Raw genomic sequence first — 57671 nt, forward strand, 5'->3', positions numbered from 1 at the left:
TAGTCTCTTCCAGTTCAGGAGGGGCTTTGCATCGTGAAATGAAGGCGGCTTTTTTCCATGAGAAAAATGCCTGCAGGCAATTCCACTACAAGCCCATGTCCAACCATGAGCTCGGACACATGTTTGTTTGATTGCATGGTACTTAGGCCATGGATGCGTCCAGAGTTGCATCAGGAGAGGTGTTAAACTGCAACTCATAAAGGCGCCGGTAAAGCGACGAACTGCGCAGCAGCTGCTCATTGGAGCCAATGGCCTCGACCCGGCCTTCCTGCATGACGATGATCTTATGGGCGGCGAGCACGGTGGAGAGGCGGTGGGCAATGGCGATGACGGTGCGCCCGGCCGTGAGGTCATGGATGGCCTCCTGGATGATGCGCTCGCTTTCGGTGTCGAGCGCGGAGGTGGCCTCGTCAAGCAGAAGGACTGGGGCATTTTTCAAAATGGTGCGCGCTATGGAGATGCGCTGCTTCTGACCGCCGGAGATCTTGGAGCCGCCGTCTCCCACGACGGTGTCGTAGCCTTCCTGGAACTCCTGCACAAAGGAATCCACATGAGCCTGGGTGGCGGCGTGGAGAATCTCCTCGTCCGTGGCCTCCAGCCGGCCATAGCGGATGTTCTGCCGGATGGTGTCGTGAAAGAGGAAGACATCCTGACTGACAATGCCGATGTTTTCGCGCAGGGTTTTCTGCGTGACGTCACGGATGTCATGGCCGTCGATGCTGATGACGCCGTCATCCACATCGTAGTACCTCAGGAACAAGGAGAAGAGGGTGCTTTTGCCCGAGCCGCTGGGGCCGACCAGCGCATAGAATTTTCCTGGCTCAATGTCCAGGCTGACGTTTCTGACAGCCGGGCGGTCATATTTTTCCCCGTCTGGCTTCACGTAGGTGAAGGTGACGTTGCGCAGGGAAATACTGCCGGTGGTGCGCGGAAGAGCGAGGGCATCTGGACGGTCCTTGATGTCAGGCTCCCGTTCCAGAAGCTTGAATACCTCCTGGCAGGCGGAGAGGGTGCGCTCAGTGGTCATGCCGACACGGCTGAGCTCCTTGATGGGCGGGTACATCCCGATGAGGGCCACGACGAGGAACATGAAGTCGGCGGCTGATTTATCGAGGTGCCACCAGTAGATCAGACCGGCGGCGATTCCGAGGGAGGCGACGGTTTCAACCACGGTGCCGCTGAGGTCCGTGAGCTTGTTGAAGCGAATGGCGTCAATGGAACTGGCCCTGTTGCCTTTTTCGAAACGCGCCAGCTCATAGTCCTCCCTGGAGTTTCCTTTGACGAGGCGAATGCCGCCGAAGGCTTCGTGCATGCTCACGAGCATGTCCGAGGAGGCGTTGAACTCGGTCTGGCCGCTGCTCTTGACCGCCCGGGAGATCATGCGCACGGGAATGATGCACAGGGGGAAGACAAACAACGACATGAAGGTGAAAAGCGGATCGATGGTGAAGATGACCGAGAGGGTGGACAGAATCATGGCGGGATGCCGCGTGATCGCCTGCACCAAGGCGAGGGCGTTCACCTGCAGAGCGGTGGACTGAAGTGAGACGACCTGGATGAGCTCCCCAGCCTTGGAGCGGTTGAAGAAGACCATCGACTGCCGGAGAATGGCGGCGTAGAGATCATTGCGAATGCGGAAGAGGATGTGGCTGGAGGCCTTGACATAGGAGCGTGTGGCGAGGTAGCCGAGAAAGCCTCGGCAAAAAATCATGCAGGGAATCAAGGCGCTGGCCAGAACCACCGAGTAAAAGGACGCCTTCTCGCCCTTGAGGGGGAGATGGAGCGCCTCCCGCAGGGAAACCATGCCGACAAAGGGAACCGGCAGGGATTTTTCGAGGACGGGGGAGTCTCCTTTCAAGACGATCGAAAAGATCACATTGAAAGACAGAAGCATGAACGCATTGAACATTCCGGAGCCGATGCTCAATACCAGGCCGGTGGCCAGCCGCCGCCACTGCGTGCGGGCATAGGAAAGGAGCTTTTTGAGCGCCGCCAGGCTCGCGGGATTGGTTTTTTTGAGCAGTTTGCCCAAAAGGAATTTCAACAGGGGGTTCAAACTGTGGCTGAGTGAGATGGAGCTGATGCCGGTTTTAACCTGAGGCGGGGGGCTGTGTCCAACGAAAGGTTTGCAGCCGGCTGCGGCGCTGCCGCAAACACCAAGGACGATTTGAATCCCCTCGATACTAGGTCCTGGTCTTCGACAAGCGCTGTTTCAAATAGCGCCATCCCAGCTTGCGGATCAACCGGGCGTTAAAGATCAAGGAGGAGCCAGAGGGCTGGCGACGCCGCAGCTCCTGAGCTGCCTTTTCTGTCAAAATGGCAGGGGCACCACACCAGCACCAGTCTTTCAAGGCCTTTTCAAGGTCGCGTTTCGAGCATCCCTTCAATTCTGCATCCAGGTGCTGCTCCCATGGAATGCCCGCCTTGACAAGATCCGCGATGATCAACACCAGCGTTTGTGACAGCAGTTTTTTGCGCAGGGACCGGGAATAGGTCTTCCAGGTGTTGGCCTCATGATCGCGATACATGGCGCCGGGGCGGGGGTCATAGGCGAGGCTGCCATGCATCAGGACTCTGGCCTGTGTCATGATGTCGAACTGGCAGTCCGCCCTGGATTCGTAGCCTCCAGAGCGGAGCATGGTTTCACGGCGGATCGCAACCGAGGGCTGAAGGAAGTAGAAAACCAGGTTCAGGAGGGAGACTGCCATGCGCGGGCCGTCCATGTAGAGGATCTGATCATTGAGAAGGAAGTCATGCACATAGCCCTCGTTTGTACGCAGCAGCCTCGCTTTGTAGCCCCTGCCGCGTTCCTCCCGCCAGGCGGGGGCGGCGTACATGGCCACATCCTTCCTGCCGGCCACGGCCTGGTGGCAGCGCAGCAGGAAATCCCGATGGAGCAGGTCGTCATCCTGATTGATGATCACGTATTCACCAACTGCGGCGGCAGCACCGTCCGCCCAATTGCGCCCCACATGAACCAGCTCCTTCTGGCGCAAGTACCTGAGGCGGGGATCTGCATGGCCAGCCACCAGCTCCCGAGTGCCATCCGTGGATGCGTTGTCCTGCACGATCACTTCAAAGTCCCCAAACGTCTGGCTGAGAACGGCATCAAGCGTGGCCTGCAAAAGCCCGGCGCGATTGCAGGTGGGAATGACGATGGTGAAGAATGGAGGGGGCATGGCAGATGGTGGTCGTGCCTTTCACGTAAAGCCCTCCATGCAGCCGAGGCATGAGCAATACAAGAACATATGGCTCATGGCTGATCAAACCGATCCGTAGCAGGGGAAAGAGGGGATTTCCGAGGTCATTCTGTGTGCTTGTGCACCGCCGCCAACTGCGGTTTATGCAGCCATGGCCGACAAGCAAGCATCCTCCGTGCACCGTTTCGAGGAATTGGACTCGTTGCGAGGCATTGCTGCCGCAGTGGTTGTGGTGGCCCACTTCGCCGGCATTTTTCTGCCGGGCGCGGTGTTTGCCAAAGACGGACATTTTTCCTGGGAAATACTGTTTGTGAGCACGCCGCTGCACCTCCTGACATCCGGGCATCTGGCAGTCTGCATGTTTTTTGTGTTGAGCGGTTTTGTACTGACTGTGCGCCAGCTTGCACCTGGAGAGCGTTTCACGAACCAGGATCTGCTGACAGCGGCTTTGAAACGACCGGTGCGTCTGGGCGGCATGGTGATCGTCACTGAACTGGCCGGCATGTTTTGCTGGTGGCAGGGGTGGTTTGTGACGCAGACTGCCGCAGCACGCCTGCACAATAGCTGGCTGGCCTATTTCTGGCCCAAGGAGATCGAGGCACACGACATCTCCGCCCTGGCGACCGGCCCGTTTTTTTATGGCGTCTCCTTCAATCCTCCCCTCTGGACCATTGAGCTGGAGCTTTATGGTTCATTCATGGTCTTTGGCATGGCGGCCCATTTGACCCGGCTGGCATGGGGGCGTCTGCCGGTGCTCATCGGCATGCTGATGGTGCTGGGCCGGCTGCCAGAAATGATGAGGGCGTGCGGCTATGATTCACAGATCATTCCTGCCGGACACTGGCTGCTGCTGCAAGGTTTCGTGTTTGGCATGATGGCCGCCGAAGTCTGGCACATGCCAGGGCTGCTGGCCCGCTGCTGGCAGAGCAAACCTTTGCGCTATTCATGGCTCGTCGTCGCGGTGGTGTTTGCCAGTTTTCCCTATTATGGCAGTGCCGGTGAAACGCTTTACCGCCTCCTGCCGACGATCACCCCCAGGCTCGGCGGGGGGTATCCGATGCTGGGAGCTTTCATGCTCTTCCTGCTGGTGCTGGCGGGGTGGGGGAGAGGCGTGCTGCTGAGCGCCCCAGCGCGTCTGCTGGGCCGCCTGTCCTATGCCATTTACGGCTGCCATTTCATCATCCTGCCCACGATCACCTGTGGTCTGTATTTATATTTGGATGAACGCGGGGTGTCTTATCCGCTGACCATCATCATCTGCCTTTTCGTCACACTTCCTTTGATGCTTGGGTGCGCGCTCCTGCTTGCGCGTCATGTGGACACCCCGAGCATTCGCGCAGCTGCTGCTGTGGGGAGGTGGGTGCGGCATGGCTTCCAAAAGGGCCGCGTCTGCTCTGAAGCGTGTGATTGAGAAAAACTAAATGGCATGCGGAATGATGCTTAAAGAGCTTGAGCGTTTTTAATCTGCCTCTATGACAGCGTTCCTGCTGCCTACCTGACACGCCTTCCATGAGCCGCCCGCCACATCCCGCCGTTCAGCAATTCTTCGATGAGCGTCATGCTGACATCATCCGCATGGGGGAGGATGAAGAGCTGAAGCGCAAATCCATCGAGTGGATGGTGCATGCGGACCGCTACAAATATACCTACAATTTCACATGGATGGGGCGGCCGATCATCAAGTTTCCCACGGACATGGTCATCCAGCAGGAGCTCATGTGGCGGCTCAAGCCGGATCTGATCATTGAGACCGGTATCGCGCACGGCGGTTCCATCATTTTTTCGGCGTCGATGCAGCAGATGATAGGCATTGAGAATGGTCGGGTGGTGGCCGTGGACATCGACATCCGGGAGCACAACCGGCAGGAAATTGACGCGCACCCGATGTCGAAGCATATCACGATGATCGAGGGCAGCTCCGTCGATGCAGGGGTCTTTGCCCGGGTGAAGGAACTGGCTGCCGGAGCCAGGACCGTGATGGTGATTCTTGACTCCAACCACACCCACCAGCACGTGTACGAGGAGCTCAAACTTTACGCGAATCTGGTGACGGTGGACTCGTACTGCATCCTGCCGGACACGTTCATCGAGTTCTTTCCCAAAGGCTACTACCACAACCGCCCCTGGGATGTGGGTGACAATCCCTGCACGGCCGCACGGCAGTTTCTGGCTGAGCGGGACGACTTTGAACTCGACCAGTTTCTCACGGCAAAGGGCATGATCAGTGAAGGGCTGGACGGCTACCTCAAACGAGTGCGGTGAGAGACAACCGACAACCGGATGCCCTGCACAATGTGACTTCTCCCATGATTTCTGTACTGATCCCCTGCTACAATTATGCGCACTACGTCGGTCAGGCGATCGAGAGCGTGCTGGCGCAGACGAACGGGGACCTGGAGCTGATCGTGATCGACAACGGTTCCACGGATGATTCATGGAAGGTGATCCAGAGTTACAAGGATGCGCGGATCAAGACCTTTCGGATTGAGAAAAACGAGGGGATCGTGAAGGCCTGGGCCTTTGGGCTGGAGCAGTGCACGGGGGAGTGGTTCAGCTTTCTGTCCGCAGACGACTATCTGATGTCCCAGAAGCATGAGGTCCTGCTGCAGTATCTGGCGGCGCACCCGGAGGTGGATGTGGTCGGTGGCTACGTTACGCAGGTGGATGAGAACGGGTGCCCATGGAAGAGGCATGCATGGATGGAAAAAATCATCAACGAGCCACGTGATTTTAACAGGGGAGATTCCTGGTTGATGCGGCACTATCTTTGCATCCCTGCCGCACTGTACCGGCGCAGCCAGTGCACGCCGCCAACCGGAGGGATCAATGCGGTCAGCGACTATGATTTTCATGTGCGGCTGCTGAGGCGCGGATGCCGCTTTGCTCAGTTGCGGGACGTGGTGGCCTGCTACCGCTGGCATACCAGCAACACCAGCGGAAGCGCGACAGAGCAGTCCACGGCTCCACTGCAGTTCGCCTACTGTTTTGCCACGCAGTTTTTGCCCTATTTGAGGGATTCCGGGCAGGAGGATCTGGCCACTGCGGCCATCACCTTCTTGTTTGATCATTATTATCTGCAGATTCAAGCATCCACGCCGCAGCAAGTCAAAAGCATGATGCTATGCATGCTCTGGCCAGATTGGGTGGTGGCAAATTGTGCAGACTACCACGCCGTACTCACTCTGGACTGGGCTTCCAGACAGGCGGAGCCCCCTCTGCATGCCCTGAAAGCCATCGTGGATGGCGGATGCCTGAAGTCGATTTTCCCAAAAAAGGAACATGAGCACCTGACGGAATTTCCGCAAAAAAAGGGGCCTCCGAAGAAACGGGGACCATTGCGGGAAGCTGGACGAAAATTTGAGCGCACGATTCGAAAACTGGTGAGAGGTAACAAATAAATTATGGCAGCAAGCACCCCACAGGGCGTTTCCGTCCTCAAAACGTTGGAGACAATCCGCAAGGATCCCGAACTGCGGCAATCGTTCGTGCGGACGATCGTGCAATGGGAAAAGGCCGCCCGCATCGTACGTCCCAACCTGCGTGAAGAGGCCAGCGGACCGCTGGTGGATTCCGTGCATCTGGACAATGAGGTGATGCAAAAAGAACTGCACGACGGCACGTTTTTCCAATTCCTCTACCGTTCTAAAATCGCCCGGGAGTTCGTGATGAGTGATCCTGAACTGCCAGATCATGTCTGGGAGCCGCAGACGACCCGGCTGCTGGTGCGTCTGGCGCGTGGCGCACGCAGCGCGGTGATTGGCGGGGCTTATTTTGGAGATCACACCATCTTGGTGGCTCAGGAAATGGCCAGGTGCGGCGGCACGGTGCATGCTTTTGAGCCGGATTCGAGCCAGCGCAGCATGCTTGAGCACAATGTGACGCTCAATGCCTTGTCCAATGTCCGGATCAATGGCGAGGGGCTTTGGGATTCGAAGCGCGAGGGGCTTCGGCTCTCCGGCCAGGATGCATACGCGACGATGATGGAGGACGATGCGGGCGGAGATTCCACAGGCATCTCAACGGTGAGGCTGGACGACTACCTGCGCGCGCAGCATTTAACAGAGGTGGATCTGATCATGCTGGATCTGGAAGGTGCGGAACAAATGGCGCTGAAAGGAACGGGGGATTTTCTCACGCTGCCGCCTGGAAAAGCGCCCAATCTGGTCTTTGAGATCCATCGTAACTATGTGGACTGGACGCACGGCCTGCACCGCACTGAGGTGGTGCAATGGCTGACTGGACTCGGATACAGCGTCTTCGCGGTGCGCGACTTTAACGCCAATCAGGACATGAAGGGCTCGCCCGTGGAGCTGATCCCCTGCGACAGTGTCTATCTCGAGGGCCCGCCCCACGGCTTCAACATGGCCGCGTTCAAAGACACCAGGCTGCTCTCGGATGACTGCTTCCGCATTGTGAGAGGAGTCAGCCCCAAGCTGCTGCTTCATAAAGACCCGGCGTTGTACCATCCCGTGGGCGGAATGCCTTGAAGATCAGGCCAACCGAGGGATAGAAGAAATCTTTTTCAGCTTTTGATTCCAAATGCCAGCCCCGCGAGTTTCCGTTCTCATCCCTTGCTACAACTATGCGCAGTACGTGGGACGTGCCATCGAGAGCGTGCTGGGGCAGACACATGACGATCTGGAGCTCATCGTGGTGGACAACGGCTCCACGGATGATTCGTGGCAGGTGATCCAACAGTATCATGATCCGCGTCTCAAGAGTTTCCGGCTGGAAGCAAACCGGGGCATGTGCGGTGGCTGGGCTTTTGGCCTGGAGCAGTGTCTGGGCGAATGGTTTTCATTTTTGTCCGCTGATGATTATCTGGACTCCAAAAAACATGAGATTTTGCTGAACTATCTGGCAAAGCATCCCGAAGCCGACGTGGCAGGCGGGTATGTCGAGCAGGTTGATTCGTTTGGCCGCCGCCCCGAGGGGACGCGTTGGATGGAGGATGTCATCAACGCACCGCGTGACTATAACGCCCTGGAATCGTGGATGAACCGTCATTTTCTCTGCATTCCGGCTGCCTTTTACCGCAGAGAGCTGTGTGTGGCGCCTCCTGACGGTCTCAACGGCGTGGCGGACTACTATTTTCATCTGACCTTGCTCAGGCGTGGAGCCCGGTTTGCCCAGGTGCAGGAGGTGCTGGCCTACTATCGGTGGCATGAGGATAATACTACCCGCAAAGAGCGGTCAACGGTGGTTGAGCAATTCGCCTACTGCTTTGCCATGCAACTGCTGCCTTGCCTGAAGGAGTCGAATCAGATGGGCCGCGCGGCGGAAACCATCTGCAGTTTTTTCGAATTATATACTTACCTTCTTCGAACCACACCCAGGCATGATCTGGGCGGAATCATGCTCTGCATGTTCTGGCCGGAATGGGTCGCTGAGAACTGCCCGGATTTTCCGGCACTGGTGGCTGTGGACTGGGAGAACCGGACAGACGGGCACCAGTTCCATGGCGTTCGTGCCATGATGAACGATGCATTCCTGAAATGGTCCCATCAATCCCCGGCTGTTCCGCCTGCTGCCGCCACCCACAAACGTCAGCAGAAGAACACATGGTGGCGTAATGCTGGCCGCTCATTTGAGCGCAGGCTGCGCCATTTTTTACGCGGACGCTGAGCTGTTGGAAAAAGCGGAGCGGGAATGGCTGCGTTAGCCTGCTTCAGGGCCCGCTTGCAAACGACGCAAGTAGGCGCCGGGCCAGTGCGTGACGTTGCTGTTGAGGGCGCTTTCATTGAAGAGCCACTGGGGTTGCTCTACGACGAATTCAGGGTGGGTGGCGGCGAATTCTCTGGCGGCCTGAGCCGGATTGTTGGTGACCCAGCCGGGATCGCCGCGCGGAGCATCAGCCACCTCGCTCATGATTCCGTCTGTGGCGACAATGTAAGACCCGGGGCTGACGATGTCGTGATAAGCATTTAACTCGGCGCTGACATGGTCGCGGGTATGGTTGGAATCCAGGATGACCAGCACTTTGGCGCCGCGAGGCAGTTTCGATTTTACTTGGGTGACGGTTTTAGCGTCCGCTGACGAGCCTTCGATGAGGGTGATGCGCTTGAACAAGGCGTGCTCCTCGATGGCCTTGCGGTTATGCGGGCGGATCTCGATGTCCACGCCGATCACCTGGCCCGCCGTTCCCATTGCCTCGAAGAGGCTGGCGTACAAAATAAGCGAGCCTCCATGGGCTACGCCTGTTTCGACAATCACGTCTGGCTTCACCCGGTGTATGATTTCCTGAATGCGCATCACATCTTCGGGCAGCTGGATGATCGGACGCCCCAGCCATGAGAAGGTGTAGGAATATTTGGCGTTCCAGCCCACCTTCACCCACAGGTCTGAAATGATTTTGAATGCCTCGGTGCTGTAGAGCGGCAGGGGCTGCCCGCCGGAGGTCAGCGTATTCGTGTCGGTGTCGATGTGGAGTTGCATGGACTTAAAGAGGCAGCAGTTGCGGTGAAGTCCCTTGTTCGTCCAGGGTCGCACGTATCTCCGCCAAATAGTTGGGGTTGGCGACGAGAACCACTGCCACGTCCGCCACGCGAGGATCAGAAGGGGCGATGACAGGGATGCCGGAGCCGGGAAGAAACATGCCCTGCTTGCTGGGATTGGAGTCGATTACGAAAGCTGGAGGTGTTGCTGTGAAAGTCTGGGCCAGAGAGACTCCTTTGGCACCGGCCCCCCAGATGGCCCAGCTGTTCGTCGAGCCATGAGCCTCAAGTCGCCGCAACACCTCACGTTGTGAGCCGGCCAGGCTAGCGGTGAAAGCTGGCAGCAAAGTGGAACTCCGTTCATGCTGCGTTGGCGGGGCGGCGTCTTTGCTGCGGGGACGCAGCTCCAGAGCCTGATACTGCCCGCCAAAGACGCGCCTATGGTCGAGCACGGCAAAGCCGGCCCGTTCAGCGAGGAGTCGCAGCGTGTGGGTGGTGAAGTAATTGCAGTGCTCATAGAACACATCCCAGAAAGCCTGCTGTTCGACAATCCATTCGAAGGCCGGTGTCTCCACATACACGGCGGAGTTTCCGCCGGCGGCGGCGATGCCATGCAGCAAATGAAAGAAGCCACCAATCTGAGGCACGTGCTCAACCACATGCCTGCACACCACGAGATCGACTTTCTCCGTCACATCTGCAGGGGTGGCGTAACGTTGAAAAAACGTCACGCGTTCACCCGGCTGTCTTCCCTCCGCCTCACACGAAGTGTCGAAGCCAATGCCCTCGACCTGCGCGCGGGCGCAGAAAAGGCGGAGAAACTCACCTTTGCCGCAGCCCACTTCGAGCACCGCACCGTTTCTGGCTGTGTAACGCTGGGCGAGGAGATCTGCAGTCTGCTCCAGCATTGTGGTAAAGCTGGGAGAGAAGTTCTGCCGGTTGTCATAGCGCTCATCATACGGGATGGCGGCAAGATCCAGAATGTCATTAAAGATGAGCCCGCAGGCGTTGCATTCGCGGAGGCGCATGTCACGCCTGGCCACGTTTCTGGCGGCCGCTTCAGACTCGCAGCGGTAATTCAGGATCACGGGCTGCTGAGGCAAAAACAGGCTTTCTCCCAATGCAGACGAGTGGCAGCCTGGACACCAGAGCTGTGCTGGAGGGGATGTACTCGGGGCCTGATTCACCGCGCTTCCTAAGTTGCCATAGGGAGGCTGTCAATCAAGCGCTGCAGTCCTTCTTCCAGGCTTACTTTCGGAGTCCAGATGCTTCCCAGGCGTGTGAGGTCAGCGACGATGCTGGGAGTTGGATCCAGTGCCGGTTCTCCTGTGGGAAGTGCCTGGCAGGGGGCCACACCCAGCGCATCCGCAATGCGCTGGGCGAGGTGCTGGATGACAATTCCCCGGCCTGTTCCGACATTGACCGCGCCCGTGATTTTTTCCTCGAGCGCCCGGCAGAGCGCCAGGGCGGCATCATCAATGTAGATGTAGTCCCGCAAGCTGTACGGTGTTCGCAGCGAGAGGCGGTTGCCTGCGCGCAACTGGGAGATGAGCGAGCTGGTCAGGCGGTTGGGGTGCTCCCCTGGACCATATGGAATAAAGACGCGGAACCAAGTCCAGGGCATCGCAGAAAAGCCGCCTTCCTTCCGCAGCCATTGGAACAGCGACACCTTTGCCTGTGAGTAGGGGAAAAGAGGCGCCAGCGGCGAGAGCGACTCCTGCAAAGGCAGTGCCGAGGCGGCATATTCGAAACAGGTGCCAGCTCCTGCAACATGGTGGGGCTTCATGGACTGCAGGCGCTGAAACCAGGTAATGCTCTGGTCAAGCCACACCGCATTTTCTGGCGACATGAGGTAGGAGCCGGGCGTGGCCAGCCATGCCAGATGCAGCGTGGCGTCCGGCGCAAATGTCTCCACCTGTTTCCACGGGGTGTCCACCAGCGTCCCCTGTGCGATTTCAACCTCAGGGGGCAGTGCGGCAGCAGTGCCCCTGCAAAGGGCAAGCACGCGATGGCCGCGTTCAAGGGCAACACGGCAGAAAGCACGCCCAATAAAGCCAGTGGCGCCTGTGACGAGAATTTTCATGAATGGGTGCAGGGCGCGAATGCGGATGACTGAGGACTAAGGTTTCAGCAAAAGTCCCTGCCCGGTGGGGAGCGTTGCAATCATCACACCTTTGCCGCGTGCGAAATCATCCAGTGCCGTCTTTTGTTCCTCATAGCCTTTCCAGCCGTAGTCATCCAACACGATCACAGCGCCGGAAACAAGCTTGTCCCAGAAGAAGCACAGGGCCAACCGTTCAGGAGTGGCAATGTTCAAGTCAATCGAGAGGAAGGCGACCTTGGGGATGTCCACCTGAGTCAGCGTGTCGGGCACTTTTCCCCTCACTAAAATGGCTGAAGGGTAGGGTTGGAAATTGGCTTTGGCCTGCTCAAAGCACTCCGGAAAGCATGTTTTGTTGAATTCCGCTTTGCCAGCTTTTTCCTTTTCGCTCATCTGCTCCACCGGGATGCCTTCGAACGTGTCGAACAGGAAAAAGGATTTTCCTGTTTTGTTGAAATCCAGATAATCGCAGATGGCCAGCGAGAAGATGCCCGTGTTCACGCCGCACTCGACAAAGTCGCCTTCGAGATGAGCGGCATGGCTGGCTGCCCACAGGAGCATGTGGACCCTCCACTCGATGTGAATGTCGTCATGGGAGCCAGGGGCACGCCCAATCTGGTGCCCCGAGTCCATGCCCCTGAAGTAGGCCTGCCTGAATCGCGGGTCCGACATGAAGTCAACATTCTTGTTCCAGACGCGCAGGCTGTCTGCGTCATAGTCAAAAGACTGGGCGGCTGTGGTGTGGTAGATGTAAAGTTCGAGTTCGGTGATCCGGTTTTGCAGTTGTGTGTGCTGGAGCAGCTGCGCTTCCTGCTTTGTCCGGCATGCCACGTTTTTAAGACACTGGCACAAATCCGCGAACCATTTCATCACACGCTGCATGGGGTTAGGATGTTTGAAAAAGTTGCATGGTCAGTGCAGTTGTGGGAGCCCTGCTCATGGGGTGGGGGAGGGAGTTGGCTTGCCTTTAAACCAGGTCTTCAGGGCCTTGCGTTTGCTGGAAATGAAGGCTCGGATGTGCCCCTTTTTCTTCCTGGGTTTGAAATAGATCACACCTTTCCTTTTGACCTCATAATTCTCCATGACATCGCGGCAGTAGCGGATTGCATTGTACCACTGCGACAGCAACGCCGGCTCATAACCCGGATCTTGCGCGGCAGCCAGCCTAAGCTCATCGAGCAGTTGAAAGGTGCCGATGCCGCCATCCCGGAACACGACTTCCCGGTCGCAATTGCGGCTGTAATTGCCTTCGTAGGTGGTATGAATGTAAGAGACTTCAGGACAGAATTTCGTGGGATAGTCCCGCACCATGCGGACCATTCCCACTGTTTCACAGTGCTCGTGCCGACCATGGTCATAAACACTGATGATTGCTGATTTAGGAACCACTTGGAGATCAAACAGACCCAGCATGAGGATGCCCCGGCGGTCCTTGACCATGCGGTCGCAGATTTCATGACGGGACATGTCGTTGTGATAAACGCTCGTGAGCACTTTCTCCCTGAATTCTCCTGTCGAAGGCAGGTCGATGGAGAGATTTGGGTAAACGATGCCGGTGTGGCCGTCATGCATCGACATTAGTTTCTCAAGGTAGCTGGATTCAGCCCAGCGATCATCATCCGTGGTGGCGATGTAATAGCGGCCGCTGCACTGGTTGAGCGCAAAAATCCAGTTGGCGTGGAGGCCGATGTTCACTGGCTGCAGGTGCAGCTTGATGCGAGGATCGGCAGCGGCGAGTTTTTTGAGATAATCAACCTTCCCCGGTTCCTCGGAAGCATTGTCCGTGATGATCAGCTCCCAGTTCGTGAAGGTCTGCGCCGTGATCTGGCCGAGCGTCCGCTGGATTGCCTGCAGGCGGTTTCGCGTCGGAAGACAGATGGAAATCTGGGGCGAAGAAGCAGGCATGTCATCGACCTTGGCTTGCGGGAAGTGCGTTCTCAAGCGGAGACTCCTTCGTGGCCGCGCTGGAAATAGTCAAACAGTCTGCGAATGACGTCAGCCATGTGTTCGCGGGATCCAGCCACGGTGGGGCGAAGAAATCCGAGGCTTGATTCAAGGCTGAAGCAATTGCCAGGATCGGGCATGAGTGAGAGAATGCTCCGCGGGAGCGGCCTGCCTGTGCGGTGGTGATACTCCGCCGCCACCATGTCGGCGATCTCACGTATGCTCGGGCACCAGTAAGAGCCGGCATTGATCACTGTATCTCCGGCGGGGAAGTTTTGCAGGAGGTGGAGGCAGGCGTCCGCGATTTCGTCAGTGGAGATATAATTGCGACGCTGCTTTCCTGAGGATTGAAGGACGAGGCGTTCCTCGTTAAGCGCGCTTTTGACGAAACACATGGGCGCCAGGGCGGAGCGGTTCACCGTGGGGGCATCTGGTACGCCATAGCCGTTGGCGGGCCGCAGGAGAACGATGTTCAGGCCGTGGCGGTGGGCATAGTAACGGCACACTTCCTCACCGAGGAGGTGATTGAGGGCGTAGGGGGTCTCGCAGTGGGGCGGGCTGCTTTCGCTGATGGTGCCTTCGAGTTCGGTGCCATAAACCTGAACGGAGGAGAAGAAGATGATCTCCCGAATGCCGTTGTGAATGGCGAGTTCGAGCACATGGCGCGTGCCATGGACGGAAAGATTGACGCCCGCGGAAAAATCACGTGAGACGATGTCGCTGGCGGTGGCGCAGTGAATCAGGGCATCGGCGGGCAGACGGAACTTGGCCATGGCGGGGTCCTGCACATCGAAAGCCATCACGGGGAGACCAAGGGCCTGCTCCAGCCCGGTTGTGGGATTGCGTGCCGTGGCGATGACGTGATGCCCGGCCTGGCGGCAACGGATGGCGATCCGACTGCCAAGGTAGCCTGAACTGCCAGTGACGAGGATGCGCTTCATGGCTGCCAGGGAGGATGCGACTCGTCTCGAGCTGAAAGGATGCGCCGTGGCGTGTTCGGCCATTGGATGCCGAACGCGGGGTCGTCCCAGCGTGCGCCGCGGTCATGCGTGGGGGCGTAGAAAGCGGAGACCAGATAGTGCATTTCTGCGTCCGGGGTGAGGGTCAGGTATCCATGGGCGCAGCCCTGCGGGATGTATAGGGAGCGCGCGTTTTCAGCACTCAGCTCGACGCCGGTCCATTGCAGGTAAGTGGGGGATTCACGCCTGAGGTCGAGCGCGACATCAAAGACGATGCCCCGCGTGCAGCGTACCACCTTGACCTCGGCATGGGGGGCATCCTGCCAGTGCATGCCTCGCAGAGTGCCGGCTTCGTGATTGAACGAGATGTTTGCCTGCACAAACTCCGTGCAGAGGTCCTGCTCAGCAAATTCTCGCCGGCAGAAACTGCGGGCAAAAAAGCCCCGGTCATCCGTGCGTGGCTCGATGTCCACGATGAAGCAGCCTTGGATTTTGGTGGGGGAGAATTTCATGCGAACGCAGCCCAGGCAGCGCCTGAGCGCATGGCATCTTGCTCATAAGCTGAAATCTGACCAGCGGTGATTTCCATCAATGCTGTCCCTTCGTTCTGGTGACGGTACCACTCGACCGTATGCCGCACCGCTGTAGCAAAATCCCAGACGGGTGTCCAGCCGAGTTCCGTCGCGGCCCTTTCGATGGCAAGCTGGAGAAACTGCGCCTCATGAGGGCCCTGACCTTCGGAAATATCCTTCCATCTGCCCGGCCAGTGGAGCATGACTTCCTCCATCAGGTCCCGCACAGACCTGACGGACGCCAGTGAGGGGCCGAAATTGAACCCACTGCAGAACACGCTCCCTACGGGAGCCGATGCCAGACGCGCCCCCAGACACAGGTACCCGCTCAGACAATCAAGCACATGCTGCCAGGGGCGTGTGGCAGTGGGATTTCGCAGGGGGATTTCAGTCCCGGCTCGCAGGGCGCGGATGCAGTCCGGGATGATGCGATCTTCGGCCCAATCCCCGCCGCCGATTACATTTCCCCCGCGGGCGGTGGCCAGACGCACCGACTCGGGCCCATTAAAAAAAGAACGCCGCCAAGCCGAAGCAATGATTTCGGTGGCACCCTTGCTCGCAGAATAGGGGTCATGTCCTCCCATGGGGTCCGTTTCCTGATAGCTCTGTTGTCTGCCCACATTTTCATAGCACTTGTCGGAAGTCACCACTACCACCGCCTTGGGGGGCGAGGGCAGGGAGCGCAGTGCGTTGAGCACGTGGGCTGTGCCCATGACATTTGTGGCTGTCGTCTCCAGCGGCTCGCGATAGGCCCGGCGGACCAAAGACTGTGCCGCCAGATGAAACACGAATTCAGGTGCTATCTGCAGAACGGCCTTTGCCGTGGCGGCGGCATCACGAATATCCACCGCCGACTCGCTGGAAAAAATGCCATGGCAGGCGGTGGCATAAACTCCTGCGTCCGTGTCCGGGGGGAGCGCGAGCCCATGCGCCTCAGCACCCAGTCGATGCAGCCACTGACCGAGCCATGCCCCTTTGAACCCCGTATGACCGGTGATCAGTATGCGCCTGTTTTTGTAAATCCCGCCAAACATCACCAGACTTTCCACGGTGCTGTGCCTGCGTCCCACATCTTGTTCAGCATTTCAAATTCACGAAAGGTGTCCATGCATTGCCAGAAGCCATGATGGCAATAGGCGTTTATCATTCCATCCCGGGCCAGTTGTTGCAATGGTTCGCGCTCGAGCACGCAGTCATCGCCGTCCAGGAGCTGACGCACACGGCGGTCCACCACCATGTACCCTCCATTGATGAACTTGGTTTTGGGCTTCTCCTCAATGGATCGTACGGTGACTCCATCGATCCCCAGTTCGCCAAAACGTCCTGCAGGTTGAACGGCAGTGATGGTGACAAGGGCCTTGTTCTCCTCATGAAAACGTACGGAAGCACCGATGTCTGCGTCTGTCAGTCCGTCACCATAGGTCAGAAGCACGTCCTCATCTCCTATGTGTTGCATCGCCCTCAGCAGCCGCCCTCCGGTCATCGTGTTCAATCCAGTCTCCAGGAGTGTCACAGTCCAGTCCTCTTCTTCGTGCGAATTGTGGTAGATGATCTGGCGGGAACGGCCCAGTTTGAGAGTTACATCGCTTCGATTCCATAAGTAGTTGCGAAAATAGTCCTTGATGATCTCTCCCTTGTAACCCAGGCAGAGGACAAATTCAGTGAATCCGTGGTGCGCATAGGTCTTCATGATGTGCCAGAGAATCGGCTGGCCGCCGATGGGAACCATGGGCTTCGGGCGGTATTCCGTTTCTTCTCGCAAGCGGGTGCCAAGACCGCCACAAAGTAAAATGACCTTCATTGATGGGGGATATTTATGTTAGGAGCTGGTTTCCCATAACTACGGCCCTGCGGCAATCCAAGTCCTTTGTTCTAAATTGCAATTGGCGCGTCTTGTTTTGATGTAGAAACGGGGGTGCCCTAAGAATGCCTTTCGCTCCCAATCTTTAGTCGTTCGAATTGGTCAAACGAATGAAGCTCCCGGCTTGCGCTGATCCATAGGCGTTCAATAGTCAGGGCGAATGATTGCCCGCACCTACTCAGCCACCCTCCTCGGCGTCGATGCCCTGGAGGTGGAGATTGAATCGCATGACGGCGGTGGCACACCCAAGATGTTCATCGTGGGTCTGCCGGATGCGTCCGTGAAGGAAAGCCGCGAGCGCGTCATTGCGGCAATTTCCTCCTCTGGTTTTATCATGAACGACGGGGTGACCACCGTGAATCTGGCTCCCGCAGATTTGAAAAAGGAGGGGCCCGGCTTTGACCTGCCCATCGCCATTTCCTTGATCGCGCACCGGGCAAGAATCCCCATGGGCATGCTGGCCGACACCGCCATGATCGGGGAACTGGCCCTCAATGGAGAACTGCGGCCGGTGCGTGGCCTGCTCGCGGTGGCGTTGGAAGCACGGCGCAAAGGGCGTAAACGGTTGCTCGTGCCGAAGCGCGCTGCCATTGAGGCCAGCGTCGTGGCCGGGATCGACATCGTGGGCGTGCAAAATCTGCGTGAAGTTGTGGATTACCTCAAAGGCGATGTGGAAATTGCACCTGAGCCCTGCCGTGCGACGGAATTGTTCGCCGCTGTCTCCCACTACGACATTGATTTCAATGACGTGAAAGGTCAGGCCGATGCGATTCGGGCCATCGAGATTGCCGTCAGCGGTGGACACGGGCTGCTGATGATCGGGCCTCCGGGCACCGGCAAATCGATGATCGCCAAACGCATTCCCACCATCATGCCCGGCATGAGCGAAGAGGAGGCCATTGAAACCACCAAAATTCACAGCGCTGCAGGATTGCTCGGCGAAGCCAGCGCCTTCGTGGCCACGCGTCCGTTTCGTTCCCCGCATCATACCATCAGTGATGCCGGTCTGCTCGGCGGCGGCTCCAATCCAGGTCCGGGTGAAGTCTCCCTGGCGCACAACGGGGTTCTCTTCCTCGATGAACTGCCTGAATTCAGGCGCAGCACGCTGGAAGTCCTGCGCCAGCCGCTCGAAGATGGCAAGGTCACCATCTCACGCGCCGCAGGCTCCGTCACCTTTCCAGCCAAGTTCATGCTCGTTGCCGCGATGAACCCCTGCCCATGCGGCTACTATGGCGATCTCAAGCGCGAGTGCCGTTGCGGATCGGTTGTGATTCAGCGTTATCGTCAGCGCATCAGTGGTCCGTTGCTTGATAGAATCGACCTTCATGTGGATGTGCCGCTCGTTGATTACAAGGCGCTGGCTTCACGCGAGGGAGGTGAAGCCTCCGAGCCCATTCGAAAGCGTGTCGAAACCGCACGTGGCATGCAGCAGGAGCGCTTTGCCAAGCATGCGGGTGTTCATGCCAACAGCAGCATGACGCCACGCCTCATCAAAAAGCACTGCGAACTTGATGCCGAGGCCGCAGGCTGCCTCGAACACGCCATGAGCGAGATGAATTTCAGCGCCCGCGCTCATGATCGCATTCTCAAAGTGGCACGTACTTTGGCTGACCTCGGCGGACACGAAAAAATCAGCGCCGACAATGTGTTTGAAGCCATCGGCTATCGCACGCTGGACCGGAAGATGTGGGCGTGATCGCCCGAAGTGTGGCACCGCAAGACAACGACAGTTCCTGACAAATGCCCGCAAGAACCCCGCGTTCATTGCATGTATGTGGTCCGCGAACATCTCCTCCAACCCCACCATGATCCGCTCACTCCTCGCTCTTGCCGTTTTCAGCTTGCTGCCGCTGGCAGCTTCCGCACATTCTCTCTGGATTGAAGAACTGCCGGACAATGCCGGTCTCGGCGTGCGATTTGCCCAGTGGGGAGATGAATACGAAGTCTCGCCCGGTCATCTGGATTCCTTCGTTCAGGTCTCTGGCTGGACGCTTGACGACAAAGGTCAGCCACAGGTCTTCGATGTGGTCAAAAAGAAGGATCATTTCTTTCTCGGCAAAGTCGATGGCACCCGGCCTGCTTTTGCCCAGGCGCAGTTCACCGTGCGCAAACTGCATGAGGACAAGCCTGCGCGTGCGCCCATCTTTTACTGCCGCTGGCAGCCGGAAGGCGCGGGAGCCGGTACACCTGCCATGACGATGGACGTCGTTCCCACCGGCAAGCCCGGTGAAGCGCGTGTTTATTTCCGTGGCAAGCCCCTCGGTGGTGTCGAACTGCTGTTCTTCTCTCCCAAAGTCAGCGATCAGAAATTGCAGGCTGATGCCGAGGGTTACGTGCGTGCTCCAGACATCTCCAAGCCCGGCCAGTATCTGCTTGCCGTTGCCCGTTATTCTGAAGAACTGCCTGGCTTCTTCAATGGTGTCCCCTTCGGCATCATCAGCCACAGCGCCTCGCTGTATTGGACAGTCAAAGAAGAGAAGAAGTGAGGCGGGTCTACTTGTCTCCGCTTAAACGGCGCACCCATTGCGAAGGCGGCACGCCTTTCTCCTCCGCAAAAGCGCGGCTGAAGTGCGAGAAGCTCTGATAGCCCACTTCGAGTGCCGCTTCGGAGACATTGCACTTCCCGGTCGCGATGAGGGATGCGGCGTGTTCAATGCGCACGCGGCGCAGCCATTGCGAGAGTGTGGTGCCTTCGATCTGCGTGAAGGTGCGGCTGAGGTAGCTCGGATTGCAGCCGACCGTGGCGGCCAGTTCATCCAGAGAAGGCGGCGAATCGATCTGCGCAAGCATCAGATCCTTGACGCGCTGCACGCGCTCTTGGGCGACTCGCAAAGTGCGGCTGATGGCGCTCCCTGCTTGTTGGGCTGTCTCGTTGCGGAAGATGGAGTGGATGAAAAATTCAGTCAGACGCGCCGAGTCGAGCAACTGTCTCGCCTGAGAGCACAAATGGGGTGGCATGGCTCCACGCGCCCAGCCTTCATCCTCCTCAGTCAGCGGTTGGCGGAGCACGCAGCGTGAAGTGCCGCTGATCAGCGGCTGAAATGCATCGCCCACTTGCGAGGTGACACCTTTTAAGGTCAAACGCAGCCAGGCATCCGGAAACACCAGCGTGAGGCACTCATGACGGTCACGACTGGCGAGTCGACGGGCCATCAGCATCTCCGCCGGACTGGCGCGCAGCCAGCAAGTCGTTCGCGCTGGAATCGTGGTGCTGCTGCCATCCTTCCAGCGCATCTCTGCGTCACCCCGAAAATTGAGATGAGCCACGAGAGCATTTGCAGCCGCAGCATCAACCCAGTCTGCCTCGATTCGCTCGGGCACGGTGGTCCATGAGCGAAAGGGAGCTTCTGGGGCGGCAGCGGGCATTGGTAGTTGGGATTGATACTCAGTCTCAATTTCTCATCACATCACACCTTTGCTAGGGTGGGTTCCAGTTATTTCGACTGTTTAAGATCAGGGGTGCTTGCCTGCGGCCTTCGCCGGGGCTGGGGCGGCGGGCAGTGGTGCCGAATCCACAGCCGGCAGGGTGATGACTTCCGGCGGCGCTTTGACACCTTCGCGGCTCTCTCCTCCTATGGCGATAAGTTTTCCAGTTCCTCCGCTCAGCAGCCGATGAAAATACCGTGGATGAGCGAGCTTCGCGACCGCCACCCAGTTTTCGCCGCGCAGCTCAAGCAACTGGCCGGTAACACCGCTGGAAAACAGCCGCCCTTCATGCGCAACAGCAGCAAAACCAAAACCACCGATTTTCTCAGCAGGCAGCGACGGGCCTTCACTCCATTTGCCGGTTGTCGTATCAAGCACGGAGACAGCACTCGTGGTCTTGTCCTCATCCGTCATTCCTCCGATGGCATAAACCTTCGTGCCAATCGTTTGCACTGCTAGGGCGCGGCGTTTGAACGGCTGCGGATGGCTCTGCCAGGTCGCATCAGTCTTGGCCAAATCGAGGGTGAGATAAGTGTCGTGCCACACAGAGTCCGCTTCGCCCTCCATCCTCCATCCGCCGATGGCGTAGACAGTGTCGCCACAGATGATGCTGTCATGGCTGGAACGGCGCTGGGGCAGTTTTGGCAGGGGAGCCCACTTGCCGCTGGCGATGTCATAGCGCGCCGCTGTCTCGCTTGACCACAGATCCTGTTTCTCGCCCTTGGCGTTGCGGGCAGCCATGCCGCCGATACGGATCACACCATCCTTGGCTGCGACGAGGGATGCGCCCTGCGCCGGTTCATCCTTCGCCAGTATCTCCCATTTGTCTGAACCCTGCTTCCAGCGAAACAGATCGCCATGCACTTCGTCACGATTGTATTTGTGACGTTTGCCACTATGACCGCCATAGAAATACAAGGATCCATCCGGCATGCCTGCGGCACCAAAGCTCGCAACAGACAGGGGCATCTCTGGCGGTGTGTCATTCGCCCTCAGGGCAGAAGTGAAGGCGATTAGAAATAGGGAAATCAGTGGAAAAGCTTTCATACAGACACCTGCGATACAGCAGCTACGTTACGCCGCTTGCGTTGGTTTGTGCAATACTGGCGTTAAAATGACCTGAGTGCCGAATGATCGGGCAGGCAGGGAATGGTCAAAAACAATTCCAACGCTGCTTTTTCCAAACTTCCGGGTTGTGCGCGGCAAGTTCAGTGATGCAGTTCATGCCATGAAAACGATTTCCATGGTCTTCTTCATGCTCGCTGGCGTTCTCTCCGCTCAAACCAAACAGGACGTGCAGCAGGCCATCACACGCGGGCTGGATTATCTCAAATCACAGCAGAACAAGGACGGCGGCCATTGGGGGATGATAGAAGATCCGGCGCTCAGCGCGCTGGTGCTTTCCGCTTTGATTCAAAATCCGGCTGGGGCTGATACGTCAGACGCCTTGAAGCGCGGCTACGATTTTCTCCTCAAGAATGTGAAGCCGGACGGCGGCATCTACTCGAAGGCGCGGTCAAACTACAACACCGCCATCTGTCTCATGGCCCTGGTGCTGCGCGCACGGCCTGAGGATGAAGAGATCATTCGCCGCGCACGGAACTTCGTGGCGCATCAGCAAAACGATGCCGACACGCCAGGCAAAACGGACAATCCTTTCGACGGCGGCATTGGCTACGGCGGTGCGCAGCAGGGCGCACATGCGGACCTTTCCAATACGTCCTTTGCTCTGGAGGCATTGTATTACTCCAAGAAGCTTTTCGAAGACACCGGCAAGCCTGTGGATAAAAAGGACGATCTCAATTGGGGTGCCGCCATTGAGTTCGTCTCCCGCTGCCAAAATCTGAAAGCATCGAACGACCAGCCCTGGGCAGGCGTTGACAAAGAAAACACCGGCGCTTTTGGCTACACGCCCGTGCCGCAGGCTCCGAGTGGCGGCAAAAAAGACGATGGCCCAGTCCCGATGCGTTATTACGGCAGCATCAGCTACGCGGGCATGCTCAGCTTCATTTACGCAGGTCTCACACCATCAGATCCACGCATGGTCGCTGCGCTCGAATGGCTGGGCAACAACTATACCGTGGAGGAAAACCCCGGCATGGGTGCAGAGGGCTTGTTCTACTACTACCACACGATGGCCAAGGCCCTGGCCACAGCGGGCATCACTCAACTGAAAACCAAGTCCGGTTCTGCCAACTGGACTGCCGACCTTTCCCGTAAACTCATCAGCCTGCAAAACAGCGACGGCTCCTGGGCCAACACCGCCTCCGGCCGCTGGATGGAAAGCGATCCAGTGCTCGTCACCGCCTACACCGTCCTGGCGTTGGAGCAGGTGCATCGTGCCATGAAATAAGACTTCAGCACGCCGCCTCACGCAGCCAGTGATTCCACTGGATGTGATGTGTGGGCGCAGCCTCCGGGCACAGGCCCAGTCCGGCTCGGAAGTTCCCACCATCGTCATAGATTTCAAGACAGAGAGATTCCCTGCCACGCACCTCGAAGCGCGTGGCCCAGGCTTCAGCTTGGCTCAATTCTTGGCGCAGTGTGAGCTGCGAAGTGCCCGCGAAAAACGTGGTGCCACAGCAGCAGTCCGCCCAATGAGTCGGACACATGCCGGCGGGTAGAAACACAGCCTCATTACGCACGCCGATGCCCAGCGGCGCATCTGCCAGCGTCATGGCACGGATGAGGGGCATCACCGCAGTCTCCCGGATCTGCCAGGCATGCTGGGGGCCGGCCACGCCTAACGCACGCCGCCGCGAGACGCCTTCCAGACCAGGGAAGGCGCTCGTCGGCAGCGTGCGTCGCAGTCCCCCCCAGAGACTGCGCACGGCCTGGGCGTCTGGCTCTGTTCCCAATACCAACGCAGCAGCAGAACCAGCCGGACCAAAGAGTGAGAGGTGGTGCGCCATGGCATGACGACGCACCAGATGTTGAAAAGCAGTGACATCGCTGCGGTTCGTGATGAGCAGCTTCAGGCAGCCTTCGCCATTGAGGTCAAAGAACTGCAGCGCGGCGCTCTGTTGCGCGCCCTCCAGCGGCTCCAGGGTGGCGAGCACACCTCCGAGCTTCGCTGCGCAAATCTCAACGCCCGTTTCCAGGCATACCCAGTCATGTGAATCTGGCACAGGCCCAAACCTCGCCTCTTTAAGCGCCACCGCCGCCGTGACCGGGCTGGAAGGTGCACAGGCCATGAGCCATCCTATTTTGCCCAGGGCAGGCAGCAGCCGCGACCAGCAGCCGTCGAGCTGCACATACGCCGAACCGCATTCATCATCATAGCTCCACAGATCCGGATTCATGCGTTCGATGTCGAAGGTGCCAAGAGTGAAACTAAAGGCGATGCGGCGAGAGGAATGAGAGGGGTCCATGAGTTGGGTATGTCATTTTGATATGCCTGCACCGGGCGGCTGCGCTTTCGTTGCCTTGCCGAAATCTGGCGGTCAAATGTGCTGCCTGCTTCGCGTGCGCAAATCAGCGGCAGTCTTCGTCAAACCGGCGAAAGCGCAGGTGCATGGCGCATGACTAAGGGCGTGCTGCCATGCAATACACCAATCATCACACCCGCCTGAACTCTCGTCCTGATCTCAATCCAGCGCTGCTGCGCCGCATCATGGAATGCCGGCGTCGCAGCCGCAAAGCGCGTACCCATGCGGAGAAAATTGCCATGGCAGAGAGGGGTGAACCTCAAGCCCAGCCACGCTCATGAGCCGTCTGCGTACCGAGGCTTCGCAGCGCTGTCTGTTCTACAATGACTGTGTGCAGGCCCATCTGCTGGGGCTTGACCGCCGCTGCCCATGTTTCGAAGCCTGTGCGGCGGATGAAACCACGGTGGTCATCACGTTTGGGGAAGCCGCTGCGTATCTTGACGGTGCGGAGGTGCGCCTGCGCTGTGGCGAGCGCCTTCGCGTGCCCGCCGCCTGTCCTTTGCGCCTCGTGGCAGCAGAGGCTGCTGATGTGTTGCTGCTCCGAAGCCCTGCCGCCATATGATTTCACAGGGGTTGCGCTCATTTGCGAAATAGTGACGCTCAAATGATCAGGGATGCTGGTCACTGCAAATGAGCGTCATTCTTGGTCATTCCAACGAAAGCGCCACATGCCTCCGCTGAGCTAGAGCGGCGGCCCATGAAATCACCTCCCGCGTTAATACACAAACTCTCTTTGTTCATGCTCGTCTGCGGTCTCTCGCTCGTGGCCCAGGAACAGCCCAAGTCCGAACAGGATATTGAAGAACTGGCGACAAAAGAAATCAAAACGCAGAACTCCGCAGCTGGCGCGGTGCTTGCGGAAGTTGTCATCGTCGCCTCCCGTCATGCACAGTCAGCCGCTGACATTCCTGCATCTGTCACGGTGTTGGACAAGGATGCCAACGTGTTCACTCTGGCCACCAGCATGCGCGATTATGCGCGTTACGAACCCGGTGTCAGCGTTCCATTTGGCGTGGGTGGTACAGGCCCGGCGGCAAACTCTCGGGCCGGAAACTCCAGCATCAACATTCGTGGTCTGGATGGCAACCGTGTCCTCATGACAATGGATGGCATCCGTCAGGCGGATCAGTTCACCTTTGGCGGTGCCTACAATATCGGCCGTGACTTCGTTGACGTGGATGCTCTCAAGCAGGTCGAAATCCTCAAAAACGCTGCCTCTTCCCTCTATGGCAGTGATGCTCTAGCGGGTGTGGTTTCCTTCACCACCATTGATCCAGAAGACCTCCTGATGCTTTCGCCCAGCGGCAGAAACTCCGTGGCACGCCTGACTACGCGCTATGACAGCACGGATGACAGCTGGGGCCACACGATCAGCATGGCACAACGCGCGGGCAATGTGGAGTTCCTGCTCCATTACACCCGGCGCGATGGCCACGAGATCGACAACCGCGGCGCGGTCCATCCAGACACCAGCACCTACAACGTCAACAACTGGCTCGGCAAAATGGTGTGGCACCCCTCGGACCGTCATCGTTTCGAGCTGACAGGTGAGTACCTCGAGCGCTCCAGTGACAACGACCTCCTTAGTGCGCGACGTGTGGTGGTGGCAGCCCCCGGGTTTAATTACAACGTGAACTCCCTGCTGCTGAACGATGATCTGCGCCGCATGCGCTTCAGTTTGGAGCACAAGTATGACGCCGCAGGCCTTGGCCTGATCTTCGACAAGCTGACCTGGAACATGTACTATCAGGTTTCCGAAACGCCGGAGCACCAGGTTGAGGACCGTGACCGCATCACCCCAACCCCGCAGGATCGCCTGCGCATTCGTGATTACATGTACCGTCAGGATCACATCGGGGCGAACTTCAACTTCAGCAAAGCCTTCACAACGGGCGCTTTGAACCACACGCTGGCCTACGGCACTGAAATGGTCACTTCCTTTTCCCGCCGCGTGCGTGATGCCACGGAGTACAACTTCACCACGAATACGGTCACAAAGGTCATCAGTCCAGACACGTACCCACTGAAGGACATGCCTGATACGCGCACTTCCCGTGTGGGTGTTTACATCCAGGATGAGATTGCCTGGGGCAGGGATCTGCGTCACCGCCTCACCCCCGGCGTGCGCGCCGAGTATTACAACGTGGCCACGCATTCAGATCCGCTCTACCTGAGCGCCAGTGCCGGTAGAGCACCGCAGGATTTCAACCAGTTCGCCATCGCGCCAAAGCTGGCCTATCTCTTCAGGATCGACGAGGAGCACAGCGCCTACTTCCAGTATTCGAACGGCTTCCGCAATCCGAGCAGCGAGGAACTGAACGCCACCATCACGAACACAGCATTCGGTTACCAGACCATTCCGAATCCGGACCTGAAAAAAGAAACCAGCAACAGCTTCGAAATCGGTGTGCGCCGCAAAGGAAAAGAGTCCTCATGGAACTTCGCAGGTTATTACAATCACTACGAGAACTTCATCAACACCTTCATGCAGGTCGGCGGCACCGGCGCTCCAGGCAATCCGATCATCTACCAAAGCACCAATCTCACCTCAGCAGAGATTTATGGTCTCGAATTCAAAGGAGATACGACGTTCGGATTCATTCATGAGTCTCTGGGCAATTTCGGTGCCTTCACCAATGCCGCGTACAGCCAGGGCTGGGATGGCCAGAACAAGCAGCCCCTCGCCAGCGTGGATCCCTTCAAGCTCGTCACCGGTCTGCGCTATCGTCGTGAGACATGGCAGATGGAGCTGATTTCGACCTACTATGCGCACAAGGGGGCCACCAACTCCACCCCCGGGGGGATCAATCAGTTCAAAACTCCCAGCGCTCTTACCCTCGACCTCGTGGCCCGCTGGCAGCTCTCCAAAAACGTCACCCTTACCGCCGGTCTCTACAACCTGACCAACCAGAAGTACTGGCTGTATCAAAATGTGCGCGGTGTCGACTCCTCAAATCCGAGTCTCGACCGGTACACCCAGCCCGGCATCAATGGCCGTGTCGCCTTGTCAGTGATCTTCTAGGACATTTTGAGTCAGCACAAAAGTGGGTGTTGAGTCATTACAGCGGGCGTGGCGAGTGGTGTCGCCGCGCCCGTTTTTATTTCCGGACCGGGCGCAAGAAGATCAGGTTTGCACTTCCGTATTTCACATCCATGATCCTCACGTCTGATGAACCTCAAACCTGCCAGCCGAATTGCGATTCGTGCCGTTGTAAAAACGGTGCGCGCCCTTTGGCATGCCTGACACCACGGTTTGAGGACCCTGCGCGAAAAGCGCTCATCATCACGAGACAAAACAATCAGATATGATGCCAGAAGGTAGCCCTCAGACCGGCACCTCCATGAGCCCTCCTGATACCCAACTCCAGCATCATCCCAGGCGCGGCGCGCAGGCGATGCTGCTCTCGCTCATCTGTTTTTCCGGCAATGCCCTCCTGCTGAAGGATCTTTCCTCGCATCGCAACATCGATCCCTGGATGTCGCTGACCTTTCGTGCGGCCGTCGGGTTGCTGTTGACGATCATTCTCTTTGCTCCTGCAGGCACGCTGAAGCTCCGCCGCTCCTTCCAGAGCTGGTTGCTCGCTTCACGCGGTGTGCTTGGAGCGCTGGGCACCGCAGCCTACTACACCACCATTGGGCCGTTGGGAGCCGGCAAGGCAACTCTCATTGGCAATACCTGGACCATCTTTGCCGCCATCATGGCCGCTTTCGTTCTGCATGAGCGTCTCGGGCTCGTGAAGCTCTTTGGCATCCTGCTGGCGCTGACCGGCCTGAGCCTGCTCACCGGACTGGCACCCGGCACGATGGCACGCTTTGGGCATCACGAAATGATCGCCCTTGTCGGAGCGGTGCTTGCTGCAGCCGTCGTCGTCGTGATCCGTCAGCTCACGCGCACAGAGACCAGCGCCACCATCTTCTCCTCTCAGTGCATTTATGCGCTGCTGCTTTCTTTGCCCCTGGCAGCTGCTCATTTCACCTCGCTCAATACCATGGACGTGGTGCTGCTCACAGCGGCGGCGCTGTGCGCCAGCATTGGTCAGCTGGCCATGACGGAGGGCTTCCGTTTCCTCTCGGTTGCTGCAGGCGGCGCCTTTCAGATGACCGTGCCTGTGGTCATCTCGCTTTCCAGCATCACCCTGTTTGCCGAACCCTTCACCGTCGCGCAGGCGCTCGGCGGCGTGCTGGTGCTCTGGGGCTGCTATCACACCGTTGTGGGTGGGTTCAGCAAGAAGCCTGACGCCACCTGACTCAGAAGGCAAACCCCACCGTCACATGCAGGAAGCCGCTCTGCTCTCCCGTGCGGCGGTTGGGATTGTGCCCGTAGTCAATGCGGATGGGCCCAAACGGCAGCTTGTAGCGCAAACCCGCGCCGATGGCCTCACGGAAGTCTGAGGAATACGACAGAGGAGACGAGTTGTTTCCCTGGCCCAGGCTGCCGATGTCACCAAAGATCGCGAACTCCAAATTGGTCATGACCTCATACGAAAATTCAGCGCTGGCAAACAGCGCCGAGGTTCCTCCCAGCGGTGTGCCTCCCGGCGTCACAGGCCCCAGTTTGCGCATGCCAAAGGAGCGCACGCTGAATGGACCACCGTTGAACACACGGCTGTCGATGGGAATTTTGTCCGCCGTCGCTCCCTGGATCGTTGCCAGCTGCGCCCCGGTGGCAAAGCGGAACTTCTTGGTGATCGGGATGTACCAGGCGCCTTGCAGATCTGATCGCACAAAGCTCACACCTGATCCCAGGGCATCGGTGGAGCTCTCGATTCGCCCGGAAATATACCAGCCTTTCTTGGGCAGCACCGGGCTGTCCCGTCGGTCATACATCGCATTGCCACCCACGTTCATCAGTGAGTAGTTCGTGGGTCCCGTCTGCGGCAGCGTCAGTATTTTGGAACTGACCGTGTTGGCTGTCGTGCCGATGAATAACGAATAGCTCAGCGCCTGATTCACCCGCCTCGCCACATCCAGGCTCAGGGATGTGCCCACTCGGTCATATTCGAAACGATTGAACTGCTCCAGCGCCAGGCGTGTTGTCATGGAATACTGCGAATCAAACACCGCCGGGTTGGTCAGACTCACAAAGCCCACCGGCCCCGCCATGCTGTAGCTCAGTTCTGCCGCCAGCGTGTTGCCCGTGTCACGCCAGTTCGTGTTTTTATAAGTCACACCAAACTGCGGTCCAAGGAAAGTGTCATAGCCCGGCTCAAAGCCGATGGTGACAGGCTTGGTCTCCTCGCCCGTGATTCGCAGATTGCCCTCAGCCATGTTGCCATTTTCAGGCAGCACCTTGGTGTCCAGCAGTGCAAACATCCCCGTGTCCAGAGCCCGCTTGAAAAGGAAGTCGGCCTCTTCAGCTTCGTAAATCTGGCCCGTCAGTGGTTTGAATTTCGCCAGCAGCACGCGTTTGGCCCCGCGGCTGAAGGCTTCATGCGTCGTGATCCGGGTGATGCGCACCCGCTCACCGGCCTGCACTCGAAACACCACATCCACCGTGCCGCCGGATTTCCCCAGTGTGTAGTCTGCCGTGGTCGTTGAGTGCAGCCATCCGTGTTCTGCACAGATCGAATCCAGCCGTTTCTGGATCTGCTGCACCCGGGCTTCATTGAAGGGCGTCCCGCTTGCCTCCGTCATCTCCGCCTGCGTCAGTTTTTCAAGCTCCGGCGGCGACCCCGTGATTGAAACCTGGCCAAAGGTAAACTTGGGGCCCGTTTTGATCTCCAGCGTCAGATCACGCCGCATGTCCGGGCCGGCAGTTGGCGCGGGTAGCAGCAGCGTCTCTGCATTCAAATAGCCTTCGGCGCGCAGACGCCGCTGCACCAGCCCCGCACCCTGCTGCATGTCCGCCTCCACCCATTGCGGCAGTTTTTTATCCACGTCCTCACGCTCCAGCGTGGGCTTCATCAGATACTTCTTCAGCTCTTCCTCGGGCAGCGGCATTTCCCCTTTCAGAGTCACCGTTCCTACTCGTACAGCCTTGCCTGGCTTGACGGTCAGGTGAATCCCGCCTGGTTCCATTTTCCATGCCGTTTCAGCCTCCGGCCATCCTTCTCGGATGAAATGCTGCCGCACAAAAAACGCCAGATCATCCGCCAGCGGTTCACCGGGTGGGCCGCTGCCATTCAGCGTCAACTGGTCCATCAGCATGCTGCGCAGGTCATCCCACTGGGCCGCTTCCACGCCATCAACGTGAACCGTCGTCTGGCCAAAATGCACTTCATATCCCCATGCGTTTCCCAGTACGCAAAACAGCGCCAGAAAAACCATCAGGCGGACATTCGTCATTCTGTTTTCGTTATTCGTCATTTTACTGTGGGTCCTCATCCATGGCTCTCGCCGCCTTGCCAAATCGGAGCACATACCCCAGCAGCGCCTTCATGCGCCCTGATTGTGAAAAGCGGCCGATGAACCTGACTTTGGGGGTGATCTCATACATCGCCTGCATGCTGTCATTCGCACGGTCTGCTCCTGAGGGATTGAAGGTCGTGTGCAGCCTCGGCGGGTCGGGGCTCACCGTCTTTTTCTTGTGGAAAATTTTGCGGTAAGTCTCGGCGATCACCAGAAACGCCGCGCGCGTCATTGCTTCACTCGCCATCTGCGCATTGTCGCCGCCCAGCGTCATGCCCGTGCCCAGCAGCGTGACAATGTCCGCTTCGGACAGCGGCGGCGTGCTGGTAAATCGTGTCTTCGGATTCGACGCATCACCATAGACATACAGCGTGATGTCATTGCTCCCCACGCGCGACTCCCCTCGCACATCGAGCTTTGGCGTGAAGGGGTTGTCCGGATTCATCGTCACCACGCCTTTGGTGATTTTCAGAAGGCTGAACGGCAGTTTCAAAACCATGCGGTCCACATTCGCAAAGCCGGTCACTCGTGGTGCCGCACCCGTGCCGCCCACAGCGATGTCCGCTGAGATGGCTCCGTTCATCAGATTGCCCGCGATCACCACCGGGTCACGCGTCTTCACCTTCAGATCAAACGTCCAGTCCTTCAGCATTGGCGGCAGGGCCAGCTTTTGATCGACCTTCGAGGTCGAAGGCGGCGGTGGTGGAAGTTTTTCACCCTGCTGAATCATGCCCGTCACATTGGGCAGCAGATTCACCTCTTGGAAGATGCGGCCACGCACCGCCTCCACCGTTCCGCTCACGCGTGCCGCCTTCAAAGTTCCCACGCAGGCTATGTCTGCGTTCGCTCGCACGCTCGAAGTGGGATTCCGCATCACCAGGGCCTCACGGGCCTCCACCTTCAGATCAAATCGCGGGTCCTGTGTGTTGGCGGCATCCAGCGTTCCTCCCAGCCGCACCTTGCCACCGGCCAGCATCACCGAGATGTCCTCCAACGTCACCTTGCGATCATGGCTGCGCACCTTGACTCGCAGATCGCGCACGCTTGGCATGTCAGCGCTCACGAAGTCGATCTCCGGCGCGTTCATATCAAGCGCCGAATCGATCAGCGGTGCCTTCACCGTGCCGCCCACGCTCGCATCCAGTTTCAATTTCGCCGGCACGGATCTCACCACATCTGGGGCAAACTCGCGCACAAAACTCAAATCGCTCTCCGGCAGATCCAAGGTGGCCTTTAATGGAAGATCCTTCGCCAGCTCCGGTTGCTTCATCAGTTTCGTCAGCACCACCGGCACCGTCGCCTTCAGCGTCAGAGGTTGCAGAGGCGCCTGCACCACCTTCACATCGAGTAGCAGTTCATTCGCCTTCAGCGTCGTCAGCACATCGACCGTGGCGGGTTGAAACGATTTCGGCAGTCCGGGCGCTTTCAGTTCCTTCACACCGATTTTCACCATGGCATCCGTCGTGTCCAGCCGCCCGCCAATCTTCACATCCACGCTCAACAATCCCGGCGGCACACTCTTCACACCCGCCGCAGCCGCGATTTCATGTATTGGCAGCTCATGTGCATTCAGCACCACGTCCATTGGCACGCCATTTGTCACGCCAGTCTGCATCACATCAAAAGGCGCATATGCATGCCCGCTCATCAGCTGCCGCTCCTTTTGCCAGAAGCTCAACTCGGTCATTCGCGCTTCCTTGTCTGTCACCACGCCCTTGGTGACCAGCTTCCACGGTCCCAGCACCGCCTGCATCGTCTCGATCTGCGCCGTGGTGCCGGCAAAGGTAGTCTTCAAGTTCATATCCGCCGCTTCCGGCATGCCTGCCACCTTCGCCTTCACCACCTGCATCTCCACACGTCCTTCACCGCGCCATGGGCTCGCGTCACCATTGAGGGTCAGCTTCAGCGCAAGACTTCCCGACTCAATGGCGGGCGCTTTCACCGCAGCCAGCAGCGGGTTCAAACTCGCGAGCACTGGCAGTGCGATGTCTCCATTCAGATCAAATCCCCATGGCGCCTTTAGCTTCGCTTGGCCCTTCAGATCGATGCGGTTCTGCTCATCCACCACGATGCTGCAGGGCTGAAGTGTGGCGGTGCCATTGGCCACATTCACTTTCACCGTGATCACTGGCAGCGGAGCCCCGCCGTAGCGGCCTTCCGTCACGCTCAGATCGACATCGGCGGTCGCGTTCATCACATCATTCACTTTGAAGGCCGCTTTGCCCGCAGTGGCGATTTTCGCCGTCACTAGTTGCGGCTGCGGTGGCAGCCCTACCGCTTGCATCAAGGCCGCCGGATCATCGATTTGGATCTGCCACTGCGCATTCACGGGCATGGCATCCTCCATCATCATCGTCGCATTCAGATCCAAGCGATTTCCTGCGCCCAGCATCAGTGCAAGCACGCTCACTTTCGCCTCCTTTCCATCCAGGCTCACCTGCACCGCGAGCTTGGGCAGCTTATAAGTTTCAAAACCCAGGTCCGTGCCATTCACCTGCGCAGCGACCTGAGTCGGCGTGGCGCCGATTCCTTTGGCATTGGCGGTCAGTTCCACCCCCCCCCTCGCCGCGGGCGGCTTTGCCAGCAACTGAGTCACATCGGCAATCTTCGCGTTCACCTTGGCCGTCCAAGGTGACTTCATCACATCTTCCGCCAGCTTCGCCTCCAGCTCCGCCACCACTTCGTTCACCCCGCGCAGCACCTTCAGTTCCTTCACGCGCGCCACGCCATTTTTAATCTCCAGCGTGGTCGTGATCGAATCCAGCATGGCGCCCGCCGCCCGCACATCCGGAATGCGGATCTTGCCATCCGCTGCCAGTGTCATCGGCTTGAGCGGATCGCCTTCCGCATGCAAATCCACACTCACCGGCCCGAACTCGACTCCCTCCGGCAGCTTCAAGGCCTTCAATTCGCTCGATGCCAGATCCCGCACACGCACATCAGCCTTGGTTTGCAGCGTGCCTCCAAACATGCCGCGTGCCAGGGCCTCCACAACAACGGCTGCTTTGCCCATGCCCACATCGAGTTTCACGCTGGCGGCATCCTTGTCCCACTCGCTCAAATCCACCGCGAACGACTTCAGCTTCCCGCCATATGGCAGATCGAGTCCCGAAACAGTCATCGTATGCTGCCCCCATTGCACCTGCGCCTTCACATTCGCGACACGCAGGTTCCCGGGCTCCATCTTGAACTCGGCTAGTTCGAAAATCCCCGGCATGCCTTCGCCCACCCGCAGGGTCAAACCCCGCACCGTGACCTTCCTTCCGTCTGCCAGCGTCACCTCGGCATTCACATTTTCGATGTCGATGGCCTTTGGCCACACCAGCGGCGGCGGCTTGCCCGACGACGGCTTTTTCACTTTCACCTCCACCTTGGTGTCCTGCGTCAGCTTGCGCAGGTCCAGCGCCACATCCGCATCCTTCAGCACCACGCTCCTGATGATGTCCAGGTTCCGGGTTCGGATGAAAGTCCAGGCATCATAGTTCACCTCGACCTGCCCGATCGTCGCATGCTCCACCAGCGACCCGCTGGCTTCGATGTGGCTGAGCTTTAAATCTCGCAGGACGGAGCCTTCCACCTGCCATTTGAGATCGATCCCCGCCATCCGTGCTCCGCGATGGCCGCCATATCCAATCACCCAGCGCAGCAGCGGTTCATGGAAAATAACGGCCAGCACCAGCAGCACCAGGCCGGCCAGCATCAGTCGTTTGAACCATCGCCACCAGCGGCGGGTCTTTTTGGGGGCGTCAGAAGGCACGCTCATTCGATGCCTTAAATCGCAGCAAGTTCAATGCTAGCCGTGAATCCTTTTACTTCGCCAGGTCGCTTTCTGTCCACAAGGCAGTGCGGTCCGCCGTGGCGGCACGCACAGTTTTCACCTGCTCGGGCGTCACGGCGGGCGCTTTATTGCTGAAATTGGCCCTCACATAGCTCAGCACATCGGCGACCTGCTGGTCGTTCAGCCCCATGGGAGGCATTGGCAGGGGGGCGAGCTGCTTGAATTCCTGGCCATTCACACGAATCGGGCCGCTGAGGCCATGAGTCAGCATTTTGATCAGGCGCGCGGGATCTCCAGCCGCCCAATCACTGCCGGCGATGGAAGGATAGATGCCCGGCAAGCCCTTGCCCTCAGGCTGGTGGCAGTTCAGGCACAGCGCATCATACACCGCCTTGCCCGGATGATCCACCACGGCGGCTGCGCTGGCGATCTTCTTCACATACTCGGCCTGTTTGGCATTGCCGCCAAAAGTGAGCTTCGCCATCACCGGCACATACTGCGGCTTCAGGCTCTTCACCACCTGCTTGAGCGCGTAGTCAATGAACCTGTCCGTCGGCTTGTCGAGCGCCTGCACCGCCACCTCCACGGCTTCGGGTTTGGTCACATGCGCGCAGGCCACCACGGCTTCCAGACGCACACGCGGATTCTCGTCACGCACGGCCTGGGCCAGAAGTTCCAGCGATTCCGTCGCTCTTGCCCCATACGCACGCACGCGGGCATCCTTCGCCTTGAGCAAACGCTTCACCAGGTCCGCGTTCGGCGCCTCATGCGATTCATACACACCGCAGACTTCCATCAGCAAATGTTCGTCGTCATTCTTCGCGATGAACGCATCCGCTGCCTTCAGCACCTCCGCCGTCGGCGCATCAAACAGCAGGCGCTTCGCTTGGTAGCGCGTCCAGCGCTCCGGTGACTTCAGTTGCTCCAGCAGTTCCGCCGGCTTCATCTCTGCCAGCTTCGGCTGTTTCACGGGTGCACGGCCCTTGGCCGTGATGCGCCAGATGCGCCCATGCGAGCGGTCACGGCGCGGGTCCGCATAGCTCGCCTGATAGTGGCCGATCACCGGATTGAACCAGTCGCACAGATACATCGCGCCATCCGGCCCGATGCTCACATCCACCGGCCGAAACGAGGTGTCGCTCGATTTCACCAGCTTCGGCAGCTGCGTGCTCTTGAAGCCGGAGCCATCATCTTCCAGGCGGTGCAGTTCCACCACATTACCAAAGTAACCGCCGATCAGCGCGCAACCCTGAATGTCATCCGGCAGCGCTTTCGTGCCGATGAACTCCAGGCTGTTCGTCTTGGGATTCGAGTCGAACAAAGCCCCAGTGGGGTGGTATTCATCGGGATCGGCCAGCGCCACCAGTCCAGGCACGCTGTAGTAGCCCACCGGACGGTCGCCGCTTTTGTGGAAGACCTGATTGTAGTCGTCAAACGCCACTCCCCAGCAGTTGTGCCCCGCTTTGCCCCCGTTGAAGTAGGCCGCCATCTTCTGCGTGCGCTCATTCAGTTTCCACACGCCCGCTTTTTCCAGCCGTGCCAGCCCCCAGGCCGTTTCCACCCGTGAAAACGCATGCAGCCCCTGTGTGAACCACAGCGCGCCATCCGGACCATGGCAGATCGAATTAGCCAGTTGATGAGTGTCGCCAATGCCAAAGCCTGCAAACAGCACCGTCTTCTCATCCGCCTTGCCGTCGCCGTTCGTGTCCTTGAGATGTACGATCTGGTCGAAGTCACAGACATAAACGCCGCCCGCTCCCACCTCAACGCCCTGTACCATCGTCAAACCTTCCGCAAAGCGCGTGGACTTGTCCGCCTTGCCATCGCCATCCGTGTCTTCCAGCACGAGGATGAAATCAGACGGCTTGATGCCCGGTCGGGTCTGCGGATAAGTCGGAGAGCAGGCCACATACAGGCGTCCGCTTTCATCCCAGGAGAACTGCGTCGGCTTCGCCACGCCTTCCACCTCAGAAGCGAAAAGATTCATCTCATAGCCTTCAGCCACCGTGAATGCCGCCATCTGCTGCTCCGGCGTCAGCACCGTCTCCGTCACCACTTTGACTTCCGGCTTCGGCTCATCCTGCACCTTCTCACCCTTGGCCAGCGCATGAATTCGCGCGTCCAGTTTGGCGACCAGCGGTTTGCGTTCTTCAAAGCTCTCGCGTAGCGACGGCGCATCCTGCGCAGGCTTGCCAAACATCTGCGTCACCCGGTCGCCATAGACGAACGACCAGTTCGCCGGACGCCAGCAGTCGAACCACAGGCGGTTCTTTTCCACAATCGCCGCCTTCAGCGCGGTGAGGTCATCTGCCTCGCTCGATGAGGCCCCGAGCTGCTGCGCGATTTCCCGTGCCACCACGCGCAGTCCCAGTGCATTCAGATGCAGACCATCGTCGGTGATGCGTGCCTTCGCCGCCGGAATCGACAATGGCGTGAACAGATCGACAAAGATCGCCCCGCGCTGCTTTGCCACTTCGCGCACCGCCTCGGCATAAGCCTTCACATCCTCATTCCGCTGCGTCAGGTCTGGCGCATGGGATGCCGTGGGCTTTTCAAACGGCATTGGCGACACCAGCACCAAACGCTTGGTCTGAGCGGAAAACTGGTCCAGCAGACGATGATAGGCCGACTTGAACTCCGCCAGCCGCTTCACCCCATCAAACGACTCCGTCTGGCCAAATTGCGCGATCACAATGCCCGCACCCGCCGCATCCAGCTGCGCCTTCCAGTCGCCGAAATTCAAATCCCGCCATTGCTCATACACGGTGTCGCCCTCCCAGGCCATCGAGCGAAAACGCGGCTGCTTGGCCGCATACGCCGTGCCGAACACCGCTTCAAATTCGCCCACCTTCTGCTCGCGCACCAGATTCTCCTGGCCCGCCATCACGATGACCTCGTCCTGCTCCAGCACAAACTTGCCATCCTTGAACGCCTCATGTTTTGCCACCGCTGCCCCCGGATTGCCAAAGCGATTCAGCACATCCTTCTCCTCAGGCACCATCGCGTCCGGCAGGGCCTCAATCGTGATGTTGCGGTAGGAGATCTGCGCCTTGCACTTGCCATGGATTTGCAGAGCGATAAGTCCCTTGAGATCAATGCCCGGTTCGCGCTCGTTGTAATCAACCGTGCGCACCTTGTTCACAAACAACTGAATGCGCTGCTCCTCGGCCCGAATCTCATAGGTGTTCCACTCGCCCGGCTTCTCGGCTTTTTCGATCAGTTCCTTTGCCGGCTGCAGCAGCATCTTCTTCCGCCGCGATTCATCATACAGGCAGCCCGAGTAACCTGCGCCGATGTCCGCCTGATAGCCGCTCATCTCATTCGGCGGCTGCGGAATGCGCACGCTGCGGAACTGCACCCCGCCGTTCACAAAGCCCTCGGTGCCCTCCAGCTTGTATTCCAGTCGCAGGATGAAATTTCGGTACACCTTCTTCGCCGTCAGGAATTCGTTTTGCGGATTCCCCTCCAGAGACCCGCCCACGATCACCCCGTCCTGCACCCGCCAGACTTTCGTCGTTTCACCGTCCCAGCCTTTCAGCGTCTTGCCATCAAACAGAGACACCGGTTCGGCGGCGGAAACCAGCAGGGGGAAGAGGGCGAGCAGGGGGAGTAAGCGCATGGTCGGAAAAAAGGTCGGGGCGGATCAAACGCGGATTCGAGCCGGATGCATGCGCAAAGTTTAAGGTGTCGACCGGCCCAAGACTGTTCTGCAGTCCCGGCTTCAGCCGGAATCCGGTTCTGAAGTCGGTTCTTATAGCAGTCAAATCAGCTCACTTTTTGAGCAGCACCTCTTCGCTGTCCACCCAGCAGGCAAGGTAGGGCCACTCGGCACCCTTCATCCATAAGGCGGCAAGGAAGGGGCCGTCGAATGAAAACACCCTTGGCAGAAATGGCAGCGTTTCGACTTTTGGTGCATCCACGGGTTTTTCTGGGCCGCCCGCTGCTGAAAGAAAATCCGGCACAATTTTAAAAACGGCCTGCGTCATAGAGCCTTGTTCATCCAGCCGGAAGCTCAGCAACTGCTGGGCCTCACGAATTTGCCAATAGGTAAAGCCAGGTCCATTGGGTTGGCGCAAATAGGTTTTGCCAATCAGCTCTCCATAATCGCAGGACAGAGTGGTTTTGAGTTTGGGCATCCAAAACCTGTCCACTGCACTGAGCTGATTATGGTATCGCCACCACTTGTCATTTTGCTTGATCGCTTGGTCGGCTGGCAGGGGTGATTTGAGGGCTTGGCGCACTCGTTGAATGCCGTTTTCGAGGCACGTCATATGAGGAATTTTGGCCAGTGTGAGGAAACTGGATTTGGATTTCGCTTCTTCGTAAAAAGGCAGTCTGAGAATGACAGACCCTTTAAGATCATCGGCGATGATTTCGAGTGCATCGCCCAGATTGGCTGCATGCGCTCCTTCACTGCCAAATCCTTGCACAGGGGTTCCTTGACAATTTGAAAAATAAAAAACGCTCCTTTTCAAAGCAAAACCAACCGGGAAACGCGGCGAATGAGTGAGGCAGCTCACAAAAATGGCCGAACCCAGACGATCCGTGTTTTCATCCACCTTCCCTGGCGGCAGGTAGGGGCCGATCATCGCCGCCGCATTGGCCCCTGCTTTTTTCCTGAGCATCTCGCGAATTTCCACGCGTCGGGCTTCGGAGTCCTCGCCGCCATAGACGACAGTGCCGTCCGGCAGCGTCTGTGCAGCATCCCATTTGAAGTTGTTGAGCACATCTGCGATGTGGGTCGGCGGCTCAAGATTTATGGCTTTCACCCCGTGAAACTCCCTCATTTTGTCCCAGGCGGCCTGTCCGCTAGGACTCCACAACAGGCTTAATCCGTTCTGAAATTTCTCGCCCAAATCCAAGGTCGCGGTCACTCGTGTTTGCAGAAAAGCTTCAGGCAATTCTGCGGAAAGAGGAGTTTGAGACCAGGCCAGTGAAAACGTCGCGAGCCAAAATACCTTTGTTGTGAAAGCGCTGATTCGCGTCGTCATCTTTGCATCATGGCCTGAAAGAAGTCTTTTTTTCAAGCTTGAATGTCATGACTGTTGTTCAGATGTCTAGATTCACCAGTTGTCGTCGTATTCACATCACCATGCGCCTGCTCGCCTTCCTTTTCCTTTCCACTGCCGTCTTTGCCCAGACCGAGGCGGATTTCATTACAGCCCCCCGCCAGCTCACCTTTGAGGGCAAACGCTCGGGGGAGGGCTACTTCTCCGCCGATGGCACAAAGATGATCTTCCAGTCCGAGCGCGAAGAGGGGAACCCGTTTTATCAAATCTACCTGATGGATCTCGAAACGGGCGATCAGGAGCGCATCTCCCCCGGCATGGGCAAGACCACCTGCGCCTGGATCCATCCCGACGGCAAACGCGTTCTCTTCGCCTCCACCCACACCGACCCCGACTCGAAAAAGCTGCAAGCCGCTGAGTATGAGGAGCGCAAGAACACCAAAGTGCGCCGCTACTCCTGGGACTACGACGAGCACTACGACATCTGGGAATACTCTCTCGTGGACAAGTCGCTCAAAAACCTCACCCACACCCGCGGATACGATGCCGAGGGCGGCTACTCGCCCGATGGCAAAAAGATCGTCTTCGCCAGCAATCGCCAGGCCTATGAAACGAAGCTCAGCAAAGAGGACGAAGAGCGTCTGAAGATCGACAAACAGTACTTCATGGAGATCTACACCGCCGATGCCGATGGCTCAAACGTGAAGCGCCTCACCGAAGTCCCCGGCTACGATGGCGGTCCGTTCTTCAGCGCCGATGGCAAACGCATCTGCTGGCGCCGCTTTACCCCGAAGGGAGATGTGGCCGAGGTCTGGACCATGAACGCCGATGGCAGCGACCAAAAGCCCATCACCAAGCTCGGTGCCATGAGCTGGGCCCCCTATTTCCATCCCAGTGGCGATTACCTCATCTTCACCACCAACCTCAACGGCTTCGCCAACTTCGAACTCTACATCGTCGATGCCGCAGGCAAGCACGATCCCGTGCGCGTCACCACCACCGACGGTTTCGATGGCCTCCCCGTCTTCTCCCCAGATGGCAAAAAACTCTCCTGGACCAGCGGCCGCGGGGCAGGGGGCGCCTCCCAGATTTACCTCGCCGACTGGGACCACGATCACGCGCTCACCGCACTTGGCCTCAAGACCGATCCACAGGCGGTTATCACCAAGACTCCCGAACCCGACTTCGCCGCCACCGCCGCTGAGATCCGTCCCGAAGACATGAAGCAGCAGGTCACCTACCTCGCCAGCGATGCCCTTGGCGGCCGCCTCACCGGCACCGAAGGTGAAAAACTCGCCACCCAGTATGTCGCTGACGTCTTCCAAAAAATCGGCCTCGCTCCCATGGGCGATGACGACACCTACTTCGACAACTTCGACTTCACCGCCGGCGTCGCGCTCGGCGAAGGCAATGAGTTGAAGCTCAGTGGCAGTGATTTGAAGGTCGATGTGGACTGGAAACCTCTCTCCTTCTCCCAAAACGGCGAAGTCAAAGCCGCAGGCATCGTGTTCGCCGGTTACGGCATCGAAACCCCAGACGAAGCCACCGGCAACGATGGCAAAAAGATCGAGACTTACAGCAGCTACGCGCATCTGGACGTGAAGGATAAATGGGTGCTCGTCTTCCGCTACCTGCCCGAAGGCATCACGCAGGAACGCCGCAACGATCTCAGCCGCTACGCCAGCCTCCGCTACAAAGCGCTCACCGCACGTCAGAAAGGCGCGCGCGGTCTCATCGTCGTCAGCGGGCCCAATTCCAAAGTCGTGCAGCAGCTCTCACCGCTCACGTTTGATGCCTCCCTCGCCACCAGCGGCATCGCCGCCATCAGCATCACCGATGCCGTCGGCGACAAACTGCTCGCCAGCGCCGGCAAGAACCTCAAGGAACTCCAGGACAAACTCGACAATGGCGATCTCATGGGCGGCATCGACTGCAAAGGCCTCACGCTCAGCGCGAACATCGTCATCCAGCAGGAAAAGAAAAAAGGCCGCAACGTCCTCGGCGTGCTGCCCTACGGCGACAAGCCCGATCCTCACGTCGTGCCGCTCATCGTCTGCGCTCATGTGGATCACCTCGGCAGCAGCGGCGGCTCGAACTCTCGCGCCAAGGGCGATGAAGTGAACAAGATCCACCACGGCGCCGACGACAACGCTTCCGGCACCTCTGCCGTCCTCGAAATCGCCCAGTGGCTCGCCGACTTGAAAAAGCAGGGCAAGCTCACCCTCAAACGCGACATCATTTTCGCCGCCTGGAGTGGCGAGGAGCTCGGCCTCCTCGGCAGCAATCACTTCGTCGAGGTCTATGCCAAGATGATCAAAGGCGATCCCAACGCGAAACTCACCGGCATGTTCGCCGCCTGCCTGAACATGGACATGATCGGTCGCTTCCAGAAGACGCTCGTCATGCAGGGGCTTGGCAGCAGCTCCATTTGGGCGAAGGAAATCGAAAAACGCAACGCCCCCATCGGCCTTCCCATCACCACGCAGAATGACGCCCACCTCCCCACCGACAGCACCGCCTTTTATCTGCGTGGCATCCCCACGCTGAACGCCTTCACTGGCTCCCATGCCGACTACCACATGCCCAGCGACACGGCGGACAAGATCGACTACGTCAACGCTGCCAAGATCGCCAAGCTCATGGGCCTCATCGCCCGCGGCATCGCCACCACCGATCCCGCACCTGACTACGTCGCCATGGAGGCCCCAAAAAATCAGGGAGCCCGCACCGGCCTCCGCGCCTACCTCGGCACCATCCCCGACTACGCCCAGGGCGACATCAAAGGCGTCAAACTCAGCGGCGTCTCCCCCATCGGTCCCGCTGCCAAAGCAGGCGTCAAAGCCGGCGACATCATCATCAAACTCGGCGGCAAGGATATCACGAATATCTACGACTACACCTACGTCATGGGAGATCTCAAGATTGGCAAGGAAACCACCATCAGCGTCCAGCGTGAAGGCAAGGAAGTGGAAATGAAAATCACCCCTGGCTCCCGCGATTGATCACCGCCTGAACATGAACTCCTTCGTGTTCAGCAGCGCCCATGTAATGTCCGAGTCCGCTGTAAGCGGCGCTTCATTCCAGTGCTTCTGGGCAGTGGCTTTTTCGAGGCCAGTGGGAAATCTCCCGAGGATCGAGAGGAACAGGTCGTCCATGGGATGATTCGCAGGCCCGGGTGCCACCGCGAGTTCCACGTCCGTGCTGTTCATCATGAAGCGGGCGAGCGCATGCGAGATCGGCGTGATGCTTTCGTCAGACCACTCTCGCGTCCCACGGCCCAGCATCCGCAGGGGATGCTCCAGCGGTGGCACCTGCGGCAGTTGAGCGCTTTTTTCTGCGGACAGGGCATCCCAGATGACTTCAGCAGGCAGGCGTCGGACGTGAGGCGCGGGCACCATGTAACCGCTGCGATGAGGATCCACACCCATGCGTCCGTAGGCGCGGGTGCGGGCCAGAATGCGCTGAAATACGCCAATGCGGTAACCGCAGTGACGGAAAACATCAGCAAGAACGACCTCCACATTTTGTGCCTTTAGTGAGGATGGCTCCAGGCCGACCCACGGGACCCTGTTAGGATGCTGAGCGCCGTAGCATTTGCGGAAAGTCACAGGAATGTCTGAATTTTCATGTACCTCTTCCCAGCTTGGCGCCGGATCACTGCCGCCGATGGTGTGGTCCACGTTTTGTCCGGGCATGCCAAAGAGGCTGCTCCAGACGCGCAGGGCCTCCACGAAGGCAAAGCGACGGCTGCTTTCCTTGGTCAGCCACTGGGCAACGAGCATGCGCTGATCTTTGCCTGATTTGACAGAAGGAGGGACCTCACGAGACAAGCGCAGGAGCTTCGGCTTCACTTGTTCTCCGGGTTTTCCATCGCGGTACCAGTAAGTCGAAGGCAGCCGGATGTTGTCGCCTTCTTCATTGGCAGTAAAGCAGGCCGCAAATTGATAGGCCTCCATCTGCACATGGTCGTTGTAAGCGTTGTCGTGGCACTGCGAGCAGTGCATGTCCTCCCCCACCACGGCATAGGCGGTTTCCACCGCGGTACGGAACGCATTGCCTTTGTCCCGCCGGCTCATGTGGCCCTCACCGACCATGTAGGTGATGATTTGATCGTAGGGACGGTCATCCAGCGCGGCCTGTCTCAGCCAGGTGATCACGGCATCATCGTCCTTCACACGAAACGTTTCCGCCAGCATGCGAAAGCGGGCTTCAGCAGCTGCAGGCTCCTTCACCAAGGCATCTGTAAGCACGGCGCGTTTGATTGGTGATGCACTCGTGAGGAAGGTTTTCACCTCTTCGGGCCTGGGCAGTCTTCCTGCCAGATCAATGCAGGCCCGACGCAGAAAGGTGGCATCATCTGCTTCGGGCGGTAGATTTACGGGCAAGGGTCTCATGCCGCGCGGCGTCTGTATTGCCGCATACTCACGCTCCAGCGCGGTATCGATGTAAGCCGCCGCAGTCTCAGGAACAATGTCGGCGAGCAATGAGGGGCCCAACAAGAGCGGCAGGCAAAAGAGCAGCTGGCGTTTCATGCTGGCAGCAACGGTTCACAAGTCATCTTCTTAGAGCTTCTTCGAATGCCTTTTGCCGGCCAAGCCACTCACGGGCGGAACATGAACTCGTTGCTGTTCAGCAGTGCCCAGGCCACATCCTCATCGGAAGATCCACTGCTCACGATGGCCGTTCGTTCGCTTTCATTGGGTTTACGCCCCAGCAGCTCCAGAAACATTTTCTCGGCATCGCCCGCCTTCGCCGTCGCTCGAACGATGAGCTCGTCATTCATCATAAAGCGCACCAGCTCATGCGAGAGCGGCGTCCGGCTTTCATCCGTGTATTCGCGCGTGCCACGGCCCAGCATGCGCAGAGGGTGCTCGCGTTCCGGCGCCTGCGGTAGCTGGCTGTCATCTTCAGCCGTGAGTGTTTTCCAGATCACTTCGGAAGGCAGTCTGCGGATCTGCGGAGCCGGTGCCAGGTAGCACTCTCTCCAGTTCGAGTTGTAGTCGATGCCGGAGCGCCTGTAGGCCTCGGTGCGCGCCAGGATGCGCTGAAATTCCGCCAGTCGCCCGCCACACCTCAGAAACTCTTCCGTCAACAGCTTGGTCGATTGGGTGAAATCGCTCGCCGAATTGAGCTGCAGTCCCATCCACGTGGCCGCTCCGCGTGGCGATCCATCAAAGCAACTCCGGTGATAATGATCAGGAGTACTCTCTCCATGAAAGCCATGCCACGGCGGCGCATCATCCACCCCGCCCACCGTCATGTCCACCTCCTGCCCCGGCATGCCAAACAGTCCGCTCCACACTCGCAGCGACGCTACCATCGCATAGCGCCCGCTCGGTTCCTCCTCCGTCATCCATTTGACCACCTGCACCAGTTTGTCCTGATCATCTCGCAGGTCCCTCCACCAGCCTAGGCGCAGTGTGCTGGGTTGAATCACTTCTCCCGGTTTGCCATTAGGGTATTTGTAGTCCTGCGGCAGCCGTATCTCCTTCTGGCCCGTGAAGCACGCAGCAAAGGCATAGAACTCACGCTGCGTATGGTCGTTGAAGGGATGATCATGGCACATGGCGCAGTACAAATCCTCACCCAGCACCGCATACGCTGCCTCCACACTGGTTCGCCGCGGGTTGCTCTCCCTCATTTCGGACACATGCCCACCCCCGATCATGTACGCCACGATTTCTGCATATGGGCGGTCTTCCGCCGCCGCCTGCCTCAGCCACGCGACTGTTTTGTATTCGTAATCCTTCACCCGAAACGCCTCCGCCAGCATGCGAAAGCGTACCTCCGCCGCGCCAGGCTCACGCGTCAGCGCATCAGTCAGTTTCGCGTGTTTGTCAGGGGATCTGTCTGCAATGAATGCGTGCACCTCCTCGGCTCGCGGCAGCCTTCCAGCTAAGTCTATACACGCCCGCCTCAGAAAGACCGTGTCATCCGCCATCGGTGGCAGCATCGGCGCGGCGACTGAGTGCGGATTCTTCAGCCGCTTCTCAAACATCAGCATGTAATCATGCATCAGCGCAGCATCCAGTTGGTCGGCCGCCTGCTGGATCGCGTCGGGCATCCCTGCTGGCAAATCCGCCTGCTTGCCTCCTTTCTCAGGCACGCAGGAAATCAACAGGGCGCAGATGGGCAGGCAGCATTTCATGCTGGCTGCAACGGCTGGCCCCCCAAGTTCTTAGAACCAGCCTTTCGTGCAGGCTTGCGCAGACCACGGGCCGCGCTAAGAAACACCCCCCATGAAAATCCTCGTTACAGGCAAAGGCGGTCGTGAACACGCGCTCATCACCGCACTCAGCGAATCCCCGCAAAAGCACGAACTCTTCGCGTACCCGGGCAGCGATGCCATCGCCACTTTGGCCACGCGTGTGGATGTGACCGGGCTACCAGAGCTGATCACCTGGATGAAGCAGAACAGCATCGACCTCTGCATGGCGGGTGAAGAAGCACTGCTCGTGAAAGACAGCGGTCTGTCCAATCTCTGCGCCGAGGCCGGCATCCCCTGCTGGGGCCCCCGGAAAGAAATCGCCCAGCTCGAAGCCTCCAAGACCTTCGCCAAAAAATTCCTCAAACGCCACGGCATCCCCACCGCAGATTTCACCATCTGCACCACCGCAGCGGAGGCCAAAGCCGCCCTGACGGAAATGCCCATCGTGCTGAAGTTCGACGGCCTTGCCGCTGGCAAAGGCGTCGCCGTCTGCACCTCCAATGATGAGGCCGAAGCCTTCGTCGATGACGTCATGGAAAAGCGCTGCTTCGGCGCGGGCGATCTGCTTGTAGAAAAATGCCTCACCGGCCCCGAAATCTCCATCTTTGCCTCTGTGTGCGATGACAAATACCAGATCCTCATGCCCGCACGCGATTACAAGCGCATCCGCGACAACGACCAGGGGCCCAATACCGGCGGCATGGGCGCAGTCGCTTCTCTAGAACTCGCAGACCCCGCACTCATGCAGCGCATCGAGCGCGAGATCGTGCAGCCCACCGTTCAGGGTATCTTGAAGGACGGCCTCAAATACCGCGGCTTCCTCTACTTCGGCCTCATGCTAACCCCCAACGGCCCACAGGTCATCGAGTACAACTGCCGTTTCGGCGACCCTGAAGCCGAAGCCGTGCTCCCCATGCTGCGCGGTGATTTCGCCACTTATGCTTTCGAGGCCGCCAAAGGAAACCTCCAGCCCGACCTCATCCGCTTCCAGCCCGGTTGGAGTATCTGCCTCATCAGCGCCAGCGCCGGTTACCCAGCCTCATCGCGCAATGGCGATGTCATCTCTGGACTGGAATCTGTGAGTGGTGCCCGTGTGTATCACTGCGGCACGAAAAAGAACACCGCCGGCCAGTTTGAAACCAACGGCGGCCGTGTGCTCGCCGTCGTGGCGCAGGGTGCAACCCGTGTCGAAGCCCGGGAGAAAGCCTACGCCGAGAGCACCAAGATCACCTTTGACGGCCTGCAACGCCGCTCAGACATTGGTAAGATGCACTTTGAGTGAGACATTTGGAATTCGACAAAGCGGACCGGTTTGATTAACATTCAGCCATGCCTGCCACACTTGATGCTGTTGCCAGAGATGCGCTGGTGCTCACTCGCGACGAGCGCCTGATCCTTGCGCGACAGCTGCTTGTCAGCGTGGAGCCAAACGTTGACGAGGGGACGGAGGCTGCCTGGGAGGAAGAGATCGGACAACGCATTCATCGCTTTGATGCTGGGTTTTCCCAGACGGTTCCTGCTTCGGAGGTTTTTGCCCGCCTTGCCGTTATAGCTCCTGGCCGATGAATGGCGGCTTCGAGTTTCTCCCCGAAGCGTTTCGCGAGGTGGAAGAGGCCACTCTCTACTACCAATCCTGCGATCCCGATCTTGGCTTTCGCTTTCGTCAACTGGTGGAAAACGCCTGTGCTGCAATTGCCCGTTCACCGCTGCATTGGAATGAGCGGAAAGGAGGCTTCAGGCGCGTGAACTTGAGAGGCTTCCCTTATTACGTCGCCTATTTCATTCGTGGTGATCGAATCATCATCGCAGCTGTAGCACATGCCAGCCAGCATCCCGATTACTGGAAGCAACGTTCGGGATCAGACCGCTGACTTCCCCATCTTCGCCAGCCTCTCATCACTCTCCAGATGCCCGGCCCAGCCAAAGTGGCATTGGAACTCGAAACAATGCTTCATCTCCTCAAATGGCCCGCTCCACTCTGCCTTGTTCGATGCCACGGTGATATCTGAGGGCGCAAATCCCGTGATCGGCAGTCGCTGAATGGCGAAAGCATCGTTAAGCAGCCGGGTCTTTTTCCAATTGAGTCCCATCAGTTGCGCGCTCACACAATCAACAGCCACCGGATGCGTCCCGGCGAGAATGACGCCACTCGCCACAGGATCGCATGACATCGGACCATCGCCATCACCGCCGATGATGCCATCGACAATCGTCAGGTAGCGCAGCGGTTTGTCACGCCGCACGCCGCGCCCGTCGAAGTAGAAGAAGCACTTGTGCAGATCCAGGATCATGCGCCACGCGGTGTTGTTGCCATGCCAGTTGCCTGAGCGCACGACCTCCTTGGTGTCTCCGAAGATGACACGCCCCAGCTTCTTCAGCGGCACGAAAAGCTTGGAGAGGAAAAACCGCCCAAAGAGGATCTTTTTGGCGGTGCGCATCAGCGTCCCTTCCAGCGCCCGCTTCGCTGTGGATTCGGCAAATTGATCACCACCCTCCGCAGGCGTGCCCTCCGTATGGCGCGGCAACCAGTTGGTGCGTGGCGTGGTGCCCACCAGATTTTTCAGCGCCACCGTGAGCCCAACTTTTTTGTGCGTCTTGAGCTTCGGCACATTGATCAGCACATCCGCATTCATCGGCGTGCGGCAGATGCGGTACTCATGATGCGGGTCCGTGTGCTGCCGGTTCGTCGTGGCGAAATCAAACGACGCTCCATACAGCTTGCCCAGGCCAGGATGCCCCAGAAATTCGCTGTCCGCATCCAGATGAATGTCCACAGCCCCGGAGGGATCACTCGGCAGTTCTCGTTTGGCGATGGTGACTCCATCATCAATGGTCCACTCTTCACACCGCATGTCGAACAGCAGAAATGCGACGCCTGGAAACTCCTTGGTGAGATCAGTGATGAGATCATCCAGCCGGTGCAGGCGGCGAATCGTGGCGAAAGACGAGTCACTCTGCGGCGCATCACACAGCGTCACAGATCCATGTCCCTGAAGCTTTCTCGCGGCCCAGCGGGCGACTTCGCGCACCACGGCTGGATGTGTGATGATGGTGAGCCAGCCCCCTTCATCCTCCGGCTTGCTGGCATTGTGCTCCTTGACCCAGTTCGGCTTGATGACCACACGGTCGCCCGGAGTGATGAAGTCCGCAGAGAGTTCCAGGGCTTTGATCGCATCCTCAATCTGCTGCCGCAGGGCATCGGCATCGTCATAGCTGGCTTTGCCGCTGAAGACGGAGACTTTGGGGGCGCCGAACGAGGAAGGGGAGAGCGTGTTCACAGGAATGCGGTTATTTAAGGGCGGCACGTTCCCTTTGCAACGCTCCCGCAGCCCTCGAATCTCCCTCATGCAGACATTGGTGCGGATCATGCGCGTGCTTTTGACCCTCGCCCTCACGGCGGTGGTCATCGGCGTGATCTGGCTGCGTTTTGGGATCTCGCCTTCCTCTGCGCTCACGCCGCTAGATCCGGCTTTCGTTCGACTGACTCCCCTTGAAGTCGCCACCTTGCCTCTCGCCACCCGGTTTGACATGCCCATGGGGTCTGAGCACGGCGCACTCACCTACAATGCCCGGCCTTTTCGCATCTCACGACACCTTGGCGATGACTTGAACGGCATCGGCGGCGGCAATTCGGATTTGGGCGCTTCCGTTTACGCCTCAGGAGCCGGGCGCGTGGTGTATGCGGGCATTCCTGGGCCGGGTTGGGGCAAAATGATCCTCATTGCCCATCGCCTGCCGGACCATGATGAACTCGGTCCAGTGATCCAGACCATGTATGCGCATTTGCAGTCGATCCGAGTAGAAGTCGGCCAACTGGTGCAGCGCGGCGATGAGATCGGCACGGTGGGAACGGCTGAGGGTGCCTATTTGGCACATTTGCATTTCGAAGTGCGGCTTGGTCCTTATGTGAATCCTGGCCAGGGATATGCTGATACACCCCTGAACCGTGTTGCACCTGAACAGTTCATCCGAGCACATCGGGGTGCCGAAGCAGACATTCTGAACCCACCGCCAGAAAAAGACTAAAACCCCCAAAAGATGATTTGAAGGAAGCCCATTTGAATCCGTCATTCTTGAAGCTCCTTCAACCCATGCGTTTGATCTCTGCATTTTGCTGTCTGCTTGTCCTGGTGACTTCACCAGGGCTCGCTCAGCCAGTGAAATCGACTCCGGCCCAGATCTCCTGCGAGACACTTTGCGGGGAGCTCTTCACTTCGATCCGCATGGAGCCTGACAAGTTGGTGATGCGCCTGGAGGAGGCGCTGGTCATTCACGAAGCCTGTGCCGCAGAGATAGTCACCGCCGCCATGGATGCTGTAAATGCAGAGCCAGCGCAGGTGCGCAAAATTGTAGAAACGGCGATGGATCTGGCACCTGCCCGTTCGGCCCTGATTACTGCGGCAGTGAAAAACTATACTGCCCCGGTAGTTGTGGCTGCTGCCGAGGAGCAGATGGAGGTGCGTCGCGCAGTCCTGCCCACTGCCGCGCCACCCCAGCCAATGGCGGGAGAGCAGGTGAAGCGTGCAGAACTGCCGTTGCAAACCCGCAACATTCCCATTGTCGAAGTGAGACGTGCCGAACCTGTAGCGGCTATGGAGCCCCAGGTGCAAAATTCCGAGCCATCCCTGAAACTGATGGATGTCCCCAAGGCAAAACCGATGAAGTGATAATCGGGGTTACCCCCTCTTACTTCGCAGGAATCTCGTTCAGCGTGTAATAGCCCACCTTGTGCAGCAGCGGAAGCTTCTCAGCGCTCTTCACACCATCCAGATGCAGCTCATGAATGTGGCCTTTGGTCAGTGGCGAGATCGTCAGGCGCACGGATTTGCCATCTGCGGCGACGGTTGCGGCGGTGATCTTGGGCAAGACTTCCGAGACTTCATCGCCGCCGTATTGTTCGCGATACGCATACGTAAACTCGCGCATGCTGTAGCTCTTCACATCACCTGCGGTGGTGGGGTCCACGGGCTGCGTGAATGTCACCTCAAAGCCGTCCGGCTTCGCGTGCATTTCATGCACCTCAAAAGGTGTCTTGCCTGTCCACTCGCACTTTTCAAAGCAGAAGGGCTTTCCACCTCGTGCGCCCCAGCCTCGGTCACTGCCACCGACAAAGACTCGGCCCTCTTCATCCATGCGTCCGCCGATGATGCCGCTGGCAAAGCCGCTGCGGAAGGGAATGACCACCCCTTGCTTGATCCCGTTCACCGTTTCGAGATAGACGCGGCTCAGATTGCTGTGGCTTTGATCCGCCACAAAGAACTGCTTGCTGAAGGGGCCAAACTTGCCAGCACTGAGATCGCAGATGATGGCACTGGCGGAGTTGCCAATCTTGCCGTGCACGAGATAAACCGCCGGCGGCAGGAGCTGCTTGATGCGCTCACGTTCCTTCACCATGCGGTCAGGATCTCCTCCTTCACGTTTGTCTTTGCGGCCTTTGTCACCTTGAAAGGCTTCAGGAATCGGGTCGATCGGGCGCGGTCCCATGTTCGGAGCGAGATCATACCAGATGTTGCCGCCCGGATGTCCTTGGAAGGATCCAGGAACCAGATGCTGCAGCGTGCATGAGCCATGCCACGGGCCTTGATTGTCGCAGTAATACACTTCGCCATCCGCATCGAAACCAATGCCTCCCGGGCTGCGGATGCCGGAGCAGGTCGGCACCATGGTTCCATCAGGTTTGATCCGCAGCGCCCAGCCGCGAAACGGCACCGCGCTGCTGAAGGAACCGGTCAGGCACAGCGTCACCCAAAGATCGCCCGCTTTGTCAAAACGACTGCCAATGGCATACTCATGGTAGTCGCCGGACACGCCCCAGTTGTCGTTCACATTTTCAAAGACATCCGCGCGTCCGTCATTGTCGGTGTCCTTGAGGCGCGTGATCTCATAGCGCGTGGTCGCATAGAGGTTCTTGTCTTTCGGATTGTAGGCAATGCCTAGTACCTCATGCAGGCCTGAGGCAAACAGCTTGTAGCTCACATTGGAGGCATCATTGCTGCCAGCACCGCTGACGATCCAGATCTCACCTCGGCGTGTCCCCAGTGCCAGCTTGCCATCCGGCATCAGGTCGATGGAGCCCACCTCCATCGCCGTCTCCTTCGGTGTTTCAAAAGTGGTGATCTTGTAGAAATCAGCTTCCACCGGATCAGCGGCGAAAAGCGGCGTGCAGAGCAGGGAAAGAATGAAAAAGCGTTTCATGGCAGTGCGTGGCGAAAGGATTACTGGGCCCACTGGTAGGTGATGGTCATCGTTCCCGCTTTGGCAGGGACAACAAGGTTCTGGCCGGCGAGCTGCGCTCCTTCAGCGGTGATGCGGTAGGGAAGCGGCCCTTTGCTGACAAAGCTGCCGTCCTTGCTTTCAAATACACCGCTGCCGATGCGATACCACGCATTGGCTGGAAGCTTGCCGCTGACCTTGATCGTGCGGATCAGCTTTGCGTTGCCCTCAGGCTTGTTGCCGTTGCCTTCCACTTGGAAGGACTCCTCCACCTCAGCACCCTGCCACGTGTAACGGAAGGTCGGGCTGCGTTTCGCATCCAGCGAGTAGCCCAGCCAGTGAAAGCCTTCATAGCGCTTGGTCTTGTCCCACTTCGGCCATTCCGCATCGGGTTTGTCCGTGACAAAGAATGCTGGTGTGACCTCACCCGTAGGTTGCAGCACATCGTACCCTAGAGGCTTTTCGTGGCCGCCACCACGTGAGTTCCAGTGCCTGGAGGCATCCATGAAGGCCCCCCGCCAGATGAGCGCCAGATTCATGCTCTCCGCACTCCACGCAATGTTCACGCCTCCAGGATAACCCACACCAATGCCGCGATTGCCCGCGCCTTGAATGAAATTGCGGTAGATCACCGCCTCGCCCTTCACCACCAGCGGGATGGGCTCGAACTCCTTCTGCTTTTTCGTGCCGCCCTGCCATTTCGGATGCAGCCACTTGGACAGCGGCGTGATCTGCGTATCCGCGCCCTTCCATGCCGCATACAGCTCGATCTGCCCGCCGCCCTGGAAATATTCGAGGCGAAACACATGCTCACCTTTTTCCAGCGTGATGCCTTGTTCCTTGATGTCGCCGGAAGGGTGAATGCCGTCATAGGCCAGGATCTCCTTGCCATCGATCAGAATGCGCGAGCCATCATCACTGGAAAGATAAAAACGATACGAGCCCTTCTTCGGAGCAATGAGCTTGCCTGTAAAGATCACGCCGAACTCATTCTTGTAGTCGTCCAGTTTCACCTGAAGCAGGTTGTCCTCGATCTTGCCCTCACGGTGCGGCTTCAACTTGGAGAAATCCGGAAGCTGCTTCCAGTTGCCGAGGTATAGCGCGAATTGCAGGTCATGCAGCGTGTCTCCCACCGGTGCCACTTTCAGCACGCCGCGCATCGTCAGCGCATGCCCCGGGAAAGTGCAGACATACGGGTAACTCCCTGCTTTCTCAGGCGCAGAAAAACTGAGCACCTCCTTTTCATGCGGATTGAGCATCTTGGAGTGCACCCAGATGCGCTTGTCGTCGGGCAGCCAGTTGCGCTTCAGGGCCTCCTCCGGCTTTTCCATCTGCTTCATCGCCATGGCGGCGGTGTCGGTGCCCGGCTGGCAGAAGACCAGGTTGTGCGGCAGATCATCCCCGTTTTCAAAGGTGATCTTCACCGGCTGCCCCGGCTGCACCAGCAGTTCGGCAGTGTCGTATTTCATCTGCGCAGTCATCGTCTTGAGCGAAAAGACGGCGGGCTCGGCGGCCCGGGCGGTGGCGGCGGCGAGAAGAATGGCGAAAAGCAGGCGGGTCATAAGGAGCGCGTTTAAACGAAGGCGGCGGAGGTTGCCTTGCGAAAAGGCAGCGTCAATGTCCTGAGTTTTATTTCCTTCGCACTTTGGGCTTGGCGCAGGCCTCGGAATTTGGTTATCTCTCCCCATGCACACTTGGTATCTGCTCAAAGCCTCGGACAAGGAAGTTTATGAAGCCAAAGATCTCGAAACTCTGCGTGGATGGGCGGCTGACGCCAAGATTTCTCCGCTCGACAAGATCTCCAGCGACAACCGCATGAGCTGGCAGCGTGCACCGATGATCCCTGAACTGCAGATGGACCTGCTGGTGCAGATGCCGGACAACTACCTCTACGGCCCGACGAACGTGGCAACGATCCAGGAATTCATGGCCACTGGCGAGATCGATGAAAATGTGACCATCATCAACTGCCTCGACAACAAGGAGTCGCGCCTGGCGGATCTCTCCTGGTTTCAGGCCAGCCCGCACCATATTCGCAGCGCCGCCACCACCTTGATCGGCACCGGCCGCCCGGATGAAAAGAGCGGCATGGGAGATGTCATGCAGCAGTCGCGCATCTCCACGCTGGAAAAGCAGGTGATGGAACTGCAGCGCGTGGTGGATGAATGGCAGCAGGCTTACAACGGCCTGCGCCAGCAGTATGTCGAAGCCACCGGCCGCGAACCGATGTGATCCGTATCAGCCTTCCTCGGTTGTGTCGCCGCTGCCATTGTTCAAGCCGGGGAGATCCTTGGCTTTGTCCGCATAGCGGTCAAAGCGGTTGGAAAGGATCAGCAGCGTTGGCGCCCACAGGCCGATGAAAATGCCCAGGCGTTCCGCATGCGCGGACTGTTCAGGCGTTTCACCGTTAAAAAACCACCAGCTCCAGATGGAAAGGATGACGGAGAGCATGCCCGCTTGGAAGCAGATCGTGCTGAGAGTGCGGCAGATGGAAGGATTCATAATTAAAATTCTGCCACGCTTCAATACTTCTAGGCAAGCAATCCCCGTCCTCAGCACAAATCCGGCGGACTAAATCGCAGCCGCAGGCGCGTGGCGTATGTGGGAGCTTGAGAGAATGCTGGGCTGAGGCATATTATAGTCAATGATTTCCCATGCTGACATCCGCTGTGCGACGGCTCCGGTGAGACCGCGGCAGCCCCGCGTGGCTCCGCACCAGCCGCGTGTGCAGCCGCTCACGGCTCCGCCCGCGATGGAGCCCCCCTGGCATGTCATCCTGCTGGATGATGATTTCCACACTTTCGAATATGTGGTCGAAATGTTGCATGCCATCTTTGGTCATTCGCGGGATCTCGGCAAACGCATGGCTGATGAGGTGAACGACACGGGGCGCGTGATCGTGGCCACAGTTCACAAGGAGCTGGCGGAACTGCGGCAGCAGCAGATTGAGGAATTCGGGCCTGATCCGCAGGAAGACACGCCTCAAGGACAAGTCTCCATGAAGGCTTTGATCGAGTGCTCGGAGTAGCCGCAGGGCTCAGCTTTTTCCACGCGGCTCCGGAATGCCCCGTAGAATCAGGATCGAAATGACCGACATCACCGCCGCGAGACAGGCGACGAGGTAAAATGAACCGCTGAGAGAGTAAATCACTCCACCCAGACTCGTGGCGATCATCAGCGACCACACATTGCAGAAGCCAAGAATCGCCTGCAGCGTGGAGCGGCGCTCCGGAGGGCAGAGTTCTGCGGTGAGCGTCAGATCGCCCACTCGATCCAGAAACAGGCCAAAGCCGAGGATAAAGTAGGCGGCGGTGAAGCCGCCAAAGGAATGCGTCAGGCTGGCCCAGATGCACATGGTGATGCAGATGAGGCGGGAGAGAATCAGCAGCACCCTGCCACCTTTGTGATAGCCCAGCCAGGCCGCGAGCAGGCTGCCAAGAATGGTGCCGATGTTCTGGAACGAAACGAAACTGCCCTCATCCGCCTCCGGCCTGCCCGTGGTGTGCAGCGCATGCAGGGTAAGAAATGACACCACCATCAAATAGCCCATGCCGGTGAAACGCGCTGCGATCAGCTTGAGCAGTTGCGGATGTTTGCCCAGCAGCCCGGGCAGGCTGCGCAGATAGCTCCAGTAGCTGCCGGTTTGCGGATGGTAATGGCGTGCCGCTGGCAGTTCGCGCATAAACGACTGGGACAGCCACGAAAGAAACAAAAAGCCAAACGTAATCAAATGCAGCACCGCGTAGCCGCGCTGTCCCGGAGCATGGGTGAGCACCTGATGGATCACCGCTCCAGCCACCATGCCAATGCACGCCTGCGTGATGTAGCGCGCGGCCCAGCCTGCGGCTCGGACACGCTCCGGCACCATGCGCGTCACCATTTCCATCCAGGCCACCACACCCACGCCGCCAATGAGCCCCGAAACCACCGGCGTCAGCACCACCACGGGCAGCAGCCACGGGCCGGCATCCTGCCAGAACCACAGCACCAGCCCGGTGATAAGATACGGTAGTCGTTGCAGCAGACCAAAACTCATCACCCACAGCTTGAACTTCGTGAGTCGTTCCACCAGCGGTGACACAAACAGCCCCGCCATGGCAAACGCTGCGGGCAGGATCGCTGGCATGATCGCGATGATCGCGGAGCGTCCCCCCAGCTGCTCCACCATTTTGGGCATCACAGTCTCCGGCTGGAGAAACGCCACTCCACCCATGTACAACCCGCCTTCCAGGCAGTGGCAGATGAAGTTCCGCCGCACGACCTGCGGGTGATGCTGTTGAGGTGAGACTGCGGTGTCGGGTGGCATCGCTGGAGAGATCGCATCGTGGCGTGGACTGGCCCTAAAGGAAAGCGAATCGTCCGTTACCTTTCAGGGGTGCTTTCCCAGCCTGAAAAAAACGGTGAGCAGTCTTGCGCTGGGTTCGCTCTGCTGGTTCAATCTCTTCAGATACCAAACCCATCGCACGCCATGACACTCAATCCCAAACTCACCAAGCTGCTCAATGAGCAGATCAACAACGAAATGTCCTCCAGCTACGTCTATCTCGCCATGGCGGGGTGGTTTGAGCGGACTCCTTATGCTGGCTTTGCTCAGTGGATGTTTGCCCAGAGCCGCGAGGAGACCATGCATGCGCTGAAGTTTTACCAGTACCTCGTGGATCGTGATGCCAAAGTGGAGCTGCAGCCCATCGAGAAGCCGAAGATGGACTACAAATCGGTGATGGACGCCTTTCAACACAGCCTGAAGCAGGAAGAAAAGGTCACCCAGCAGATCAATGACTTGTACGAAGTGGCGGAGCAGGTCAAAGACCACGCTTCGAAAAACCTCCTGCTCTGGTTCCTCAATGAGCAGATGGAAGAAGAGAAGACCGTGCGCGACATGCTCGACCGCCTCAAACTTGCTGGCGATGACCCGGCCAGCCTCCTCGTCCTTGACCGCGAAGCGGGCAGCCGAAAGTCCGCAGGCGGTGGTTCCCGCCCCAGCATGGCTGGCGGTGGTGCTTGAGTCTGACGCTTTTTACGGCAGCAACTGCATATCCCACGGCCACAACGGTGTGTACGTGGCGGATTCGACCCAGCCGCGCACATGGTCGTCGCCGCTGGGGACTTCCACATAACTCCAGGCTCCGCGTTTTTCGAGCAGACGCACTTGGCTGCCAGGTGGCAGCGCAATGACATTGCCGGACGTGACTGTAGCTGCGGTGTAGGCGCTGACTTCGCGTGCTGTGACCACCATCACATCCTTCACGCGGTCTCCCGGCACGGGCCGGATGGAGGCGAAAGTGGCGGAAGGGATGAAAACCAGCAGGCCGATGAGGCTGAAAATCAGTGCAGAAGCACCGCCGCTGCCGCCTTTCTGTGAGGCGGCAAGAATCCAGCGCATGAGAGCCAGCAGAATGATCCACACACCTGCGGATGCGGCGATGACCCAGGTGTTTTTGTTCAGCAGCAGGCTCCACTCAGCCAGCGGAGAGTCCTCACCGAATCGGAAGAATCGCAGCTTTTCATCAAGGTGTCGCAGGTTCTGCCGCACTTCGGGATTCAAAGGGTCCAGCAGCTGTGCACGCTGGTACCACAGCGCCGCACGTCCCATGTCTTCCTGCCGGTACCGTGCATTGGCGATGAGGGTGAAAACCGCAGAGCTCAAGGCGGGGGGCTGCTGCTTGGTGAGTGATTCACCCAGGTACTGTGCTTGGGTGAATTTGCCTTTTTCCAGAGCCTCGCGTGCCTGCTGATACACTTCATCAGGGGAAGCATCCGCAGCACCGGCATTGAGTGAGAGCGTGGCCAGCGTGGCGATGAGCAGGGCGGTGCGTTTCAGCAGCGGTGCCAGTGTGGACAGGATGCGGCTGCGTTCGCCCGCGCCAAGCGCTTGTCCCGAGGTGGGAGCTCCGGTGAAACTTTGGGTCTCATAGCGGCGGATGATCTGCCGCAGTTCCTCGTCCTTCACTTCTCCCGGCTGGCTGCGGTGAATGAAGTGGGCGGCGCGCTGCAGGAAATCACGATCCGCGAGATTGCTTTCCTCCAGCCCATGCCACATTTGCTGCAGTTCGCCCCGCAGTCCGCTCGTGGCTTCGGCTCGATGCCGGCGAAACCATGTGAACAGCGTTACCAGAATAACAAGCGCCGCCGGGATCGACTGAATGGCCCAAAAACGTGCGCTGGTGGTCAGCGGCGCGCTGACGGCTGT

At 58.5% G+C, this 57671-nt stretch carries 46 protein-coding genes (1 of these 46 running past the window's edge); 20 read left to right on the forward strand and 26 right to left on the reverse strand.

The features are described from left to right. Positions 1 to 142: 142 nt before the first annotated feature. Both AC24GY_RS02950 and AC24GY_RS02955 read right to left on the reverse strand, forming a co-directional pair. The gene (locus AC24GY_RS02950; protein ID WP_487680163.1) at positions 143 to 2044 is read right to left on the reverse strand and encodes an ABC transporter ATP-binding protein; all 1902 of its coding nucleotides are present in this window, start codon (positions 2042 to 2044) and stop codon (positions 143 to 145) included. A 139-nt stretch (positions 2045 to 2183) separates the two neighbouring features. Further along, on the reverse strand, positions 2184 to 3179 hold the full coding sequence (locus AC24GY_RS02955) for a glycosyltransferase family 2 protein (protein ID WP_487680165.1): 996 nt from the start codon (positions 3177 to 3179) through the stop codon (positions 2184 to 2186). A gap of 172 nt (positions 3180 to 3351) precedes the next feature. Here AC24GY_RS02955 and AC24GY_RS02960 point away from each other — a divergent pair, with 172 nt between their 5' ends. From AC24GY_RS02960 to AC24GY_RS02980, 5 genes are all read left to right on the forward strand, one after another. After that, the gene (locus AC24GY_RS02960; RefSeq protein WP_487680167.1) at positions 3352 to 4611 is read left to right on the forward strand and encodes an acyltransferase family protein; all 1260 of its coding nucleotides are present in this window, start codon (positions 3352 to 3354) and stop codon (positions 4609 to 4611) included. Positions 4612 to 4709: 98 nt separating this feature from the next. Then, positions 4710 to 5462, forward strand: a complete 753-nt coding sequence (locus tag AC24GY_RS02965) for a cephalosporin hydroxylase family protein (protein WP_487680169.1) — start codon at positions 4710 to 4712, stop codon at positions 5460 to 5462. 44 nt (positions 5463 to 5506) lie between these two features. Beyond that, a complete protein-coding gene (locus tag AC24GY_RS02970; RefSeq protein WP_487680171.1) occupies positions 5507 to 6598 on the forward strand; it encodes a glycosyltransferase in 1092 nt (363 codons plus the stop codon). 3 nt (positions 6599 to 6601) lie between these two features. Continuing rightward, positions 6602 to 7687 carry an FkbM family methyltransferase gene (locus AC24GY_RS02975; RefSeq protein ID WP_487680173.1) on the forward strand — a complete coding sequence of 362 codons (1086 nt, stop codon included), beginning with the start codon at positions 6602 to 6604 and terminating at the stop codon, positions 7685 to 7687. 52 nt (positions 7688 to 7739) lie between these two features. Then, entirely contained in the window at positions 7740 to 8825 is a 1086-nt protein-coding gene (locus tag AC24GY_RS02980; protein WP_422320591.1) for a glycosyltransferase family 2 protein, read from the forward strand. Between the two features lie 33 nt (positions 8826 to 8858). Here the strand turns inward: AC24GY_RS02980 and AC24GY_RS02985 are convergent, their stop codons facing one another. From AC24GY_RS02985 to rfbF, 9 genes are all read right to left on the reverse strand, one after another. After that, entirely contained in the window at positions 8859 to 9635 is a 777-nt protein-coding gene (locus AC24GY_RS02985) for a cephalosporin hydroxylase family protein (protein WP_422320590.1), read from the reverse strand. A 4-nt stretch (positions 9636 to 9639) separates the two neighbouring features. Further along, the gene (locus AC24GY_RS02990) at positions 9640 to 10662 is read right to left on the reverse strand and encodes a class I SAM-dependent methyltransferase (RefSeq protein WP_487680175.1); all 1023 of its coding nucleotides are present in this window, start codon (positions 10660 to 10662) and stop codon (positions 9640 to 9642) included. Between the two features lie 167 nt (positions 10663 to 10829). After that, positions 10830 to 11717, reverse strand: coding sequence for an NAD-dependent epimerase/dehydratase family protein (locus tag AC24GY_RS02995; RefSeq protein ID WP_487680177.1), 888 nt, complete (start codon positions 11715 to 11717; stop codon positions 10830 to 10832). A gap of 36 nt (positions 11718 to 11753) precedes the next feature. Next, the gene (locus tag AC24GY_RS03000; protein ID WP_422320587.1) at positions 11754 to 12605 is read right to left on the reverse strand and encodes a TylF/MycF/NovP-related O-methyltransferase; all 852 of its coding nucleotides are present in this window, start codon (positions 12603 to 12605) and stop codon (positions 11754 to 11756) included. A gap of 66 nt (positions 12606 to 12671) precedes the next feature. Next, positions 12672 to 13676, reverse strand: a complete 1005-nt coding sequence (locus AC24GY_RS03005) for a glycosyltransferase family 2 protein (RefSeq protein ID WP_422320586.1) — start codon at positions 13674 to 13676, stop codon at positions 12672 to 12674. Beyond that, the gene (locus tag AC24GY_RS03010) at positions 13673 to 14620 is read right to left on the reverse strand and encodes an NAD-dependent epimerase/dehydratase family protein (protein WP_487680179.1); all 948 of its coding nucleotides are present in this window, start codon (positions 14618 to 14620) and stop codon (positions 13673 to 13675) included. The genes AC24GY_RS03005 and AC24GY_RS03010 overlap by 4 nt, the downstream gene beginning before the upstream one ends. Then, entirely contained in the window at positions 14617 to 15150 is a 534-nt protein-coding gene (gene rfbC, locus AC24GY_RS03015; protein WP_422320584.1) for a dTDP-4-dehydrorhamnose 3,5-epimerase, read from the reverse strand. Before rfbC ends, AC24GY_RS03010 begins: the two co-directional genes overlap by 4 nt. Continuing rightward, positions 15147 to 16280, reverse strand: coding sequence for a CDP-glucose 4,6-dehydratase (gene rfbG / locus AC24GY_RS03020; RefSeq protein WP_487680181.1), 1134 nt, complete (start codon positions 16278 to 16280; stop codon positions 15147 to 15149). Before rfbG ends, rfbC begins: the two co-directional genes overlap by 4 nt. Continuing rightward, complete coding sequence (gene rfbF / locus AC24GY_RS03025) at positions 16244 to 17011, reverse strand: glucose-1-phosphate cytidylyltransferase (protein ID WP_487680183.1); 768 nt, start codon at positions 17009 to 17011, stop codon at positions 16244 to 16246. Before rfbF ends, rfbG begins: the two co-directional genes overlap by 37 nt. 220 nt (positions 17012 to 17231) lie before the next feature. Here rfbF and AC24GY_RS03030 point away from each other — a divergent pair, with 220 nt between their 5' ends. Both AC24GY_RS03030 and AC24GY_RS03035 read left to right on the forward strand, forming a co-directional pair. After that, the gene (locus tag AC24GY_RS03030; RefSeq protein ID WP_422320581.1) at positions 17232 to 18767 is read left to right on the forward strand and encodes a YifB family Mg chelatase-like AAA ATPase; all 1536 of its coding nucleotides are present in this window, start codon (positions 17232 to 17234) and stop codon (positions 18765 to 18767) included. A gap of 109 nt (positions 18768 to 18876) precedes the next feature. After that, a complete protein-coding gene (locus tag AC24GY_RS03035; RefSeq protein WP_422320580.1) occupies positions 18877 to 19557 on the forward strand; it encodes a hypothetical protein in 681 nt (226 codons plus the stop codon). A gap of 7 nt (positions 19558 to 19564) precedes the next feature. Here AC24GY_RS03035 and AC24GY_RS03040 read toward each other — a convergent pair whose 3' ends face one another. Both AC24GY_RS03040 and AC24GY_RS03045 read right to left on the reverse strand, forming a co-directional pair. Continuing rightward, positions 19565 to 20437 (reverse strand): helix-turn-helix domain-containing protein, encoded by an 873-nt coding sequence (locus tag AC24GY_RS03040; RefSeq protein ID WP_487680185.1) that lies wholly within the window; start codon positions 20435 to 20437, stop codon positions 19565 to 19567. A gap of 87 nt (positions 20438 to 20524) precedes the next feature. Continuing rightward, a complete protein-coding gene (locus AC24GY_RS03045; protein WP_487680187.1) occupies positions 20525 to 21466 on the reverse strand; it encodes a Kelch repeat-containing protein in 942 nt (313 codons plus the stop codon). A gap of 259 nt (positions 21467 to 21725) precedes the next feature. Here AC24GY_RS03045 and AC24GY_RS03050 point away from each other — a divergent pair, with 259 nt between their 5' ends. After that, complete coding sequence (locus AC24GY_RS03050; RefSeq protein ID WP_487680189.1) at positions 21726 to 22850, forward strand: prenyltransferase/squalene oxidase repeat-containing protein; 1125 nt, start codon at positions 21726 to 21728, stop codon at positions 22848 to 22850. A 4-nt stretch (positions 22851 to 22854) separates the two neighbouring features. On the opposite strand, the gene AC24GY_RS03055 is transcribed toward AC24GY_RS03050, so the two are convergent. Next, on the reverse strand, positions 22855 to 23868 hold the full coding sequence (locus tag AC24GY_RS03055) for a hypothetical protein (protein ID WP_487680191.1): 1014 nt from the start codon (positions 23866 to 23868) through the stop codon (positions 22855 to 22857). Between the two features lie 334 nt (positions 23869 to 24202). Between AC24GY_RS03055 and AC24GY_RS03060 the strand changes: the two genes are divergently transcribed. The 3 genes from AC24GY_RS03060 (at position 24203) to AC24GY_RS03070 (ending at position 28172) form a co-directional block, all read left to right on the forward strand. Next, entirely contained in the window at positions 24203 to 24487 is a 285-nt protein-coding gene (locus AC24GY_RS03060; RefSeq protein ID WP_487680193.1) for a cupin domain-containing protein, read from the forward strand. 135 nt (positions 24488 to 24622) lie between these two features. Further along, positions 24623 to 26947 carry a TonB-dependent hemoglobin/transferrin/lactoferrin family receptor gene (locus AC24GY_RS03065; RefSeq protein ID WP_487680195.1) on the forward strand — a complete coding sequence of 775 codons (2325 nt, stop codon included), beginning with the start codon at positions 24623 to 24625 and terminating at the stop codon, positions 26945 to 26947. Positions 26948 to 27266: 319 nt separating this feature from the next. Next, on the forward strand, positions 27267 to 28172 hold the full coding sequence (locus tag AC24GY_RS03070) for a DMT family transporter (protein WP_487680197.1): 906 nt from the start codon (positions 27267 to 27269) through the stop codon (positions 28170 to 28172). Position 28173: 1 nt separating this feature from the next. On the opposite strand, the gene AC24GY_RS03075 is transcribed toward AC24GY_RS03070, so the two are convergent. The 4 genes from AC24GY_RS03075 to AC24GY_RS03090 all read right to left on the reverse strand — a co-directional run bounded on the left by AC24GY_RS03075 (position 28174) and on the right by AC24GY_RS03090 (position 39078). Further along, positions 28174 to 30231, reverse strand: a complete 2058-nt coding sequence (locus tag AC24GY_RS03075; protein ID WP_487680199.1) for a BamA/OMP85 family outer membrane protein — start codon at positions 30229 to 30231, stop codon at positions 28174 to 28176. A gap of 1 nt (position 30232) precedes the next feature. Then, complete coding sequence (locus AC24GY_RS03080; RefSeq protein WP_487680201.1) at positions 30233 to 34036, reverse strand: translocation/assembly module TamB domain-containing protein; 3804 nt, start codon at positions 34034 to 34036, stop codon at positions 30233 to 30235. A 46-nt stretch (positions 34037 to 34082) separates the two neighbouring features. Next, complete coding sequence (locus AC24GY_RS03085) at positions 34083 to 37670, reverse strand: PVC-type heme-binding CxxCH protein (protein WP_487680203.1); 3588 nt, start codon at positions 37668 to 37670, stop codon at positions 34083 to 34085. Positions 37671 to 37821: 151 nt separating this feature from the next. Continuing rightward, the gene (locus AC24GY_RS03090) at positions 37822 to 39078 is read right to left on the reverse strand and encodes a hypothetical protein (RefSeq protein ID WP_487680204.1); all 1257 of its coding nucleotides are present in this window, start codon (positions 39076 to 39078) and stop codon (positions 37822 to 37824) included. Between the two features lie 26 nt (positions 39079 to 39104). On the opposite strand from AC24GY_RS03090, the gene AC24GY_RS03095 reads away from it, so the two are divergent. After that, the gene (locus AC24GY_RS03095) at positions 39105 to 42062 is read left to right on the forward strand and encodes a M28 family peptidase (RefSeq protein ID WP_487680205.1); all 2958 of its coding nucleotides are present in this window, start codon (positions 39105 to 39107) and stop codon (positions 42060 to 42062) included. On the opposite strand, the gene AC24GY_RS03100 is transcribed toward AC24GY_RS03095, so the two are convergent. Continuing rightward, on the reverse strand, positions 42063 to 43592 hold the full coding sequence (locus AC24GY_RS03100; protein WP_487680206.1) for a DUF1549 domain-containing protein: 1530 nt from the start codon (positions 43590 to 43592) through the stop codon (positions 42063 to 42065). Between the two features lie 68 nt (positions 43593 to 43660). Continuing rightward, positions 43661 to 45208, reverse strand: coding sequence for a DUF1549 domain-containing protein (locus AC24GY_RS03105; protein WP_487680208.1), 1548 nt, complete (start codon positions 45206 to 45208; stop codon positions 43661 to 43663). Between the two features lie 91 nt (positions 45209 to 45299). On the opposite strand from AC24GY_RS03105, the gene purD reads away from it, so the two are divergent. The 3 genes from purD to AC24GY_RS03120 are packed head-to-tail and all read left to right on the forward strand — an operon-like array spanning position 45300 to position 47139. Beyond that, positions 45300 to 46550, forward strand: a complete 1251-nt coding sequence (purD, locus tag AC24GY_RS03110; RefSeq protein ID WP_422320061.1) for a phosphoribosylamine--glycine ligase — start codon at positions 45300 to 45302, stop codon at positions 46548 to 46550. A gap of 47 nt (positions 46551 to 46597) precedes the next feature. Beyond that, complete coding sequence (locus AC24GY_RS03115) at positions 46598 to 46834, forward strand: addiction module protein (protein ID WP_487680211.1); 237 nt, start codon at positions 46598 to 46600, stop codon at positions 46832 to 46834. Beyond that, entirely contained in the window at positions 46831 to 47139 is a 309-nt protein-coding gene (locus AC24GY_RS03120) for a type II toxin-antitoxin system RelE/ParE family toxin (RefSeq protein ID WP_422320062.1), read from the forward strand. Before AC24GY_RS03115 ends, AC24GY_RS03120 begins: the two co-directional genes overlap by 4 nt. On the opposite strand, the gene AC24GY_RS03125 is transcribed toward AC24GY_RS03120, so the two are convergent. Beyond that, complete coding sequence (locus tag AC24GY_RS03125) at positions 47128 to 48546, reverse strand: DUF362 domain-containing protein (RefSeq protein WP_422320063.1); 1419 nt, start codon at positions 48544 to 48546, stop codon at positions 47128 to 47130. The genes AC24GY_RS03120 and AC24GY_RS03125 overlap by 12 nt on opposite strands. A gap of 88 nt (positions 48547 to 48634) precedes the next feature. Here AC24GY_RS03125 and AC24GY_RS03130 point away from each other — a divergent pair, with 88 nt between their 5' ends. Then, positions 48635 to 49294, forward strand: coding sequence for a M23 family metallopeptidase (locus AC24GY_RS03130; RefSeq protein WP_487680213.1), 660 nt, complete (start codon positions 48635 to 48637; stop codon positions 49292 to 49294). 218 nt (positions 49295 to 49512) lie between these two features. Then, positions 49513 to 49935, forward strand: a complete 423-nt coding sequence (locus AC24GY_RS03135) for a hypothetical protein (RefSeq protein WP_487680215.1) — start codon at positions 49513 to 49515, stop codon at positions 49933 to 49935. Between the two features lie 19 nt (positions 49936 to 49954). On the opposite strand, the gene AC24GY_RS03140 is transcribed toward AC24GY_RS03135, so the two are convergent. After that, positions 49955 to 51463 (reverse strand): DUF7133 domain-containing protein, encoded by a 1509-nt coding sequence (locus AC24GY_RS03140; protein WP_422320066.1) that lies wholly within the window; start codon positions 51461 to 51463, stop codon positions 49955 to 49957. A 20-nt stretch (positions 51464 to 51483) separates the two neighbouring features. Then, a complete protein-coding gene (locus AC24GY_RS03145; protein ID WP_422320067.1) occupies positions 51484 to 53043 on the reverse strand; it encodes a PA14 domain-containing protein in 1560 nt (519 codons plus the stop codon). Between the two features lie 124 nt (positions 53044 to 53167). Here AC24GY_RS03145 and AC24GY_RS03150 point away from each other — a divergent pair, with 124 nt between their 5' ends. After that, positions 53168 to 53713, forward strand: coding sequence for a hypothetical protein (locus AC24GY_RS03150; protein WP_397382139.1), 546 nt, complete (start codon positions 53168 to 53170; stop codon positions 53711 to 53713). Positions 53714 to 53719: 6 nt separating this feature from the next. Here the strand turns inward: AC24GY_RS03150 and AC24GY_RS03155 are convergent, their stop codons facing one another. Continuing rightward, a complete protein-coding gene (locus AC24GY_RS03155) occupies positions 53720 to 53983 on the reverse strand; it encodes a hypothetical protein (protein WP_422320068.1) in 264 nt (87 codons plus the stop codon). Between the two features lie 142 nt (positions 53984 to 54125). Between AC24GY_RS03155 and AC24GY_RS03160 the strand changes: the two genes are divergently transcribed. Then, a complete protein-coding gene (locus tag AC24GY_RS03160; protein WP_422320069.1) occupies positions 54126 to 54509 on the forward strand; it encodes an ATP-dependent Clp protease adaptor ClpS in 384 nt (127 codons plus the stop codon). A gap of 9 nt (positions 54510 to 54518) precedes the next feature. Here the strand turns inward: AC24GY_RS03160 and AC24GY_RS03165 are convergent, their stop codons facing one another. Next, positions 54519 to 55787, reverse strand: a complete 1269-nt coding sequence (locus tag AC24GY_RS03165; protein ID WP_422320070.1) for an MFS transporter — start codon at positions 55785 to 55787, stop codon at positions 54519 to 54521. Positions 55788 to 55949: 162 nt separating this feature from the next. On the opposite strand from AC24GY_RS03165, the gene AC24GY_RS03170 reads away from it, so the two are divergent. Further along, complete coding sequence (locus AC24GY_RS03170; protein WP_422320071.1) at positions 55950 to 56486, forward strand: ferritin; 537 nt, start codon at positions 55950 to 55952, stop codon at positions 56484 to 56486. Positions 56487 to 56498: 12 nt separating this feature from the next. Here AC24GY_RS03170 and AC24GY_RS03175 read toward each other — a convergent pair whose 3' ends face one another. After that, on the reverse strand, positions 56499 to 57671 hold the 3' portion of the coding sequence (locus AC24GY_RS03175) for a hypothetical protein (protein WP_487680220.1). The gene runs 1395 nt beyond the window's last position; only the last 1173 of its 2568 coding nucleotides appear in the window; the start codon falls outside the window, past its right edge; its stop codon occupies positions 56499 to 56501.

The organism is Prosthecobacter sp. Pr1, from assembly GCF_057652315.1.

Coding starts and splice junctions, on each gene's coding strand:
- AC24GY_RS02955 (WP_487680165.1), bottom strand. CDS start 3,179: ATGCCCCCTCCATTCTTCACCATCGTCATTCCCACCTGCAATCGCGCC.
- AC24GY_RS02960 (WP_487680167.1), top strand. CDS start 3,352: ATGGCCGACAAGCAAGCATCCTCCGTGCACCGTTTCGAGGAATTGGAC.
- AC24GY_RS02965 (WP_487680169.1), top strand. CDS start 4,710: ATGAGCCGCCCGCCACATCCCGCCGTTCAGCAATTCTTCGATGAGCGT.
- AC24GY_RS02970 (WP_487680171.1), top strand. CDS start 5,507: ATGATTTCTGTACTGATCCCCTGCTACAATTATGCGCACTACGTCGGT.
- AC24GY_RS02975 (WP_487680173.1), top strand. CDS start 6,602: ATGGCAGCAAGCACCCCACAGGGCGTTTCCGTCCTCAAAACGTTGGAG.
- AC24GY_RS02980 (WP_422320591.1), top strand. CDS start 7,740: ATGCCAGCCCCGCGAGTTTCCGTTCTCATCCCTTGCTACAACTATGCG.
- AC24GY_RS02985 (WP_422320590.1), bottom strand. CDS start 9,635: ATGCAACTCCACATCGACACCGACACGAATACGCTGACCTCCGGCGGG.
- AC24GY_RS02990 (WP_487680175.1), bottom strand. CDS start 10,662: ATGCGCCTCCGCGAATGCAACGCCTGCGGGCTCATCTTTAATGACATT.
- AC24GY_RS02995 (WP_487680177.1), bottom strand. CDS start 11,717: ATGAAAATTCTCGTCACAGGCGCCACTGGCTTTATTGGGCGTGCTTTC.
- AC24GY_RS03000 (WP_422320587.1), bottom strand. CDS start 12,605: ATGAAATGGTTCGCGGATTTGTGCCAGTGTCTTAAAAACGTGGCATGC.
- AC24GY_RS03010 (WP_487680179.1), bottom strand. CDS start 14,620: ATGAAGCGCATCCTCGTCACTGGCAGTTCAGGCTACCTTGGCAGTCGG.
- rfbC (WP_422320584.1), bottom strand. CDS start 15,150: ATGAAATTCTCCCCCACCAAAATCCAAGGCTGCTTCATCGTGGACATC.
- rfbF (WP_487680183.1), bottom strand. CDS start 17,011: ATGAAGGTCATTTTACTTTGTGGCGGTCTTGGCACCCGCTTGCGAGAA.
- AC24GY_RS03030 (WP_422320581.1), top strand. CDS start 17,232: ATGATTGCCCGCACCTACTCAGCCACCCTCCTCGGCGTCGATGCCCTG.
- AC24GY_RS03035 (WP_422320580.1), top strand. CDS start 18,877: ATGATCCGCTCACTCCTCGCTCTTGCCGTTTTCAGCTTGCTGCCGCTG.
- AC24GY_RS03040 (WP_487680185.1), bottom strand. CDS start 20,437: ATGCCCGCTGCCGCCCCAGAAGCTCCCTTTCGCTCATGGACCACCGTG.
- AC24GY_RS03045 (WP_487680187.1), bottom strand. CDS start 21,466: ATGCCCCTGTCTGTTGCGAGCTTTGGTGCCGCAGGCATGCCGGATGGA.
- AC24GY_RS03050 (WP_487680189.1), top strand. CDS start 21,726: ATGAAAACGATTTCCATGGTCTTCTTCATGCTCGCTGGCGTTCTCTCC.
- AC24GY_RS03055 (WP_487680191.1), bottom strand. CDS start 23,868: ATGGACCCCTCTCATTCCTCTCGCCGCATCGCCTTTAGTTTCACTCTT.
- AC24GY_RS03060 (WP_487680193.1), top strand. CDS start 24,203: ATGAGCCGTCTGCGTACCGAGGCTTCGCAGCGCTGTCTGTTCTACAAT.
- AC24GY_RS03065 (WP_487680195.1), top strand. CDS start 24,623: ATGAAATCACCTCCCGCGTTAATACACAAACTCTCTTTGTTCATGCTC.
- AC24GY_RS03070 (WP_487680197.1), top strand. CDS start 27,267: ATGAGCCCTCCTGATACCCAACTCCAGCATCATCCCAGGCGCGGCGCG.
- AC24GY_RS03075 (WP_487680199.1), bottom strand. CDS start 30,231: ATGACGAATAACGAAAACAGAATGACGAATGTCCGCCTGATGGTTTTT.
- AC24GY_RS03080 (WP_487680201.1), bottom strand. CDS start 34,036: ATGAGCGTGCCTTCTGACGCCCCCAAAAAGACCCGCCGCTGGTGGCGA.
- AC24GY_RS03085 (WP_487680203.1), bottom strand. CDS start 37,670: ATGCGCTTACTCCCCCTGCTCGCCCTCTTCCCCCTGCTGGTTTCCGCC.
- AC24GY_RS03095 (WP_487680205.1), top strand. CDS start 39,105: ATGTCTAGATTCACCAGTTGTCGTCGTATTCACATCACCATGCGCCTG.
- AC24GY_RS03100 (WP_487680206.1), bottom strand. CDS start 43,592: ATGAAACGCCAGCTGCTCTTTTGCCTGCCGCTCTTGTTGGGCCCCTCA.
- AC24GY_RS03105 (WP_487680208.1), bottom strand. CDS start 45,208: ATGAAATGCTGCCTGCCCATCTGCGCCCTGTTGATTTCCTGCGTGCCT.
- purD (WP_422320061.1), top strand. CDS start 45,300: ATGAAAATCCTCGTTACAGGCAAAGGCGGTCGTGAACACGCGCTCATC.
- AC24GY_RS03115 (WP_487680211.1), top strand. CDS start 46,598: ATGCCTGCCACACTTGATGCTGTTGCCAGAGATGCGCTGGTGCTCACT.
- AC24GY_RS03120 (WP_422320062.1), top strand. CDS start 46,831: ATGAATGGCGGCTTCGAGTTTCTCCCCGAAGCGTTTCGCGAGGTGGAA.
- AC24GY_RS03130 (WP_487680213.1), top strand. CDS start 48,635: ATGCGCGTGCTTTTGACCCTCGCCCTCACGGCGGTGGTCATCGGCGTG.
- AC24GY_RS03135 (WP_487680215.1), top strand. CDS start 49,513: ATGCGCCTGGAGGAGGCGCTGGTCATTCACGAAGCCTGTGCCGCAGAG.
- AC24GY_RS03140 (WP_422320066.1), bottom strand. CDS start 51,463: ATGAAACGCTTTTTCATTCTTTCCCTGCTCTGCACGCCGCTTTTCGCC.
- AC24GY_RS03145 (WP_422320067.1), bottom strand. CDS start 53,043: ATGACCCGCCTGCTTTTCGCCATTCTTCTCGCCGCCGCCACCGCCCGG.
- AC24GY_RS03150 (WP_397382139.1), top strand. CDS start 53,168: ATGCACACTTGGTATCTGCTCAAAGCCTCGGACAAGGAAGTTTATGAA.
- AC24GY_RS03155 (WP_422320068.1), bottom strand. CDS start 53,983: ATGAATCCTTCCATCTGCCGCACTCTCAGCACGATCTGCTTCCAAGCG.
- AC24GY_RS03160 (WP_422320069.1), top strand. CDS start 54,126: ATGATTTCCCATGCTGACATCCGCTGTGCGACGGCTCCGGTGAGACCG.
- AC24GY_RS03165 (WP_422320070.1), bottom strand. CDS start 55,787: ATGCCACCCGACACCGCAGTCTCACCTCAACAGCATCACCCGCAGGTC.
- AC24GY_RS03170 (WP_422320071.1), top strand. CDS start 55,950: ATGACACTCAATCCCAAACTCACCAAGCTGCTCAATGAGCAGATCAAC.